This is a genomic window from Micromonospora sp. NPDC050200 (assembly GCF_040656135.1).
Lineage (GTDB): Bacteria > Actinomycetota > Actinomycetes > Mycobacteriales > Micromonosporaceae > Micromonospora.
This window is the reverse complement of record NZ_JBFALG010000042.1, coordinates 1-57,283: the sequence shown is the minus strand read 5'-3', so window position 1 is coordinate 57,283 and position 57,283 is coordinate 1. Positions and strand designations below refer to the sequence as shown.

Annotated in this window: 53 protein-coding genes and 2 pseudogenes (1 of these 55 cut by a window edge); 40 read left to right on the top strand and 15 right to left on the bottom strand. The window is 73.5% G+C overall.

All coding sequences use genetic code 11. The features are described 5' to 3' along the window. The 7 genes from AB0I41_RS24505 to AB0I41_RS24475 all read left to right on the top strand — a co-directional run. Positions 1-114: the final stretch of a flavin reductase gene (locus AB0I41_RS24505; protein ID WP_357111806.1), read on the top strand. The gene continues 135 nt to the left of window position 1, outside the view; the window shows 114 of its 249 coding nt (coding positions 136-249); its start codon lies beyond the left edge, outside the window; the stop codon is at positions 112-114. Between the two features lie 348 nt (positions 115-462). Next, a complete protein-coding gene (locus tag AB0I41_RS24500) occupies positions 463-2,055 on the top strand; it encodes an amino acid permease (protein WP_357111803.1) in 1,593 nt (530 codons plus the stop codon). Between the two features lie 98 nt (positions 2,056-2,153). Continuing rightward, on the top strand, positions 2,154-3,518 hold the full coding sequence (locus AB0I41_RS24495) for a glutamine synthetase family protein (RefSeq protein ID WP_357111800.1): 1,365 nt from the start codon (positions 2,154-2,156) through the stop codon (positions 3,516-3,518). A 124-nt stretch (positions 3,519-3,642) separates the two neighbouring features. Next, complete coding sequence (locus AB0I41_RS24490) at positions 3,643-4,998, top strand: aldehyde dehydrogenase family protein (RefSeq protein ID WP_357111797.1); 1,356 nt, start codon at positions 3,643-3,645, stop codon at positions 4,996-4,998. 2 nt (positions 4,999-5,000) lie between these two features. After that, positions 5,001-5,768 (top strand): 3-oxoacyl-ACP reductase, encoded by a 768-nt coding sequence (locus AB0I41_RS24485; protein WP_357111794.1) that lies wholly within the window; start codon positions 5,001-5,003, stop codon positions 5,766-5,768. Continuing rightward, positions 5,765-6,457: a gamma-glutamyl-gamma-aminobutyrate hydrolase family protein gene (locus AB0I41_RS24480; RefSeq protein ID WP_357111791.1), complete on the top strand. Its 693-nt coding sequence runs from the start codon at positions 5,765-5,767 to the stop codon at positions 6,455-6,457. The genes AB0I41_RS24485 and AB0I41_RS24480 overlap by 4 nt, the downstream gene beginning before the upstream one ends. 169 nt (positions 6,458-6,626) lie before the next feature. Beyond that, positions 6,627-8,585 (top strand): SpoIIE family protein phosphatase, encoded by a 1,959-nt coding sequence (locus tag AB0I41_RS24475; RefSeq protein WP_357111788.1) that lies wholly within the window; start codon positions 6,627-6,629, stop codon positions 8,583-8,585. A 36-nt stretch (positions 8,586-8,621) separates the two neighbouring features. On the opposite strand, the gene AB0I41_RS24470 is transcribed toward AB0I41_RS24475, so the two are convergent. Next, positions 8,622-8,936, bottom strand: a complete 315-nt coding sequence (locus AB0I41_RS24470) for an STAS domain-containing protein (protein ID WP_357111785.1) — start codon at positions 8,934-8,936, stop codon at positions 8,622-8,624. A gap of 95 nt (positions 8,937-9,031) precedes the next feature. On the opposite strand from AB0I41_RS24470, the gene map reads away from it, so the two are divergent. Together map and AB0I41_RS24460 are read left to right on the top strand one after the other, a co-directional pair. Then, positions 9,032-9,889: a type I methionyl aminopeptidase gene (gene map / locus AB0I41_RS24465; protein WP_357111782.1), complete on the top strand. Its 858-nt coding sequence runs from the start codon at positions 9,032-9,034 to the stop codon at positions 9,887-9,889. Continuing rightward, positions 9,886-10,602 carry a VIT1/CCC1 transporter family protein gene (locus AB0I41_RS24460; protein ID WP_357111778.1) on the top strand — a complete coding sequence of 239 codons (717 nt, stop codon included), beginning with the start codon at positions 9,886-9,888 and terminating at the stop codon, positions 10,600-10,602. Before map ends, AB0I41_RS24460 begins: the two co-directional genes overlap by 4 nt. 127 nt (positions 10,603-10,729) lie before the next feature. On the opposite strand, the gene AB0I41_RS24455 is transcribed toward AB0I41_RS24460, so the two are convergent. From AB0I41_RS24455 to AB0I41_RS24425, 7 genes are all read right to left on the bottom strand, one after another. Beyond that, positions 10,730-11,467, bottom strand: a complete 738-nt coding sequence (locus AB0I41_RS24455) for a nucleotidyltransferase domain-containing protein (protein ID WP_357111775.1) — start codon at positions 11,465-11,467, stop codon at positions 10,730-10,732. A 130-nt stretch (positions 11,468-11,597) separates the two neighbouring features. Next, complete coding sequence (locus tag AB0I41_RS24450; protein ID WP_357111772.1) at positions 11,598-12,089, bottom strand: nitroreductase family deazaflavin-dependent oxidoreductase; 492 nt, start codon at positions 12,087-12,089, stop codon at positions 11,598-11,600. A gap of 51 nt (positions 12,090-12,140) precedes the next feature. Continuing rightward, a complete protein-coding gene (locus tag AB0I41_RS24445; RefSeq protein WP_357111769.1) occupies positions 12,141-14,870 on the bottom strand; it encodes an ABC transporter permease in 2,730 nt (909 codons plus the stop codon). Positions 14,871-14,881: 11 nt separating this feature from the next. Continuing rightward, the gene (locus tag AB0I41_RS24440) at positions 14,882-15,616 is read right to left on the bottom strand and encodes an ABC transporter ATP-binding protein (protein ID WP_357111766.1); all 735 of its coding nucleotides are present in this window, start codon (positions 15,614-15,616) and stop codon (positions 14,882-14,884) included. A gap of 31 nt (positions 15,617-15,647) precedes the next feature. After that, on the bottom strand, positions 15,648-16,235 hold the full coding sequence (locus AB0I41_RS24435) for a PadR family transcriptional regulator (RefSeq protein WP_357111762.1): 588 nt from the start codon (positions 16,233-16,235) through the stop codon (positions 15,648-15,650). A 58-nt stretch (positions 16,236-16,293) separates the two neighbouring features. Continuing rightward, on the bottom strand, positions 16,294-16,743 hold the full coding sequence (locus AB0I41_RS24430) for a ferritin-like domain-containing protein (RefSeq protein WP_357111759.1): 450 nt from the start codon (positions 16,741-16,743) through the stop codon (positions 16,294-16,296). After that, entirely contained in the window at positions 16,740-17,189 is a 450-nt protein-coding gene (locus AB0I41_RS24425) for a hypothetical protein (protein WP_357111848.1), read from the bottom strand. The genes AB0I41_RS24430 and AB0I41_RS24425 overlap by 4 nt, the downstream gene beginning before the upstream one ends. Positions 17,190-17,420: 231 nt before the next feature. Between AB0I41_RS24425 and rimP the strand changes: the two genes are divergently transcribed. The 11 genes from rimP to AB0I41_RS24370 all read left to right on the top strand — a co-directional run bounded on the left by rimP (position 17,421) and on the right by AB0I41_RS24370 (position 28,026). Continuing rightward, positions 17,421-18,155 carry a ribosome maturation factor RimP gene (rimP, locus tag AB0I41_RS24420; protein WP_357111756.1) on the top strand — a complete coding sequence of 245 codons (735 nt, stop codon included), beginning with the start codon at positions 17,421-17,423 and terminating at the stop codon, positions 18,153-18,155. Beyond that, a complete protein-coding gene (nusA, locus tag AB0I41_RS24415; RefSeq protein ID WP_357111753.1) occupies positions 18,152-19,195 on the top strand; it encodes a transcription termination factor NusA in 1,044 nt (347 codons plus the stop codon). The genes rimP and nusA overlap by 4 nt, the downstream gene beginning before the upstream one ends. Positions 19,196-19,211: 16 nt before the next feature. After that, the gene (locus tag AB0I41_RS24410) at positions 19,212-19,544 is read left to right on the top strand and encodes a YlxR family protein (protein ID WP_357111750.1); all 333 of its coding nucleotides are present in this window, start codon (positions 19,212-19,214) and stop codon (positions 19,542-19,544) included. A gap of 93 nt (positions 19,545-19,637) precedes the next feature. Continuing rightward, positions 19,638-22,646 (top strand): translation initiation factor IF-2, encoded by a 3,009-nt coding sequence (infB, locus tag AB0I41_RS24405; RefSeq protein ID WP_357111747.1) that lies wholly within the window; start codon positions 19,638-19,640, stop codon positions 22,644-22,646. Positions 22,647-22,734: 88 nt separating this feature from the next. Next, complete coding sequence (locus AB0I41_RS24400) at positions 22,735-23,028, top strand: DUF503 domain-containing protein (protein WP_357111745.1); 294 nt, start codon at positions 22,735-22,737, stop codon at positions 23,026-23,028. A 143-nt stretch (positions 23,029-23,171) separates the two neighbouring features. Continuing rightward, positions 23,172-23,657, top strand: a complete 486-nt coding sequence (rbfA, locus tag AB0I41_RS24395) for a 30S ribosome-binding factor RbfA (RefSeq protein ID WP_357111742.1) — start codon at positions 23,172-23,174, stop codon at positions 23,655-23,657. A 26-nt stretch (positions 23,658-23,683) separates the two neighbouring features. Continuing rightward, positions 23,684-24,715, top strand: coding sequence for a bifunctional oligoribonuclease/PAP phosphatase NrnA (locus AB0I41_RS24390; RefSeq protein WP_357111845.1), 1,032 nt, complete (start codon positions 23,684-23,686; stop codon positions 24,713-24,715). A gap of 64 nt (positions 24,716-24,779) precedes the next feature. Continuing rightward, positions 24,780-25,187, top strand: a complete 408-nt coding sequence (locus AB0I41_RS24385) for a hypothetical protein (protein ID WP_357111739.1) — start codon at positions 24,780-24,782, stop codon at positions 25,185-25,187. After that, on the top strand, positions 25,187-25,396 hold the full coding sequence (locus AB0I41_RS24380; protein WP_357111842.1) for a DUF6186 family protein: 210 nt from the start codon (positions 25,187-25,189) through the stop codon (positions 25,394-25,396). Before AB0I41_RS24385 ends, AB0I41_RS24380 begins: the two co-directional genes overlap by 1 nt. Before the next feature lie 484 nt (positions 25,397-25,880). Continuing rightward, the gene (locus AB0I41_RS24375; protein WP_357111736.1) at positions 25,881-26,393 is read left to right on the top strand and encodes an AAA family ATPase; all 513 of its coding nucleotides are present in this window, start codon (positions 25,881-25,883) and stop codon (positions 26,391-26,393) included. A 307-nt stretch (positions 26,394-26,700) separates the two neighbouring features. Then, positions 26,701-28,026 carry an MATE family efflux transporter gene (locus AB0I41_RS24370; protein WP_357111733.1) on the top strand — a complete coding sequence of 442 codons (1,326 nt, stop codon included), beginning with the start codon at positions 26,701-26,703 and terminating at the stop codon, positions 28,024-28,026. Positions 28,027-28,068: 42 nt separating this feature from the next. Here the strand turns inward: AB0I41_RS24370 and AB0I41_RS24365 are convergent, their stop codons facing one another. Beyond that, a complete protein-coding gene (locus AB0I41_RS24365; RefSeq protein ID WP_357111730.1) occupies positions 28,069-29,130 on the bottom strand; it encodes a hypothetical protein in 1,062 nt (353 codons plus the stop codon). A gap of 91 nt (positions 29,131-29,221) precedes the next feature. Beyond that, positions 29,222-29,518 carry a hypothetical protein gene (locus AB0I41_RS24360; RefSeq protein ID WP_357111727.1) on the bottom strand — a complete coding sequence of 99 codons (297 nt, stop codon included), beginning with the start codon at positions 29,516-29,518 and terminating at the stop codon, positions 29,222-29,224. 88 nt (positions 29,519-29,606) lie between these two features. Here AB0I41_RS24360 and truB point away from each other — a divergent pair, with 88 nt between their 5' ends. From truB to AB0I41_RS24325, 7 genes are all read left to right on the top strand, one after another. Next, positions 29,607-30,491 carry a tRNA pseudouridine(55) synthase TruB gene (truB, locus tag AB0I41_RS24355; RefSeq protein WP_357111725.1) on the top strand — a complete coding sequence of 295 codons (885 nt, stop codon included), beginning with the start codon at positions 29,607-29,609 and terminating at the stop codon, positions 30,489-30,491. A 76-nt stretch (positions 30,492-30,567) separates the two neighbouring features. Further along, on the top strand, positions 30,568-31,497 hold the full coding sequence (locus AB0I41_RS24350; protein WP_357111722.1) for a bifunctional riboflavin kinase/FAD synthetase: 930 nt from the start codon (positions 30,568-30,570) through the stop codon (positions 31,495-31,497). 194 nt (positions 31,498-31,691) lie between these two features. Further along, complete coding sequence (gene rpsO, locus AB0I41_RS24345) at positions 31,692-31,961, top strand: 30S ribosomal protein S15 (RefSeq protein ID WP_109804764.1); 270 nt, start codon at positions 31,692-31,694, stop codon at positions 31,959-31,961. A 220-nt stretch (positions 31,962-32,181) separates the two neighbouring features. Continuing rightward, positions 32,182-34,542, top strand: a complete 2,361-nt coding sequence (locus AB0I41_RS24340; protein WP_357111839.1) for a polyribonucleotide nucleotidyltransferase — start codon at positions 32,182-32,184, stop codon at positions 34,540-34,542. A gap of 211 nt (positions 34,543-34,753) precedes the next feature. Continuing rightward, positions 34,754-36,043 (top strand): pitrilysin family protein, encoded by a 1,290-nt coding sequence (locus tag AB0I41_RS24335; RefSeq protein WP_357111836.1) that lies wholly within the window; start codon positions 34,754-34,756, stop codon positions 36,041-36,043. Between the two features lie 183 nt (positions 36,044-36,226). Then, positions 36,227-37,000, top strand: coding sequence for a 4-hydroxy-tetrahydrodipicolinate reductase (gene dapB / locus AB0I41_RS24330; protein WP_357111718.1), 774 nt, complete (start codon positions 36,227-36,229; stop codon positions 36,998-37,000). Positions 37,001-37,532: 532 nt separating this feature from the next. Further along, entirely contained in the window at positions 37,533-38,003 is a 471-nt protein-coding gene (locus AB0I41_RS24325; protein ID WP_357111715.1) for a GNAT family N-acetyltransferase, read from the top strand. A gap of 95 nt (positions 38,004-38,098) precedes the next feature. Here AB0I41_RS24325 and AB0I41_RS24320 read toward each other — a convergent pair whose 3' ends face one another. Next, entirely contained in the window at positions 38,099-40,213 is a 2,115-nt protein-coding gene (locus AB0I41_RS24320; RefSeq protein WP_357111712.1) for a glycogen debranching N-terminal domain-containing protein, read from the bottom strand. 156 nt (positions 40,214-40,369) lie between these two features. Between AB0I41_RS24320 and AB0I41_RS24315 the strand changes: the two genes are divergently transcribed. From AB0I41_RS24315 to AB0I41_RS24300, 4 genes are all read left to right on the top strand, one after another. Further along, positions 40,370-41,350 carry a LacI family DNA-binding transcriptional regulator gene (locus tag AB0I41_RS24315; RefSeq protein ID WP_357111709.1) on the top strand — a complete coding sequence of 327 codons (981 nt, stop codon included), beginning with the start codon at positions 40,370-40,372 and terminating at the stop codon, positions 41,348-41,350. Positions 41,351-41,376: 26 nt separating this feature from the next. After that, positions 41,377-42,624 (top strand): extracellular solute-binding protein, encoded by a 1,248-nt coding sequence (locus AB0I41_RS24310; RefSeq protein ID WP_357111705.1) that lies wholly within the window; start codon positions 41,377-41,379, stop codon positions 42,622-42,624. A 69-nt stretch (positions 42,625-42,693) separates the two neighbouring features. Then, positions 42,694-43,824: a sugar ABC transporter permease gene (locus AB0I41_RS24305; RefSeq protein ID WP_357111702.1), complete on the top strand. Its 1,131-nt coding sequence runs from the start codon at positions 42,694-42,696 to the stop codon at positions 43,822-43,824. Next, positions 43,821-44,714 carry a carbohydrate ABC transporter permease gene (locus AB0I41_RS24300; protein WP_357111699.1) on the top strand — a complete coding sequence of 298 codons (894 nt, stop codon included), beginning with the start codon at positions 43,821-43,823 and terminating at the stop codon, positions 44,712-44,714. The genes AB0I41_RS24305 and AB0I41_RS24300 overlap by 4 nt, the downstream gene beginning before the upstream one ends. A 56-nt stretch (positions 44,715-44,770) precedes the next feature. Here the strand turns inward: AB0I41_RS24300 and AB0I41_RS24295 are convergent, their stop codons facing one another. Further along, entirely contained in the window at positions 44,771-45,352 is a 582-nt protein-coding gene (locus AB0I41_RS24295) for a GNAT family N-acetyltransferase (protein ID WP_357111696.1), read from the bottom strand. Between the two features lie 35 nt (positions 45,353-45,387). Between AB0I41_RS24295 and AB0I41_RS24290 the strand changes: the two genes are divergently transcribed. Beyond that, on the top strand, positions 45,388-46,698 hold the full coding sequence (locus AB0I41_RS24290; RefSeq protein WP_357111833.1) for a glycosyltransferase 87 family protein: 1,311 nt from the start codon (positions 45,388-45,390) through the stop codon (positions 46,696-46,698). On the opposite strand, the gene AB0I41_RS24285 is transcribed toward AB0I41_RS24290, so the two are convergent. Next, positions 46,597-47,148: a GNAT family N-acetyltransferase gene (locus AB0I41_RS24285; RefSeq protein WP_357111693.1), complete on the bottom strand. Its 552-nt coding sequence runs from the start codon at positions 47,146-47,148 to the stop codon at positions 46,597-46,599. The genes AB0I41_RS24290 and AB0I41_RS24285 overlap by 102 nt on opposite strands. Positions 47,149-47,226: 78 nt before the next feature. On the opposite strand from AB0I41_RS24285, the gene AB0I41_RS24280 reads away from it, so the two are divergent. From AB0I41_RS24280 to AB0I41_RS24255, 6 genes and pseudogenes are all read left to right on the top strand, one after another. Then, positions 47,227-48,456 carry a crosslink repair DNA glycosylase YcaQ family protein gene (locus tag AB0I41_RS24280; RefSeq protein WP_357111690.1) on the top strand — a complete coding sequence of 410 codons (1,230 nt, stop codon included), beginning with the start codon at positions 47,227-47,229 and terminating at the stop codon, positions 48,454-48,456. Between the two features lie 4 nt (positions 48,457-48,460). Beyond that, a complete protein-coding gene (locus tag AB0I41_RS24275) occupies positions 48,461-49,174 on the top strand; it encodes a DUF2752 domain-containing protein (protein WP_357111687.1) in 714 nt (237 codons plus the stop codon). Positions 49,175-49,439: 265 nt separating this feature from the next. Next, positions 49,440-50,183 carry an FAD-dependent thymidylate synthase gene (thyX, locus tag AB0I41_RS24270; protein ID WP_357111830.1) on the top strand — a complete coding sequence of 248 codons (744 nt, stop codon included), beginning with the start codon at positions 49,440-49,442 and terminating at the stop codon, positions 50,181-50,183. Positions 50,184-50,229: 46 nt separating this feature from the next. Beyond that, entirely contained in the window at positions 50,230-51,156 is a 927-nt protein-coding gene (gene dapA, locus AB0I41_RS24265; protein WP_357111684.1) for a 4-hydroxy-tetrahydrodipicolinate synthase, read from the top strand. Positions 51,157-51,208: 52 nt separating this feature from the next. Further along, positions 51,209-52,897, top strand: coding sequence for a ribonuclease J (locus AB0I41_RS24260; RefSeq protein WP_357111681.1), 1,689 nt, complete (start codon positions 51,209-51,211; stop codon positions 52,895-52,897). Between the two features lie 374 nt (positions 52,898-53,271). Continuing rightward, a pseudogene (locus tag AB0I41_RS24255) lies at positions 53,272-54,435 on the top strand (ISL3 family transposase); the annotation flags it as partial. A 122-nt stretch (positions 54,436-54,557) separates the two neighbouring features. Here the strand turns inward: AB0I41_RS24255 and AB0I41_RS24250 are convergent. Then, on the bottom strand, positions 54,558-54,743 hold the full coding sequence (locus AB0I41_RS24250) for a hypothetical protein (protein ID WP_357111678.1): 186 nt from the start codon (positions 54,741-54,743) through the stop codon (positions 54,558-54,560). 94 nt (positions 54,744-54,837) lie between these two features. On the opposite strand from AB0I41_RS24250, the gene AB0I41_RS24245 reads away from it, so the two are divergent. Both AB0I41_RS24245 and AB0I41_RS24240 read left to right on the top strand, forming a co-directional pair. Beyond that, positions 54,838-55,305 (top strand): hypothetical protein, encoded by a 468-nt coding sequence (locus tag AB0I41_RS24245; RefSeq protein WP_357111675.1) that lies wholly within the window; start codon positions 54,838-54,840, stop codon positions 55,303-55,305. Continuing rightward, positions 55,298-56,206 (top strand): alpha/beta hydrolase, encoded by a 909-nt coding sequence (locus tag AB0I41_RS24240; RefSeq protein ID WP_357111673.1) that lies wholly within the window; start codon positions 55,298-55,300, stop codon positions 56,204-56,206. Before AB0I41_RS24245 ends, AB0I41_RS24240 begins: the two co-directional genes overlap by 8 nt. Before the next feature lie 261 nt (positions 56,207-56,467). Here AB0I41_RS24240 and AB0I41_RS24235 read toward each other — a convergent pair. Further along, positions 56,468-56,955: pseudogene (locus AB0I41_RS24235) on the bottom strand (DinB family protein). Between the last annotated feature and the right edge of the window lie 328 nt (positions 56,956-57,283).

The window sequence follows — 57,283 nt, the reverse complement described above, 5'->3', positions numbered from 1 at the left end:
GTCTACCTGGGTGGGCTGATGGCCGAGGCGACCGACCAGCTCGCTCAGCTCCACCCGCAGACCAGGCTCGACCTCACCGAGCGCTTCCTCGCCTGGGCCAGGGCCCGCGGCTGACCACCCTCCCACCCGAATGAGGAGAGCCCGGTGGCCAGGGCCCCTTCTCCCCGGAGCGGAACCGCCCGGACGGAAGGGGCGGCGGCGCGGGGCACCCGTCGGGTACGGCGGAGCACGCCGTACGTGAGAGAGAGGTGGGTGCCCCGCGCCGTCGCGGACCGGGCGTTGCCGAGCGCCCGGTGGAGGCCCGTCGCGATCGGGCCTGGTCACGGGCTCAAGCATGCGGCCGGACCGGCCCGGGCGGCAACCCGATTTGCGAGTTCGGCACCCGCGACGGATTGACCGCCGTGATCGACGGGACGAGACTCGGGCGCACTCGTACCGGGGACCACCTCGAGGAGGTGTGCAGTGGCCACGACGCCCTCGCCGACCGCCGAGCAACCGATGGACGACGACGCCCGACGACTCGCCGAACTCGGCTACCAGCAGGAGCTGCACCGCAAGTGGAGCGGCTTCTCCAACTTCGCCATCTCGTTCTCGATCATCTCGATCCTGGCCGGCTGCTTCACCACCTTCGGCCAGGCGTGGAACAACGGCGGCCCGGTCGCCATCTCCTGGGGCTGGCCGCTGATCTCGCTGTTCATCCTGATCATCGGTTTCTGCCTGGCCGAGCTGGTCTCGGCGTACCCGACCGCGGGCGGCATCTACTGGTGGGCGGCGAAGATGGGCCGCCCGGTGCACGGCTGGTTCACCGGCTGGCTCAACCTGATCGGGCTGGTCGCGGTCACCGCGTCGGTGGACTACGGCTGCGCCACCTTCCTCAACCTCACCCTGTCGGCGCTCTTCGACGGCTGGGCGGGGACGCTGCGCCAGGCATTTCTGCTCTTCGTGGTCATCCTGGTGCTGCACGGGCTGATCAACATCTTCGGGCACCGGATCATCGACGTGCTCCAGAACGTCTCGGTCTGGTGGCACGTGGCCGGCGCGGCCGCCGTGGTGGCGATCCTGCTGCTGGTGCCGGACGACCACCAGAGCTTCCGGTTCGTCTTCACCGAGCGGTTCAACAACTCCGGCTTCGGCGACGGCGACACCGGCGGGCTGACCTTCTGGTTCTACGTGCTGCCGCTGGGCTTCCTGCTCACCCAGTACACGATCACCGGCTTCGACGCCTGCGCGCACGTCTCCGAGGAGACCCGGGGCGCGTCGCAGGCCGCCGCCAAGGGGCTCTGGCGGTCGATCTTCTATTCCGCGGTCGGCGGCTGGATCCTGCTGCTCGCCTTCCTCTTCGCCGCCACCGACGTGGACGCCATCAACTCCGCCGACGGATTCTCCGGGGCGATCTTCGAGACCGCGCTGACACCGTTCTTCTTCAAGGCGGTCATCATCATCTCCACCATCGGCCAGTTCTTCTGCGGGATGAGCTGCGTGACCTCGATGAGCCGGATGGCGTACGCGTTCAGCCGGGACCGCGCGGTGCCCGGCTGGCGGCTCTGGTCGAAGGTGGACCGCAACGGCACCCCGGTCAACGCGATCGTCGGCGCCACCCTGGCCGGCCTGCTGCTCACCCTGCCCGCCCTCTACGAGAGCCCCGGCGGGGTCCCGGTCGCCTTCTACGCGGTGGTGTCGGTGGCGGTGATCGGCCTCTACCTGTCGTTCGTCATCCCGATCGCGCTGCGGCTGCGGATGGGAGACCGGTTCCAGCCCGGACCGTGGACGCTGGGCCCGAAGTACAAGCTCCTCGGCTGGATCGCGGTGGTCGAGATAGCGGTCATCTCGGTCTACTTCGTGCTGCCGATCGTCCCCGCCGGGGTGCCCGGCAACGCCGACTTCAGCTGGTCGGCGGTGAACTACGCGCCGCTGGCCGTGGGCGGGGTGCTGCTGCTGGTGGCCGTCTGGTGGTACGCCTCGGCCCGGAAGTGGTTCACCGGCCCCCGTCGTACCGTCGATCTCCCGGCGCCGCGAGCGGCCACGGACGCCGCGCCCGCCGACGAGCCGGCCTGACCACGCCCGACCCGGGCCCCGGGGTTTGCCGGAGCCCGGAACGGGGGCATTGACGGTGATCGCGGGAACCAGTAGACCTTGGTGATGGAGGCGCGCCGATGAGGAAAGCTCCGCTCACGCTGGAACAACTGCGCGTCGCGGTCGCCGATGGCGAGCTGGACACCGTGGTCCTCGCCCTGGTCGACATGCAGGGCCGGTTGCAGGGCAAACGGTTCCACGCCCCCTACTTTCTCGACCAGGTGGTCGCGCACGGCAGCGAGGGTTGCAACTATCTGCTCGCCGTGGACGTCGACATGAACACCGTCGACGGGTACGCGATGTCGAGCTGGGATCGCGGCTACGGCGACTTCGCCATGCGGCCCGACCTGGCCACGCTGCGCCGGGTGCCCTGGCAGCCGGGCACCGCCATGCTGCTGGCCGACCTGGAGTGGCTGGACGGCGGCGGCCCGGTGGTCGCCTCGCCCCGGCAGATCCTGCGCCGCCAGCTCGACCGGCTGGCCGCCCACGGGCTGACCGCGTACGCCGGCACCGAGCTGGAGTTCGTCCTCTTCCGCGACTCGTACGAGGACGCCTGGCGGCGCGGCTACCGCGAACTCACCCCGGCCAACCAGTACAACGTGGACTACTCGCTGCTCGGCACCGCCCGGGTGGAGCCGCTGCTGCGCCGCATCCGCACCGAGATGGCCGGCGCGGGGCTGACCCCGGAGAGCGCCAAGGGCGAGTGCAACCTCGGCCAGCACGAGATCGCCTTCCGCTACGACGAGGCGGTGGCCTGCGCCGACCACCACGTCATCTACAAGAACGGGGCCAAGGAGATCGCCGCCCAGGAGGGCATGTCGATCACCTTCATGGCGAAGCCGAACGAGCGCGAGGGCAGCTCCTGCCACATCCACTTCTCGCTGCGGGACGCCGACGGCCGCTCAGTGATGCTCGGCGACGGGCCCGCGCACCTGTCGGTGACCGGGCAGCGGGTGCTGGCCGGGCTGCTCGACACCATGCGCGAGCTGAGCCTGTTCTTCGCGCCGAACGTCAACTCCTACAAGCGCTACCAGCCCGGCTCGTTCGCCCCGACCGCGCTGCGCTGGGGCACCGACAACCGCACCTGCGCGCTGCGGCTGGTCGGCCACGGGCCGGGGATGCGGGTGGAGAACCGGGTGCCGGGCGCGGACGTCAACCCGTACCTGGCGATCGCGGCGCTGGTCGCCGGGGCGGTGCACGGCATCGAACGGGAGCTGGAGTTGGGCGAGGAGTGCCGCGGCAACGCGTACGACGACCGGGCCGCCGAGCGGGTCCCCGCCACCCTCCGCGACGCTCTCACCGGGTGGGAATCCTCGGCGGTGGCGAAGGACGCCTTCGGCGACGAGGTGGTCGCCCACTACGCCAACCTGGCGAAGGTCGAACTGGCCGCCTTCGACGCCGCCGTCACCGACTGGGAGCTCACCCGTGGCTTCGAACGCCTCTGACGCCCCCCCCGCCCCCCCGCGCCCCCGCCGCGCGATCTTGCACTTCGTGCCCGCGGTTCGTGGAGATGGGCCGCTTTTGTCGGGGCGGCAACGGCAAGATCGCCGAGTGCGGGGAGGGTGACGGGTGACGGAGGTCAGGAATCCGGCGACGGGGGAGGTCGTCGCGCGGGTGGCGGGGAGCACAGTCGCCGAGGTGGACGGGGCGATCTCGCGGGCGGCTGCGGCGTACGAGACGTGGCGGGGCGTGGCGCCGGGGGACCGGGCGCGGGTGCTGCGGCGGTTCGCGGCGGTGGTGGACGCGCACCTGGAGGAGTTGGCGCAGTTGGAGGTGCGCAACGCGGGGCACACGATCGGGAACGCCCGCTGGGAGGCGGGCAACGTCCGGGACGTGCTCGACTACTATGCCGGCGCCCCGGAGCGGTTGACCGGCCGGCAGATCCCCGTGCCTGGCGGGCTGGACGTCACCTTCCACGAGCCGCTCGGCGTGGTCGGGGTGATCGTGCCGTGGAACTTCCCGATGCCGATCGCCGGCTGGGGCTTCGCCCCGGCGCTCGCCGCCGGCAACACGGTGGTGCTCAAGCCCGCCGAGCTGACCCCGCTGACCGCGCTGCGGCTGGCCGAGCTGGCGGTCGAGGCGGGCCTGCCGGCGGGGGTGTTCACCGTGCTGCCGGGGTCGGGCGGCGTGGTGGGGGAGCGGTTCGTCACCCACCCCGCCGTGCGCAAGGTCTGCTTCACCGGTTCCACCGAGGTCGGCACCCGGATCATGGCCGGCTGCGCCGAGCAGGTGAAGCGGGTGACCCTGGAGCTGGGCGGCAAGAGCGCCAACCTGGTCTTCGCCGACGCCGACCTGCCGAAGGCGGCCGCCGCCGCCCCGTACGCGGTCTTCGACAACGCCGGTCAGGACTGCTGCGCCCGCTCCCGGATCCTGGTCCAGCGAGCGGTGTACGACCGTTTCCTCGAACTCCTCGAACCGGCCGTGCGTGCCTTCCGGGTGGCCGACCCGGCCGCCGAGAGCACCGAGATGGGCCCGCTGATCTCGGCCGCGCACCGGGACCGGGTCGCCGGGTACGTCGACGGTGCGAAGGTCGCCTTCACCGGCTCGTGCCCCGACGGCCCCGGCTTCTGGCATGCCCCGACCGTGCTGCTCGCCGATTCCCCGGCCGACCGGCACTGGCGGGAGGAGGTCTTCGGTCCGGTGGTGTCGGTGCTCCCGTTCGACGACGAGGCCGACGCGATCCGGCTGGCCAACGACACCGAGTACGGCCTCTCCGGGTCGATCTGGACCCGCGACGTCGGCCGGGCGCTGCGGGTGGCCCGCGCGGTCGAGTCGGGCAACCTGAGCGTCAACTCGCACTCCTCGGTGCGGTACTGGACCCCGTTCGGCGGCATGAAGCGTTCCGGGCTCGGCCGTGAGCTGGGCCCGGACGCGCTGCACGCCTTCACCGACGTCAAGAACGTGTTCATCAGCACAGAGGAGTGAGCGTGCAGCAACGACTGGCGGACCGGGTCGCCGTGGTGACCGGGGCGGGCAGCGGGATCGGGCTGGCCACCGTACGGCGGTTCGCCGCCGAGGGGGCGCGGGTGGTCTGCGTCGACATCGACGCCGAGGCCGGCGAGCGGGCCGCCGACGAGGTGGGCGGCGAGTTCGTCGCCTGTGACGTGGCCGACGAGGCGTCCGTCCGGGAGCTCTTCGACGGCGTGGTGCGGCGGCACGGCCGGGTGGACGTGGCGTTCAACAACGCGGGCATCTCCCCGCCCGACGACGACTCCATCCTGGAGACCGGCCTGGACGCCTGGGAGCGGGTGCTGCGGGTCAACACCACCAGCGTCTATCTCTGCTGCAAGTACGTCATCCCGCACATGCGGCGGCAGGGCAAGGGGTCGATCATCAACACCGCCTCGTTCGTCGCGCTGATGGGGGCGGCCACCTCGCAGATCGCGTACACGGCGAGCAAGGGCGGGGTGCTGGCGATGACCCGGGAGCTGGGCGTGCAGTTCGCCCGGGAGGGGATCCGGGTCAACGCGCTCTGCCCCGGCCCGGTCGCCACCCCGCTGCTGCTGGAGCTGTTCGCCAAGGACCCGGAGCGGGCCGCCCGCCGGCTGGTGCACGTGCCGATGGGGCGGTTCGGCGCCCCGGAGGAGATCGCCGCCGCGGTCGCCTTCCTGGCCAGCGACGACGCGTCGTTCATGACCGCCGCGCAGTTCGTGGTGGACGGCGGCATCACCGGCGCGTACGTCACCCCGCTGTGAGCCGACCGCTGATCGGGATCAGCGCGTACGTCGAGCCGGCCGCCTGGGCGGTGTGGCGGGACGTGCCGGCGACGCTGGTGCCGCAGGCGTACGTCCGGGCGGTCACCGCGGCCGGCGGCCGGGCCGTGGTGCTGCCCCCGGACGACGTGGACGCCGACGCGGTCCGGGTGCTCGACGGGCTGGTCCTGGCCGGCGGCGCCGACGTCGGCCCGGAGCGGTACGACCGGCCGCCCGACCCGCGTACCGAGCCCCGGCCGGACCGGGACGCGGGCGAGCTGACACTGCTCGCCGGCGCGCTCGCCGCCGACCTGCCGGTGCTGGGCATCTGCCGGGGCATGCAGCTGCTGGCGGTCGCCCACGGCGGGGTGCTGCACCAGCACCTGCCGGACGTCGTCGGTCACGACCGGCACCGCCCGGCCCCCGGCCGGTACGGCGCGCACCCGGTCCGGTTCGCGCCCGGCAGTTTGGCGGGTGCGGTGATGGCCGGGGTGGACCGGGTCAACTCCTACCACCACCAGGGGATCGCCGACCCGGGGCGGCTCACCGCCACCGGCTGGGCGGACGACGGGGTGGTCGAGGCGGTCGAGGACCCGCGGCGGCGCTTCCTGCTCGGCGTGCAGTGGCATCCGGAGAACGAAACCGATCCCCGCCCGGTGACCGCCCTGGTCCGCGCCGCCCGTTCCGGATGACGGGAAGGCGTCCCGGCGAGCGGCGTCGGGCCGATGACGGCAGGATGAGACCCAGGTGACCAGCACTCGGGTCGATCCATGCGTTACGTCGCTGGTCCGTCCGGGTAGTAGGCGGGGCGCGGCCGGTGAACGCCGAGGCGTCGCGGGCACGGCCGGAGCGGGAGGGTGCATGAGCTCGGCCCAGGTCGGCGAGGGCGAGCGGAACTCGTCGGGGCGGTCCGGCGACGGCTCACTCCCTGCCCAGCTCGCCGAGGCGTTCGCGGCCGGTGGCGAGATGGGCCGGAGGCTGGCCGCGTACGACTGGTCCCGCACCCCCCTCGGCACCCCCGACGCCTGGCCGCCGGCGCTCTGCCACGCGGTCAGCATGATGCTCGCCTCCCGCGCCCAGATCGCGATGTTCTGGGGCGAGGACCACCGGACCTTCTACAACGACGCCTACCTGCCCACCATCGGCACCAAGCACCCGGGCGTCATCGGGCAGCCGGCCCGCGAGCACTGGGCGGAGACCTGGGACGTGCTCGGCCCGGTGCTGGACGGCGTGCTGCGCACCGGCGAGCCGTACCACGGCCGGGACCACCCCTTCGTCATCGACCGGCAGGGCTTCGTCGAGCAGGTCTACTTCGACGTCTCGTACGACCCGATCCGGGCGGCCGACGGCCGGGTCAACGGCGTCTTCTGCTTCGTCAAGGAGACCGCCGGCCGGGTGCTCGGCGAGCGCCGGCTGCGGGCGCTGGCCGACGCGGCGGTGGCGGTCAACACCGCCCGCTCCACCGCCGACGTGGTGCAGGTCGCCGCCCGGCACGCGCTCAGCCTCGCCGAGGCGGCCCGGGTGCTGATCACCACCACCGGCGCCCGCTGCGAGGTCGACGGCGGCGGGCGCGTCCCGGCCGAGCCGTCGCACGTGCTGCCGCTGACCGGCACCACCGGCGCGCAGCTGGGCGAGCTGCGGGTGTGGCGCCGCGAGGGCGACGGCACGGAGCGGGCCGCTCTCACCGAACTGGCCCGCCTGGTCGGGGTACGCCTGGAGAACGCCCAGCTCTACGAGGCCGAGCACCGGATCGCCACCACCCTCCAGCACAGCCTGCTGCCGCGGGCCCTGCCCCAGCTGTCCGGTGCGGTGGTGGCCAGCCGCTACCTGCCCGGAAGCGCCGACGTGGAGGTCGGCGGCGACTGGTACGACGTGATCGGGCTCGCCGACGACGAGGTCGTGCTGGTCATCGGGGACGTGGTCGGCAAGGGCGTCCGGGCCGTCGCCGCGATGGGCCGGTTGCGCGACGGGCTGCGGGCGTACCTGCTGGAGGGCTACGACCCCGGGCAGTCGCTGACCCGGCTGAACCGGCTGGTCGGCTCGACCGAGCGGCAGTCGTTCGCCACCGTGGTGTGCCTCTGGTTCTCCCCGCGCACCGGCCGGCTGCGGTATGCCAGCGCCGGCCATCCGTCCCCCCTGCTGATCCGAGGAGACGACGTGGCGTTCCTGCACGAGAGGGCGCTCGGTCCGCCCATCGGCGCCATCGCCGGCACCACCTACCGGACCGTCGAGGGCGAACTCGCCCCCGGCGGTCGGCTGCTGCTCTACACCGACGGGCTGATCGAGGACCGGCAGGTGGGCATCGACGCGGCGCTGGCCCAGCTCCGCAGGGACGCCGCCGTCCGGCGCGAGCACGTGGCCGACCTGGTTGACGCCGTGGTCGGGCGGGTCGCCGAGCGGACCCGGCGCGACGACGTGGCGGTGCTGGCGCTGGAGGCCGCCGAGCTCAACCGGTTCGCGCTGCGGCTGCCGGCCGACCCGACCCGGCTCGGCGTGCTGCGCAAGCGGCTGGAGGACTTCCTGGTCGCCCACCGGGTCGGCGAGACCGACCTGTTCGACCTGACCGTGGCGGTCTCCGAGGCCGCCGCGAACGCGATCGAGCACCCGGTGGCGCCCACCGACGCGACGATCAGCGTCGAGGTGACCATCTCCGACCGGACGGTGGTGGCGACGGTGCGCGACAGCGGCCGGTGGCGCGAGTCGACCGGGGAGGGCTTCCGCGGCCGGGGACTGGCGCTGATCCGGGCGCTGGGCGAGCTGACGGTCAGCCGTACCCCGGACGGGACGGACGTGCGGCTGACCCGGCGGCTGCGCGACTGAGGCCGGCCGCCGCGGACCCCGGCGCGGGTGGCGGGGTCAGCCCCGGCGCAGCCAGGCCTGCTCGCCCAGGCCGGCGATCTCCAGCACCCGGGCGACCTGGCGGGACGGCAGCACGGTCAGCCGGTCGGGGACCCGCTGGGCGAGCCGGACTACGGCGTGGATGGCGGCCGAGTCGAAGAAGGTCACCGCCCGCAGGTCCAGCGTGACCCGCGCGGCGGGCTCGCGCAGGGCGGTCTGGAGCATCGTGTCGGCGGTCGTCATGTCGACCTCGCCGGTCACCACGACGTGGAGCCGGTCTCCGTCGAGCTCCGCGGTCGCGGAGAAGACGGGAGGTGCGGCCCCTTGATCCACGCAGCCACAATGGCACAGCCGCATGCCCACGGCAACAACCGTTGCCGCCGGGCCGTGGCGGGGGTCACCACGCGGCTCGGCGATAGGCTGTCGTCATGACCGTCCGTACGCCGCTGACCCCAGGCACGCTCTCCCCGTGGCGAGCGGTTCCTGGCCATATCGTCCGTCCGGAGTACGTGGGCAAGAAGCGTCCGCAGGAGTGGCGTGGCTCGCACGTGCAGACCCCGGAGACCATCGCGAAGATGCGGGTCGCCGGCCGGCTCGCCGCCCAGGCGATCCAGCTCGCCGGCGAGCACTGCAAGCCGGGGGTGACCACCGACGAGATCGACCGGGTGGTGCACGAATTCCTCGTCGACCACGGCGCCTACCCGTCGACCCTGGGCTACAAGGGCTTCCCGAAGTCCTGCTGCACCAGCCTCAACGAGGTGATCTGCCACGGCATCCCCGACTCGACGGTGCTCCAGGACGGCGACATCATCAACGTTGACGTCACCGCGTATCTCGACGGGGTGCACGGCGACACCGACGCCACCTTCTGCGTGGGAGAGGTCAGCGAGGAGGCCCGGCTGCTGGTCGAGCGCACCCACGAGGCGATGATGCGTGGCATCAAGGTGGTCGCCCCGGGTCGCCAGATCAACGTGATCGGCCGGGTCATCGAGTCGTACGCCAAGCGGTTCGGCTACGGGGTGGTGCGCGACTTCACCGGCCACGGCATCGGCGAGGCGTTCCACAGCGGCCTCTACGTGCCGCACTACGACAGCCCACGGCCGACCGACGTGATGGAACCGGGGATGACCTTCACCATCGAGCCGATGATCACCCTCGGCACCTACCAGTACGACATGTGGGACGACGGCTGGACGGTGGTCACCAAGGACCGGAAGTGGACGGCCCAGTTCGAGCACACCCTCGTCGTCACCGACGACGGCTACGAGATCCTCACCCTGCCGTGACCGAAACCCCGGCGGCGCTGCGCGAGGCGCACCACGCGGACGTGTCCGGCGGCTGGCTGCGCCCGGCCGTCTTCGGCGCGATGGACGGGCTGGTCACCAACATCGCCCTGATCGCGGGCGTCGGCGGCGGTGGCGTCTCCCCGCGCAGCATCGTCCTCACCGGCACGGCCGGCCTGGTCGCCGGCGCCATCTCGATGGGGCTCGGGGAGTACACCAGCGTCCGCTCGGCCAACGAGCAGGTCGCCGCCGAGGTGGCCAAGGAACGGCGGGAGCTGGAGCGGCACCCCGAGGCGGAGGCCCGCGAGTTGGCCGAGGCCTGGATCGCCCGGGGCCTGCCCCGCGACCTCGCCATGCAGGTCGCCGAGGCGGTCCGGCGCAACCCGGAGGAGGCGCTGCGGGTGCACGTCCGGGAGGAGTTGGGCGTCGACCCCGACGAGCAGCCCAGCCCCTGGTCGGCGGCGATCTCGTCGTTCCTCTGCTTCTCCCTCGGGGCGCTGCTCCCGCTGCTGACCTACCTGCTCGGCTTCACCAGCCTCTGGCTGGCGCTCGGCGTCGGCGGGGTGGGGCTCTTCGTGGCCGGGGCGGTCGTCGCCGGGTTCACCAACCGCCCCTGGTGGACCAGCGGCCTGCGGCAGCTGCTGCTCGGCGCCGCCGCCGCCGCCGCGACGTACTTCGTCGGCGCCCTGATCGGTGTCCAGGGCGGCATCGGCTGACCCGCCGCCGTCCCCCTTCTCCACGCACTGTCCCGGAAGGAGTGGCCATTCGACGCGGAATGGCCACTCCTTCCGGGAAAGAGGTCCGGGAAAGAGGGGGCGCCCTCGGCCCGCGGGAAGGGGTGGGCTACCGGGTGAGGAGATCGTCGACGGTGCCGTCGACCGGGCGGCCCCGGGCGGTCAGCTCGTCGGCCTGCCGGCCGAGCACCGCGCCCACCTCGGTCATGTCGGCGCCCGCCAGCCCGGTACGGCGGACCGCGTCACCCGGGTCACGGAAGTAGGTGCGGGTGAGCAGCCCGGTCACCGTGGCCGCCGCGAGCCGGGCCTCGCCGAGCATCAGCAACGCCTGGTCGGTCTCGTACCACTCGGCGAGCCGGGCCGCTCGGGCGTGCGCCGCGCAGCCCCGGTACCAGGCCTGCCGGGCGACGGTGCTGAACTCCGCCGGACGGGCCCGGGCCAGCCGGCCCAGGTGCTCGTCGCGCAGGGTACGCAGCCAGCCGGTCGGGTCGTACAGGGCGGTGGTGGTGACGTACCGGTCGGCGGTCAGCGGCCACAGCGCGGTCAGCGCCCGGGCCTGCCGCAGGTATTCCTCCGCGCCGGCCACGGTCAGGTCGACCAGCACCCCGTCCACCCGCCGGGTCGACGGCTCCGGGCCGGCCCCGGCCCGGTAGGTGGCCAGCAGCAGGCCGACCTCGCGGTCCCCGCCGCCGTCGTCGTCGCCGTGCGCCAGCGGGCCGTGCACCGCCACCGCGAGGATGTCCGCCGGGAACCGCCGCCGGGCCACCTCGGCCACCCGCTCGGCGACCCTCCACCGTGGATCGTCCAGGTGCGGGTCGGCGCCCAGCTCCGCGCTGCTCCCGTCCACCCGGCACCACCTCCGTCGCGCCCGCGCCCGCCGGTAACCGAACCGGGAATCACCCGCGCGCTCGTCGCGGCGACCGACGACTCACCACCCTAGCCAGGACCGGCTGCCGCACCGGGCCGCCGCGCCCGGGTCAGGCCGGCGCGTCGCCGGCCGGTCCGCCGGTCGGCACCAGCCGGAAGATGCGGATCTCCCGGTCGCCGGCCCGCTCGACGTACGTCCGGTACGCCGGCCACTCGGTGACCAGCAGCCGCCACAGCCGCTCCCGCTCGGCGCCGGTGGCCACCTCGGCGCGGACCGCGACCCGGCGCCCCTTCACGTCCACCTCGGCGGCCGGCTCCGCGAGCAGGTTCATCGCCCAGCCCGGCTGGTGCTGCTGCCCCCAGTTCGACCCGATCACCACGTACGCGTCACCGTCCGGCACGTACAGCAGCGGATTGCTGCGGGGCTTGCCGGAGCGGCGGCCGGTGGTGGTGACGACCAGCGAGGGGATCAGCCCGAGCGCGACCACCCGGCCGCGGGTGAGCCGCCCGACCACCCGGTCGGCGGGGACGAGCAGGCGCATGGTGGCGCCGAACCACGCGTGGTGACCGAGTCGGCGCGTGAGGGTTCCCAGGACGGACACGCCGCCAGTCTGCCGCCTCGGCCTGCCGGTGCCACCCCCGGACGGTCCGGCTCAGTCCAGCCGCCGCTCCACCGGCAGCCGGGACCGGGTGAACAGGCCCGCCCCGAGCATCGCCACCAGCGGCACCACCGCCAGCACCCCGAGGGTCAGCCAGGGCACCACCACCGGGTACGGCGTCTCCACCGGCCAGACCTCGGCGTACTGGCGGTTTACCGAGGTCAGGATGATCACCGCCGAGCCGAGGCCGGCCACGATGCCCAGCACCGAGCCGAGGCCGGCGATCACCCCGGCCTGGCAGAGCGAGAGCACCCGGCGTACCCCGGGACTGGCGCCGACGGCGGCGAGGGTGGACAAATCCCGGCGGCCCTCCGCGGCGGCGAGCCCGGTGGCCACCCCGGCCGCGCCCAGGGTGATCAGGCCGGAGCCGAGCGCGAGCAGGAGCAGCAGCGGTCGCTGGCTCGACGCGGGCGGGCCGGACTCCACCTCGACCAGCACCGGCACCAGCGAGCGCAGCTCGGTGACGAGACGCCGCTGCTGGGTGGCGCTCGGCACGCCGTCGGTCTCCACCGCGTAGCCGAGGTGTTCGGCGGCCAGGCCGAGCCGCGCCGCCGCCGGCGCGGAGAGCACCAGCCGGTCGACCGGCAGGCCACCGCGCAGCACGTACCCCGGGACGGTGGCGGTGGTGGTCGTCGGCGGACCGGAACCCTCGGACACCCGGCTGGTGGCGAGGGCCAGCCTGCCGTCGACCAGGTAGCGCGGATCGGTCACCACAGCTCCGCCGGCCCGCAGGACGGCCGTCGCCGGGGCCACCTCGTCGGCCGGGGCGTCGGTGAGCGCCGGCAGGGCGGCCCCGTCGTCCACCACCACCGGCAGGTACATCCCGTGCGGGCTGGGCGTCGGCCGCCTGCACCGGGCGTCCGCCAGGGCGCGCTGCCGGACGGCGGCCGACCGGAACACCTCCGCCTCGAACGGGCAGACCTGCTCCGGCGGCAGCATCGCGGTGACCGTGCAGTGGTCCTCCGGCTGCCGGGGTGCGGCGCAGACCGGCACGTCGACCGGGGCGACCGAGCCGGCGGTCAGCACGGCCCGGACCCGGTCGGCGACGGCGGGCACCGGCGGCAGACCCGGCCCGTCCGGCGGTGCGGACCGCAGCAGCATCACGTGGCCGGGCGGGACGCCGGGCTGCCAGCCGGCCCGGGTGCGCGCGTCGTCGCTGGCGACGTAGACGCCGAGGGCGACGCTGCCGGCGACCGCGGCCATCACCGCGGAAATGGCCGGGCCCGCCGAGGAACGGTTGCGGCTGGCGTCGCGCAGCGCGATCCGGGGTGCCAGCGGCAGCGCCCGGCCCGCCCGGGCGAGCAGCCCGATCAGGGTGGGGGTGGCGAAGACCAGCCCCAGCTCGCCGAGGGTCAGTCCGGCGAGGATGACGGTCGGCCCGCTCCGCTGCGCCCCGAACGCGGCGATCCCGGACCCGAGGACGGTCAGCGCCACGCCGAGGACGAGCCAGCGGCGGCGGTGCGGCGGCATGGTACGCCGCCCGGCGAGCCCCGCCACCACGTCCTGCCGGGCGGCCGTCCAGGCGGGGGCGAGCGCGGCCAGCACCCCGGCCAGCACGGAGACCGCCGCGATCAGGGCCAGCGCCGCCGGGAAGACGCGGTACCCGCCGGAGCGCGCGCCGAAGACGTACTGCTCGACCAGCGGCCGACCGGCGAACGCGGCGGCGACGCCGAGCAGCAGCCCGAGTGTCGCCCCGCCGGCGCCCAGCACCACCCCGTCGGCGAGCACGATCCGGCGCAGGTGGGCGGCGTCCCCGCCGGCGACCGCGACCAGGGCGAGGTCCCGGCGCCGCCGGCGGACGCCGACCGCGAAGGCCGGCCCGACCAGCAGCACCACCTCCAGCAGGCCGAGCCCGCCGACCAGCACCGCCGTACCGGCCGTCTCGGCATCCGCCGGGACGGGGGTACGGGTGAGGTCCGCCTCGACGAGGCCCGCGCCGGGTACCGGCGTCCGCGCGCTGATCGTTATCCCGTGTGCGTTGAGCCGGTCGGCCAGCGCGGCGTCCACCGGTGACGGCAGGTCGGCCAGCCAGCTCTCCTCCGCCGCGCTGTCCGGTGGGGGCACCGCCTCCGGGTGCAGCGCGACCACCTCGTTCAGGTCGTCGGGGAACTCCACCACCCCGACCACCAGGTAGTGGCGGGAGCCGTCGGCGAGGGTGACCGTCCCGCCCAGCTCGACGTCGAGGCGGCGCAGCGCCCGAGGGCTGACCGTGATCTCGTCGGGGCCGGTGGGCGCCCGGCCGGCGCGCAGCCGGGCCAGCGAGCCGGCGAGCGGGTCGGCCAGGTCGAGCGACCGGCCGTTGAGGGCCACCAGCTGGTCGTCGACGCGCGCCTCGAACGGCACCCGCCAACGCACCCGGCTGACCCGGCTGCCCGGTGGCAGCAGCGCGGTGACCTCCTTGGCGCTGACCCGGCCGGTACGCGGTGAGTCGCCCCCCATCGGGTACGGGCTCTCGCCCCACGGGTCCTGCTCCACCGCGGTGTCGGCGATCCAGCGCAGCTCGGCGTCGGCGGCGCCGATCCGCTGCGCGACGCGTTCGGTCCGGGTGAGCGCGGACATGTCGTAGCTGACCGCCACGAAGGTCAGCGCCAGCACCGGCAGGGTGATCATCGCCAGCACCAGCGCGGTACGCCCCCGCGCCCGACGCGCCTCCCGGCGGGCGATTCGCAGCGCGGCCCGCCACGACCCGACTGCCCCGGCGAAGCGTCCGCTCCCGCGCCGCACCGGCGGCCGCCTCACCGACCGCTGCCGGTGAGCAGCTGCTCGACGCCGCCCAGCGGCGCGGTCGAGTCCACCAGCACCCCGTCGCGCAGGAAGATCACCCGGTCGGCCCAGCCGGCGTGCCGCGCCTCGTGGGTGACCAGCACGCCGGCCGCCCCCGCGTCGACCCGGCGGCGCAGCAGGTGCAGCACCGCCTCCCCGGTCTGCGAGTCCAGCGCCCCGGTCGGCTCGTCGGCCAGCACCAGCCGCCGCTCGCCGACCAGCGCCCGGGCGATCGCCACCCGCTGCTGCTGACCGCCGGACATCTGGTCGGGGAAGCGCCCGCCGAGCCCGGTCAGCCCCACCTCGTCCAGCGCGGTCAGCGCCGCCTGGCGGGCCGGCCGTACGCCCACGCCGTCGAGTTCGAGGGGGAGCGCGACGTTCTCCGCCGCGGTGAGGCTGCCCAGCAGGTTGAGATCCTGGAAGACGTAGCCGATCCGGCGGCGGCGCAGCCGGGCCAGCTCGCGGCGGTCGAGCGCGCCCAGCGACTGGCCCTCGACCCGCACCTCACCGGCGGTGGGGCTGTCCAGGCCGCCGGCGAGGGCCAGCAGGGTCGACTTGCCGGAGCCGGAGGGGCCCATCACGGCGACCAGCTCGCCGGGGTGGACGGTGAGGCTCACCCCGCGCAGCGCGTGCACGGCGGCCTCGCCGCCGCCGTGGGTGCGGTGCACCTCGCGCAGGTCGAGCACCGGGTCGCCGGCCCTGCTCACCGCACGCCCTCCCGGTCGTGGTCGCCGTCGCTCACCGGTGGGCCTCCTCGTCGGTGTGCCGCACCGCCCCGGGTCGCCCGGCCGGGTCGGCGGAGGGCGGGGCCGGGCGGTACCGGACCAGGCTCGTCTCGCAGTGGTCCAGCCAGCGGATCTCCGCCTCGGCCTGGAACACCATCGCGTCCAGCACCAGCCGCCAGGGCAGGTCCTCCGGCCGGTCGCTGGCGTACTTCAACCGGGTCAGCTCCTGCAGGGTGCGCATGGTCGCACTGCGCTGGGTCTGCACCACGGACCGGACGTCGACGCCGGGGGTGGTCAGCGCCAGGGCCAGCTTGATGGAGAGCTCGTCGCGGGGCCGGTCGGCGCGGCTGATCGGGGTGGCGAACCAGAGCGCCAGGTCCGCCCGCCCGGCGTCGGTGATCTCGTACGGCCGCTGCCCGCCCTCGTGCTCGGGCAGCGAGCGGACCAGGCCGTCGCGCTCCAACCGGTTGAGGGTGGTGTAGACCTGCCCGATGTTCAGCGGCCAGGTCGAGCCGGTCGACTCCTCGAACGCGGCCCGCAGCTGGTAGCCGTACATCTGGCCACGCTCCAGCAGGGCGAGCAGGCCGTGACGGATGGACATGGCAACGGAGTATGCATACCTGGTATGCGCTCCGCAACCGGAGCGCGGGTCGCCACGCTCAGGCGGGGCGGCCGGGGAAGGCCACGGTGACCGGCGACACCCCCGCGGTCCGCCGCCAACGGGTGGCCCGCACGGCGCAGTCGGTCAGCGCGTTCAACGCCCGGGTGCGGTCCGCGCCGGTGGTGACGGGCAGCGCCGCCCGCCAGAACGCCGCCGTCCGCTCCTCGATCTCCACCGCCAGCCGCAGCGCGCCGGCCCGGTCGGTGACCGGGAAGGGCAGCGCGTACCCGGCCTGGTCCGCCGGGACCTGACCGCCCGCGCCGCTGAGCTGCAGCACCAGCGCGTCGCGCCGGGCCCGGTGCGCCGCCTCGGCCGCGCGGGCGTCCCGGCGGGCGGCGTCGGTGAGCCGTACCCCGATCGGGCCGTAGGCGAAGATCGCCGCGTACTCGGCGGTCAGCGCCGCGGCCAGCGCCTGGCCGGGGTCGGTGGGTGCCTGTCGCCGGATCACCGCAGCACCTCCACGTGGGTGGCCCGGGCCGCGGCGATCGAGCCGAGCACCGCGGCCCGCTCGCCGGGCGCCGCCGCGCATGCCTTCGCGGCCGACTCCCGGCCGCGCTGTTCCGCCTCCCGCAGCCCGGCGAGCAGCCCGTCCCGGTCGGTCGCCGCCGGGGTGGCGCTCGCGGCGGGCGACCCGGAGGGGGCGGGGCGCCCGATCAGCCGCTGGATCTCCTCGGCGTGCGCGGCGTGCGCGTCGGCGATCGGGGTGAGCCGGTCGGCCAGCCCCGGGTCGGCGGCCACGGCGGCCCGGTGCCGGGCCGCCAGCTCGCGTGACTCCCCCGCCAGCGGCTCCAACGGGTCGGGCGGCGGGGTGGGTTCCTCCCGCTCGAACAGATCACAGCCAGTCAGCGGCAGGGTCGCGCCGCCTGCCGTCAGGAGCGCCCCCGCGCGCAGCACGGCCCGCCGGGTTTGTCCCGGTCTCCCGCGGTACGTAGTCGTTCTGCCGATCGCCACCGGACAAGTCAACACCATCTCCGCCGTCAGGTGGGCGACCGGCGCCGGTGCGCCGCCCGGCCCGCCGCCCGACCGGCGCGTTACGCTCTGCGCAGCCACCGGCGCGTTCGCCCCGGTGGCGTGCCGGCATGGCGGGCCACCGGGCCGCCGCACAACAGGAGAAGGGTGCGCCAGATGACGCAGCGTGGCCGTGCCACCAGGCCGACGGGACCGACGGGACGACCCCGCCGCACCGACGGCCCCCGGGGCGGGGACCGTGCGGGCGCACCCCGGGGCGGTGACCTCGCCGCCCGGCGCAACCGGCTGCGCGAGGTGATCGAGCCCGTGGTCCAGGGCGCCGGGTACGACCTGGAGGACCTGTCGGTCTCCCGGGCCGGCCGGCGGCACGTCGTACGCGTGATCGTGGACGCCGACGGCGGGATCAACCTGGACGCCGTCGCGGACGTCTCCCGGGCGGTCTCGGCGGCGCTGGACGCGGCCGAGGAGGCCGGCGGCGACATCGTGGCGGGCGAGTACCAGCTGGAGGTCAGCTCTCCGGGCGTGGACCGGCCGCTCACCCTGCCCCGGCACTGGCGGCGCAACGTGGGCCGCCTGGTCAAGGTGACCACCCGGGCCGGCGTGGGCCTGCCCGGCCAGCGCGGCGAGCAGCCCGCCGGGGACCGCCAGGTCACCGGCCGGGTGGTGGCGGCCGACGACGAGCGCGTGGTGCTGGAGACCGACTCCGCCCGCGCGGAGTACACGTACGCCGAGCTCGGCCCCGGCCGGGTGCAGGTCGAGTTCAGCCGCCTCGACGAGATCGACGAGGCGGACGAGTTCGGCAGCATCGACGAGGCCGGCGACGACACGGACGACACCGACGACATTGACGACATCGACGACGAAGATGATGTGGAGGACGAGGAGAGGTGAACATCGACCTCGCGGCGCTGCGCGCACTCGAGCGCGAGCGGGAGATCCCGTTCGACACGATCCTCGCGGCGATCGAGACCGCGCTGCTGACCGCCTACCGGCACACCGACGGGGCCGAGCCGCACGCCCGGGTGGAGATCGACCGTAAGACCGGGGCCGCCCTGGTCTACGCCCAGGAGGTGGACGACGACGGCACCGTGGTGCGGGAGTGGGACGACACCCCGCACGACTTCGGCCGGATCGCCGCCATGACCGCCAAGCAGGTGATCCTCCAGCGGCTGCGGGAGGCCACCGACGAGGTGCACTTCGGCGAGTACGTCGGGCGCGACGGCGACCTGGTCACCGGCGTGGTGCAGGCGCACGAGGCCCGCAAGGAGAAGGGCATCGTCAGCGTCGACCTGGGCAAGCTGGAGGGCGTGCTGCCGCAGTCCGAGCAGGTCCCCGGCGAGCGGTACGACCACGGCGAGCGGATCCGCTGCGTCGTGGTGCACGTGGCCAAGGGAATGCGCGGCCCGCAGATCACGTTGTCCCGATCGCACCCGGGGCTGGTCAAGAAGCTCTTCGCGCTGGAGGTGCCGGAGATCGCAGACGGCACGGTCGAGATCGGCGCGATCGCGCGTGAGGCGGGTCACCGTACGAAGATCGCGGTGCGCTCCACCACACCGGGTGTGAACGCCAAGGGTGCCTGCATCGGCCCGATGGGTCAGCGGGTCCGCGCGGTGATGAGCGAGCTGCACGGTGAGAAGATCGACATCATCGACTGGTCGGACGACCCGGCGACCTTCGTCGGCAACGCGTTGTCGCCGGCCAAGGCGCTGCGGGTCGAAGTGGTCGACCTGGCCAACCGGGCGGCCCGGGTCACCGTGCCGGACTTCCAGCTCTCGCTGGCGATCGGGCGCGAGGGGCAGAATGCCCGGCTTGCCGCCCGACTGACCGGTTGGCGGATCGACATCCGGTCCGACGCGGAGCAGACCAGCACGGCCGCCCGGAGCGGGGCTGATCACGTCCCGGAGCCGGGCGGCGCGATCTCGAGCAGCTAGGGGTAGACTTCTGCCAGTGGTACGACGCGCGCAGCCGGAGCGCACCTGTGTGGGTTGCCGGCGACGTGCGCCGGCCAGCGAATTGCTGCGGATCGTCGCGATCGGCGACGAGGCTGGTCACAGCCTCCGGCCCGATCCGGCGCGCAGGCTGCCGGGTCGGGGAGCGAACATGCACCCGGATCCGGCCTGCTTCGCGCTGGCGGTGCGGCGGCGCGCCTTCGGGCGTGCGCTGCGCATCACCGGGGTCCCCGACCACGGCGCCCTCGCGGAGCACGTCGATGCGCCAACCACTACGTCCGGTCAACCCGGCCGGGCGAGGGTCGCTAGCAAGGTAGGACGACCGACATGAGCACACGATGAAGTCGCAGAAATGACCAGGCTTCAAGTGCACGAGTGAGGTTGCTGCGGGTGCTGCCCGCACGACCTCGGAGTGAGGAGTGCAGTGGCAGGTAAGGCCCGCGTACACGAGCTTGCTAAGGAGCTCGGGGTCGAAAGCAAGACCGTTCTCGCCAAGCTGAAGGAAATGGGCGAGTTCGTGAAGTCCGCGTCCAGCACCGTCGAGGCGCCCGTCGCCCGACGGCTGCGCGGCGCATTCGTCGCGTCCGCCAATGGTTCCTCGGCACCGACCGCCCCGCCGGCGGCCGCCCCGAGCCCGGCACCGACCCCGACGCCGTCCCCGACCCCGGGCGCCCCCCGGGTCTCGGCCAAGCCGATGCCGCCCCGGCGGCCGGCCGCGCCGACCCCCGGTCCCAAGCCCAAGGGTCCACTTCCCGGCCCGCCGCAGCCGGCGACCCCGGTCGCCAAGCCGGCGAGTGCCCACGACATCGAGGTGGCCGCGGCCGAAGCCCGCGCCGCAGCGCTGAAGGCTGAGCAGGAGGCCGCGGTCAAGGCCGCGCAGGCCGCCCGCCAGCAGCAGCGCGAGAACGTCCGGCGGGAGCCCCCGACCGAGGGTGGTCCCCGTCCGGGTCCGCGTCCCGGCCCGAACGCGGCGCCGCCGCGTCCGGGTACCCCGGCCGCCGGTCGTCCCGGTGGCCCGACCCCGGGCCAGGGTGCCCGGCCGGGCGGTCGTCCGCCGGCGCGCGGCGCCGGTAACAACCCGTTCGGTATCCAGGGTGGACAGCAGCAGCGGCCCCCGGCCGCCGGTGCCGGTGGCCCCCGGCCCAGCCCGGCGGGCATGCCGCCGCGGCCCAGCCCGGCCTCCATGCCGCCCCGGCCCAGCCCGGCCTCCATGCCGAGCCAGCGTCCGGCGACCGGTCGTCCCGGTCCCGGTGGCGCCGGCCGTCCCGGCGGTGGCGCCGGTCGCCCCGGTGGTGGCGGCGGCGGCTTCCGTGGCGGTCCCGGCGGTGCTGGCGGTGGTGGCGGCGGCTTCCGTGGCGGTCCCGGCGGTGGTGGCGGCGGTGGCGGTGGCTACCGCGGTGGCCCCGGTGGCGGCGGCGGTGGCGCTCCCGGCGGCGGTTTCCGTCCGGGTGCCCCGGCCGGCGGTGGCGGTCGTCCCGGCGCCGGTGGTCGTGGTCGTGGCGGCGGCGCCGCGGGTGCCTTCGGGCGTCCGGGTGGTCGGCCGACCCGCGGTCGCAAGTCCAAGAAGCAGCGCAGACAGGAGTTCGACAACCTGTCGGCCCCGACCATGAGCTCGGGTGCCCCCCGGGGTCAGGGTCAGGTCGTCCGGCTCTCCCGTGGCGCGTCGCTGTCGGACTTCGCCGACAAGATCAACGCCAACCCGGGTTCGCTGGTCCAGGAGATGTTCAACCTGGGCGAGATGGTCACCGCGACCCAGTCCTGCTCTGACGACACCCTGCTGCTGCTGGGTGAGCACCTCGGCTTCAACGTGCAGATCGTCAGCCCGGAGGACGAGGACCGCGAGCTGCTCGCGCAGTTCAACATCGACCTCGACGCCGAGGTCGCGGAGGACCGCCTGGTCAGCCGTGCGCCGGTGGTGACCGTCATGGGTCACGTCGACCACGGTAAGACCAAGCTGCTCGACGCGATCCGCAAGGCGAACGTCGTGGCCGGCGAGGCCGGTGGCATCACCCAGCACATCGGTGCCTACCAGGTCCACGTGCCGCACGAGGGCGAGGACCGCGCGGTGACCTTCATCGACACCCCGGGTCACGAGGCGTTCACCGCCATGCGTGCCCGTGGTGCCCAGGTCACCGACATCGTGGTCCTGGTCGTGGCGGCCGACGACGGCGTCATGCCGCAGACGATCGAGGCGCTCAACCACGCCAAGGCGGCGGACGTGCCGATCGTGGTGGCGGTCAACAAGGTCGACAAGCCGGAGGCGAACCCGGACAAGGTCCGCCAGCAGCTGACCGAGTACGGCCTGGTCGCCGAGGAGTATGGCGGCGAAACCATGTTCGTCAACGTGGCGGCGAAGCCGGGCATCGGCATCGACGCCCTGCTCGAGGCGGTCCTGCTGACCGCCGACGCGTCGCTGGAGCTGACCGCTCCGATCGACGGGCCGGCGCAGGGTGTGGCCATCGAGGCGCACCTGGACAAGGGCCGCGGTGCGGTGGCGACGGTGCTGGTGCAGAAGGGCACCCTGCGGGCGGGCGACTCCATCGTCGCCGGTGGGGCGCACGGCCGGGTCCGGGCGATGCTCGACGAGAACGGCAACCAGGTCGCCGAGGCCGGTCCGGCCCGTCCGGTCCTGGTGCTCGGTCTGACCGCGGTGCCGGGTGCGGGTGACACCTTCCTGGCCGCCGAGGACGACCGCACGGTGCGTCAGATCGCCGAGCAGCGGCAGGCGCGGCGACGGGCGGCGGCATTCGCCAACTCCCGCGGCCGGGCCACCCTCGAGACGCTCATGGAGCAGCTCAAGGAGGGCGAGAAGACCTCGCTCAACCTGGTGCTCAAGGGCGACGTCTCCGGTTCCGTGGAGGCCCTCGAGGACGCGCTGTTCAACCTCGACATCCCGGAGGAGGTCCAGCTTCGGATCATCCACCGGGGCGTGGGTGCGATCACCGAGAGCGACGTCATGCTCGCGAGCGCCTCGTCCGAGGCGGTCACGATCATCGGCTTCAACGTGCGGGCCGCCAACAAGGTCCGCGAGATCGCCGACCGCGAGGGCGTGGAGATCCGGTACTACACGGTCATCTACCAGGCCATCGAGGAGATCGACGCCGCGCTCAAGGGTCTGCTCAAGCCGGAGTACGAGGAGGTCGAGCTGGGCAGCGCGGAGATCCGCGACGTCTTCCGCTCGTCCAAGATCGGCAACATCTCCGGTTGTATCGTCCGGTCCGGCATCATCCGCCGCAACGCCAAGGCGCGGCTGCTGCGGGACGGGGCGGTCGTGGCGGACAACCTCACGATCAGCTCCCTCAAGCGGTTCAAGGACGACGCGACGGAGGTCCGCGAGGGCTTCGAGTGTGGTCTGACGCTGGCCGGTTTCAACAACGTCCAGGTCGGCGACATCATCGAGACCTTCGAGATGCGGGAGAAGCCGCGCGCCTGATCCGGTGCTGACACAGTGATCAAGGGGTTTACGCCGTTCGGCGTAAACCCCTTGATCATGTCCGGGGGTGTCCGTATCGTCCGGAGCGATGTATATGGGAACCGCGGTCTTCGACCTGCTGCTGCCGGGCGACTCACGGTCGCTCAAGGCGAAGAGATCATATGTACGACCGATCGTGGCGGCGCTGCGCCGCTTCGAGGTGTCGGCCGCCGAGGTGGGCGCGCTCGACCTGCACGGCCGGGCCGAGATCGGGGTGGCCGTGGTGGCCGCCGAGGCGTCCCACGTCAGCGAGGTGCTGGACTCCTGCGAGCGCCTGGTGGCCGGGCGCCCCGAGGCTGAGCTGCTGTCGGTGCGCCGTCGGCTGCACGGCGAGGACGACTGACGCCGGGGGTGGCCGTCGCCACCGGCGGTGCCGCGCGACCGGCCTGGCCGCGCGGGTAGTGTTCGACATGTTGGGCGGTCGGTCCCGACGGTGCCCCGCGCCGTCGTACCGGCCGGGAGCAGAACGCCCTGGAGGTGGGGGAGATGACGGATCCGGCCAAGGTACGCCGGCACGCGGAGCGTATTCGCGAACTGGTCGCGTCGGTGGTGCGGAGCCAGATCAAGGACCCCCGGCTCGGGATGATCACCATCACCGACGCCCGGATCACGGCCGATCTGCGCGACGCCACGGTCTTCTACACGGTGCTCGGTGACGCGGCCGCCCAGGCCAGCACCGCCGCCGCCCTGGAGAGCGCCAAGGGCATGCTGCGCAGCACCGTCGGCAAGGCGCTCGGGCTGCGCCACTCGCCGACCCTGACCTTCGTCCTCGACGACGTGCAGGACCAGGTCAAGCACATCGACGACCTGCTCGCCGCGGCCCGCCAGTCCGACGCCGAGGTGCAGCGGCTGGCCGCCCAGGCCAAGTACGCGGGCGAGGCCCAGCCGTACCGGCTCGACGAGGACGACGACGACACCGAGGACACCGAGGACACCGACGAGGGCGCCCCGTCGGCCACGGACCGGCGGTGACCGGCACCCCGGGCGCGGCCGGCGACCTGCTCACCGGGCCGGCGCACCCCGGCCCGGCCGAGTCCGACTGGGCCGCCGCGGTCGCGGCGGTACGCCGGCTGCCGGCCGACGCCCGGGTGCTGTTGATCTGTCACGTCAACCCGGACGGCGACGCGCTGGGCAGCATGCTCGGCTTCGGGCTGGGGCTGCGCCGGCTCGGCGTACGGCACCTCCAGGCGACCTTCCCCGGGCCGCCCGAGGTGCCCGAGCCGTTCCGCTGGCTGCCGGGGCTCGACCTGCTGGTGCCGGCGCCCCGGGCGTACCCGGATCCGGACCTGGTGGTCTGCTTCGACGCGGCGAGCGAGTCCCGGCTGGGCGACCTGGCCGACCGCCTCGACACCGCCGGCGAGGCGCTGGTCCTCGATCACCACGCCTCCAACACCCGGTTCGGCCGGGTGCACCTGGTGGACCCGCGGGCCGCGGCCACCTCGGTCGTCGCCGACGAACTGCTCACCCGGCTCGACGTGCCGCTGGACGCGGAGATCGCGCAGTGCCTCTACGTCGCGCTGACCACCGACACCGGGTCGTTCCGGTTCGAGGCCACCACCCCCGCGGTGCACCAGCTGGCGGCGCGGCTGCTGGCCACCGGCATCCGCCCGGGTGACATCTCCCGCCGGGTCTTCGACACCCGGCCGTTCGGCGCGGTCCGGCTCTTCGGCGAGGTGCTGGGCCGGGCCCGGCTGGAGCCGACAGCCGCCGCCGGGCACGGCCTGGTCTGGACGTACGCGACCCTGGACGACCTGGCTCGGCACGACCAGCGGCCGTACGTGCTGGAGTCGCTGATCGACTCGGTGCGGTGCACGGCCGAGGCCGACGTGGCCTGCGTTCTCAAGCAGGTGGGCCCCGCCGAGTGGGCCGTCTCCATGCGCAGCAAGGGCGCGGTGGACGTGAGCGCCGTGGCGGTGGCGCTGGGCGGCGGTGGCCACCGGTTCGCGGCCGGGTTCACCGGGGCGGGCGGCGCCGAGGACGTGGTGCGGTCGATCCGGGCCGAGCTCGACGGCGCGCTGATCGCCCGCTGAGCTGCGGGCGACTGCCGAGGGTGGCGGTCTTCCCACTCGGTGTGAGCGCGGGGAGAATCGGAGCATGGAGCAGCCCCCCGAGCTCACCGTCGACCTGCCGCGCGCCTGGGACCGTCCGGTGGTCACGGTGCCGGTGCTGGCCTGCCTCTCCCTGGTCGGTGGGCAGTTGCCGTCCTTCTCGGCGCAGGCCGACCTGTGGATCCTGGGCACCGGCGGCGCGCTGATCTGGCTGGGGCTGGGCAACCGGGTGCCCCGCCGACCGGCGCCGCGCCGGCTCGGGCGGGGTGCGCTCTGGTGGGTGCTGCCGGTGGCCGTCTTCGGTGTCTTCGAGGGCGCGACGTTCCTGCTGTCGGTCGGCGACGAGTTCCCCACCTTCTCCCGGCTGGCGGATCCGCTGCTCACGGACGAGTTGGTCCGCTCCGCCGCCTGGTTCGGCTGGCTGGCCGCGTTCTGGGGGCTGGTCCGGCGATGATGCGCATCCTCGCCATCGCCGGCTTCCTGGCCGCCCTGCTGCTCTTCGCCACGGTCGAGTGGGCCTCCCGCCGCCGAGGCTCGCGGGTGCCGTCGCTCGGGGACGTCTGCGCGTACGTGATGCGGTACGAGGTCGGGCCGGTTCCGGTGGGCCGGATCGGGATGTTCGGCTTCTGGTGGTGGCTGGGCTGGCACTTCCTCGCCCGCTGAGCGCGCCGGCTGCCGTCCCGTCCAGATGGCGGGAACTGTGGGCAGCATGTGGACCTGAACGTTAATTTGGGAAACGGACCCGGCGCCGCGACGCGACGCAGGTCGTGGGCGGTGGTGCCACACCCGGCGCTGCCTCCCTCCAGGGTCAGACCGACCCGGGCTCACGCCGCCAGGCGAGCCGCTCCGGTGATCCCGGACCGCCCGCCAGGCGCTCAGCAGGACCGCCCGTAGGGCCGCCGTCCCCGGTGGTCCGCACCCTGGAAGGGAACTCCCATGGCGACCAGGCCCAAGCCCGAGACCACCGAGGAGGCGCGCGAGCAGATGCGGCGCGCCCTGCAGACCTCGATGGACACCCGTCAGTGACGCTGTCCGACCGGCGGTGACGTCGTCGGCGTCCCGCGTCGCCGACGTCACCGCCCCTCGGCCCGGCTCTTCGCTCGCGTACGAGGCCTGAGCCCGGCGGCAGCTCCGTTACAGTCCTGCGGTGCGCCGTATCCTGATCGTCGGCAGTTCGGGCGCCGGCAAGAGCACCCTCGCGCGGGCGGTGGCCCGCCGGCTGGACCTGCCCCTGATCCACCTCGACCAGCACTACTGGCGACCCGGCTGGGCCCCCGCCGACGACGCGGCCTTCCGCGCCGAGGTGGCCGCGCTCGCCGCCGGCCAGAGTTGGGTGATGGACGGCAACTACGCCGCCACCCTCGATCTCCGCCTGCCCCACGCCGACCTGCTTGTGCTGGTCGACCTACCCTGGCCGCTCTGCCTCGCCCGGGTCGTCCGCCGCCGCTGGGACCGCCGCGCCGCCGGCCGTCCCGACCTGCCGGCCGGCTGCCCCGAACGGCTCGATCTGAACTTCCTGCCCTACATCTGGCGCTACCCCGGCCGGTCCCGGCCCCGGGTTTTCGCCGCGGTCGCCGCCCACGCACCGGAGCTGCCGGTCGTCCGGCTGCGCAGCCGCCGCCAGGTCCGGCGCTGGCGGGACGACCTGCCGACCGGTTGACCGTCGCGCACCCCCGGACCGCCGGCCACCCGGTTGCTGACGGTCCGTGGCGTGCCCGGTGGCGTAAGGGAACAAGGCGGCGGCGAACAGGACAGCGAGCCGTCCAGCCGGCGGACGGCGTGGACGCCGCCCTTCCGGCCGGCGCCGCGCGACCCATTACCGACAGTGATGCCAGTGCCGGGCCAGGGCTGGTGAGCACTTGGCGGACCTGGCGGGAACGGACCAGGCAGCGCCGGCCGGGGGGTGGGTGAAGTAAGCAGCGGAAGATATTGCATCCCTTACGCTGATCGTGCCAGGATCGGCGACGATGAGCCGACCAGCCCGCACCGGATCCGTGATCGCGCCGCCGCGCCGGATCGCCGCCCTCGCCCTGCCCGCGCTGGTGGTGCTCGCCGCCGAACCGCTCTACGTGCTCGTCGACACGGCCGTCGTCGGGCACCTCGGCCGGGTGCCGCTCGCCGCGCTTGCCGTCGGCGGCACGGTGATGACCCTCACCGCCTGGCTGGGCGCCGTGCTCGCGTACGGGATCACCGGGCGGGTGGCCCGGCGGTTCGGCTCCGGCGACCGGGCGGCGGCGGTGACCGAGGGCGTGCAGGCGTCCTGGCTCGCCCTCGGGGCGGGCGTGCTCGTCGCGCTCGCGATGCAGGTCGGCGGCGGGGCGTTGGCGCGTACCCTCGCCGGCGGTGGTGACGACGTGGCCGGCGCCGCCGCGCAGTGGCTGCGGATCGCGGCGCTCGGCGCGCCGGGGCTGCTCCTCGCCGCCGCCGGCAACGGCTGGCTGCGCGGCATCCAGGACACCCGCCGTCCGTTGGTCTTCGTGCTCGCGCCCAACCTGCTCTCCGCGGTGCTGTGCCCGCTGCTGGTGTACCCCGCCGGGCTCGGCCTGGCCGGCTCGGCGGTGGCCAACGCCGTCGCCCAGACCGTCTCCGGCGCGCTCTTCGCCGCGGCGCTGGTCCGCGAGCGGGTCTCCCTGCGGCCCCGGCCCCGGCTGATCCGGCAGCAGTTGGTGCTCAGCCGTGACCTGCTGGTCCGGGGCGTGGCGTTCCAGGCCAGCTTCCTCTCCGCCACCGCGGTCGCCGCGCGGTTCGGCGCCGCCGCCGTCGGCGCCCACCAGATCGCCCTGCAACTGTGGTTCTTCACCGCGCTGGTCCTCGACGCCCTCGCCATCGCCGCCCAGGCGCTGATCGGCGCCGCGCTCGGTGCCGGCGACGCCGCCGGGGCGCGGGCTCTCGCCCGCCGGTTCGTGCTGCTCGGCAGCGTCTGCGGCATCGGCTTCGCGGTGCTGATCGCCGCCGGCGCCGGCGTCGTGCCGTCGTGGTTCAGCTCCGACCCGCAGGTACGCGAGCAGGCCATGGTGGCCTGGCCCTGGTTCGTGGCGATGCAGCCGCTGGCCGGGGTGGTCTTCGCCCTCGACGGCGTGCTCATCGGCGCCGGGGACGTGCGCTACCTGCGCAATCTCACCATCGTGGCGGCGCTCGGCGGCTTCCTGCCGGCGATCTGGCTCGCCCACGGGCTGGACCTCGGGCTCGGCGGGATCTGGGCCGGGCTGGCCCTGTTCATCGTGATCCGGCTGGTCGCGCTGCTGCTGCGGCTGCGCTCCGGCGGGTGGGCGGTGGTCGGCGCGGTCCGCTGACCCGCTCGGCGTACCGGGCTGAAAGCGCCCCGCGTCGCCGCCTCAGCAGTCCTCGCCCTCGCCCGCGCGCCAGCCCTCGTCGTAGACGTCACCGGTGGGCGCCGGCGCGGTTCGTCGCCGGAGGGGCTCCTTCCCCGCCAGTGCCAGGTACCCGTGCTCGAGCGCGGCGCAACTGGCGTTCTGGAGGGTGACGTCCGCGGTGTCGATCCACAGCCCCCGGGCCGCCGGACGCACGTCGTCCGGGTGCGGCAGCTGCCAGACCACCTGGTCCCGGACGGTGACCAGCTCCGCGCCCGGCGGGTACTGCTGCGGCAGCCACAGGTCGAAGGGGTAGACCCAGATGTGCCGGGTGGTGATCTCCAGCACCCGGACGCCGTCGGAGACCGTGGTCGCCCGGTACTCCAGCGTGCCCCGTGCCCGGACGCTCTCCCCGGGCTTCAGGCCCGGGTCGGCCTCGTCCGTGATCCGGGTGGCGTAGCCGAGGTTGGCGCCGTCGGCCAGGTCCGCCCGGATGTCGTCCCGAGCGTCCGGGGCCAGCTGGGCGAGGAAGAGATCGGGCTCGCCCCGGAGCATCCGGGGCGCCAACCGGCCCTCGACCATCGCTCGCTTCACCGCGGCCAGCCCGTCGGTTACCTGCTTCGCGGTGAACGGCCCCGTCGCCCTCGCCGCGGGCAGGACGATCGCCGCCTCGCCCTCGGCGAACGACTCCGCCGGGGTGGCGACGTACGGGCCGAGGCTGTTGCCGCTCTCGTCGGTCGGCCGGGGGGCCGGAGGCCGGGTGGCCGCCCGTCCCGGGATGGGCGACTCGCCATCGCGGACCCGTTGGACGAAGCTGACGCCACCGATGCCCAGCAGCGTGACCAGCGCCAGGGCGACCAGCGCGACGACAGCGCCGAGCACCTTCCCGCTGTGCGTCTCCCAGGTCAGCCGCAGCCGCTCCCCGCGGGTCAGCTCGTGCTCCGTCTCCGGCTCCCGCATCCAGGACGGCACCCGGATCGGCTCGTCGGCGGTGGCGACGGCGTACGGGTCCCGGGTGACGGCGGAGGTGGACGGCTGGTCGTCGGTCATCGTGCGGTCCCTGAGCTGGGCGGGGAAGAGGCGCATGATCTTCGCACCCCACACCTCGGCGGCGCTGTCCGATTTCCTCGGGACGCCGGAGCCGTGGACCTCGCCCGGGACGCCGCGCCCGGCCCGCTCAGAGGGTGCCCTCGCGCATCCTGCCGAACATGTAGACCGCGCCCGCGACGAGCACCGTGGCGGCGGCCGCGACGAACACGAACGACACGATTGCCGCAAGCACCGGGTGCCGCTCGCTGAACCGGGTGTGCTCCCGCCACCGCCACACCGCACGCCGCACCTCCCGCAGCACCGGCGTCCGGTCGACCAGCTCGGAGAGCAGCCGGCCCGGGGTGCGGCGGGGCGGCTCGGGGTTGCGCATCCACTCGGGCAGGTCGACCCGGGCACGATGCTTGTGGGAAGGCGGGTTGGTCATCGGGACTCCCGGGACGGTGGCGGGGACGCGACGGCATTGTGCCGTGCGGTGGCGGCCCGCGCGACCCCGTCTGGCAGGCTTGGCGGTCGTGAGCGGTGACGGTCTGATCGTGGTGGACAAGCCGGGCGGCATGACGTCGCACGACGTGGTGGCGCGCATCCGCCGGCTGGCGAGGACCCGGCGGGTGGGGCACGGCGGCACCCTCGACCCGATGGCCACCGGCGTGCTGGTGATCGGGGTGGGCCGGGCGACCCGGCTGCTCACGTACGTGATCGGCGCAGGCAAGAGCTACACCGCCACGGTCCGGCTCGGCCAGGCCACCGTCACCGACGATGCCGAGGGCGACGTGATCGCCACCACTGCCGCCGGTCAGCTGACCGACGAGGCGGTCCGGGCGGCGTTCGCCGCGCTCGCCGGCGAGGTCGACCAGGTGCCGAGCGCGGTGAGCGCCATCAAGGTCAACGGGCAGCGGGCGTACAAGCGGGTACGCGAGGGCGAGAGCGTCGAGTTGCCCGCCCGGCGGGTCACCATCTCCCGCCTCGACGTGCTGGCCGTGCGCCGGGACACCCCCGACGTGCTGGACGTGGACATCGACGTGACCTGCTCGTCCGGGACGTACATCCGGGCCATCGCCCGGGACGCGGGCCTGGCGCTGGGGGTGGGTGGGCACCTGACCGCGCTGCGGCGCACCGCCGTGGGCGGCTTCCGCCTCGCCGAGGCCGCCACCCTCGAGCAGTTGGAGCAGCGCGCGCCCGAGGTGGTCAACCTGCCGCTCGACGCGGCCGCCGACCGGTTCTTCCCGCGCCGGGAGGCCGGCGCGGACGAGGCGAAGGTGCTCTCCCACGGCGGGCCGCTCGACGCGGCCGGCATCGCCGGGCCGTACGCCGTCTTCGGTCCCGACGGCGGCCTGATCGCTATCGTCAGCGAGCGGGACGGCCGGGCCCGCGCGGAGATCGTGCTCGCCCCGGCCTGACGGCGGTGGCGGGTGCGCCGGTCGCGGGGCCGGCGCGGGCACCCGGCGAGGCCCGGGGAAGCAGGGGAGGAGCGGCATGCAGCGGTGGCGGGGGTACGACGCGGCGCCCGGTGGCTGGGGGCGTTCGGTCGTCACCATCGGCGTCTTCGACGGCGTGCACAAGGGGCACCAGGCGACCATCGGGCACGCCGTGGCCCGGGCCCGGGAACTCGGCGTGCGGTCCGTGGTGGTGACCTTCGACCCGCACCCGGCGGAGGTGGTGCGCCCCGGCTCGCACCCCGCCGTGCTCACCGAGCCGGCCCGCAAGGCGGAGCTGGTCGAGTCCCTCGGCGTCGACGTGCTCTGCGTGGTGCCGTTCACCCCGGAGTTCTCCCGGCTGCCGGCCGAGGCGTTCGTGCACGACATCCTGGTCGAGCACCTGCACGCCGCGCTGGTGGTGGTGGGGGACAACTTCCGCTTCGGGCACCGGGCCGCCGGTGACGTGGCCCTGCTGGAACGGCTCGGCCGCACCTTCGGCTTCGGCGTGGAGGGCGCGCCGCTGGTGGCCGAGGCCGGCACCGTCTTCTCCTCGACGTACATCCGCTCCTGCGTCGACGCCGGCGACGTGGCCGCGGCCGCCGCCGCGCTCGGCCGCCCGCACCGGCTGGAGGGGGTGGTGGTCCGGGGCGACCAGCGCGGACGTGAACTGGGTTATCCCACCGCCAACCTGCTCTGCCACCGGCACGCGGCGGTCCCCGCCGACGGGGTGTACGCCGCGCGGCTGGTGCGCCGGGGGCAGCGGGAGCCGCTGGCCGCGGCGGTGTCGATCGGCACCAACCCGACCTTCTCCGGCCGCGAGCGGCGGGTGGAGGCGTACGCGCTGGACTTCTCCGGCGACCTGTACGGCGAGCGGCTGGCCCTGGACTTCGTCGCGCACCTGCGTGAGCAGCGTCGGTACGACTCGATCGAGCCCCTCCTGACGCAGATCGCCGAGGACGTCGAGCGGACCCGCCGGGTGGTCGGCTGAGCGCACCGCCGGCCGCGTCGCGGGCCCTTGACCGGGCGGTACCGGGGTGGGCTGGTAGTCTGGCGGGGACGTCGGCTGACCGACGTGGGGCCTCGCGTGCCTGCACGACGCCGCGGGTGCGAGGTACCGGTCCGTTCCGGTCTCCTGACCGGTTCGACGGACACCAGTGATCAACCCATCGAAACAGGGAGAACATGGCGCTCGACCAGGAAGCCAAGGCCAAGATCCGCACGGAGTACGCGACCGCCGAGGGCGACACCGGTTCGCCGGAGGTGCAGGTCGCGGTCCTCACCAAGCGGATCGCCGAGCTCACCGAGCACCTGAAGGTGCACAAGCACGACCACCACAGCCGCCGCGGGCTGCTGCTGCTGGTCGGCCGGCGCCGCCGGCTGCTCAACTACGTCCAGAAGAAGGACATCAACCGCTACCGGTCGCTCATCGAGCGGCTCGGTCTGCGCCGGTGACGTGACGGGGGAGCGGCCTGCGGCCGCTCCCCCGTTCCGGTACCACTGAAGAACAGGGCCGCTCGACCACCCGAGAGGGAGCCGGTCAGCGCACCGGTCTCCGGTAGTGGCCTCCGGGCACCCCGGCATCACGCCGGCCCCCGGGCGCTTCGATCGAAGACCGGCCGTCTGAGCAGCTCCCGTGTCGTGGGCCCCCGACGCGAAGGAGCACGACAGCACCATGACCGAGACCAACCTCGGCACCGAATCCCGCACCGCCGTGATCGACAACGGGGCCTTCGGCACCCGTGAGATCACCTTCTCCACCGGTCGGCTGGCCCGTCAGGCCGCTGGCTCCGTCATCGCCCAGCTGGGCGAGACGGTGGTCCTCTCCGCCACCACCGCCGGCAAGCAGCCGAAGGAGCAGTTCGACTTCTTCCCGCTGACCGTCGACGTCGAGGAGCGGATGTACGCCGCGGGCCGGATCCCCGGCTCGTTCTTCCGCCGCGAGGGTCGCCCCAGCGAGGACGCCATCCTCACCTGCCGGCTGATCGACCGGCCGCTGCGCCCGTCGTTCGTCAAGGGCCTGCGCAACGAGGTCCAGGTCGTCGAGACCGTCCTGGCGCTCGACCCGCAGCACCCGTACGACGTGGTGGCGATCAATGCCGCCTCGATGTCGACCAAGCTCTCCGGCCTGCCGTTCTCCGGCCCGATCGGGGCGACCCGGGTCGCGCACATCGACGGCCAGTGGGTCGCCTTCCCGACCATCGAGGAGCTGGCCCGGGCCACCTTCGACATGGTGGTGGCCGGCCGCACCCTGGCCGACGGCGACGTCGCGATCATGATGGTCGAGGCCGAGGCCACCGAGCGCACCGTGGCGCTGGTCGCCGGCGGTGCCCCCGCCCCGACCGAGGAGGTCGTGGCCAGCGGCCTGGAGGCCGCCAAGCCGGCCATCCGCGAGCTGTGCCGGGCGCAGAGCGAGCTGGCCGAGGTGGCCGCCAAGCCGGTCGCCGAGTTCCCGGTCTTCCTGGACTACCAGGACGACGTGTACGCGGCGGTGGCCGAGCTGGCCCGCGCCGACGTGGCCGAGGCGCTCACCATCGCCGGCAAGCACGACCGCGAGGAGGCCCTGGACCGGGTCAAGGCCCGGGTCGCCGAGGAGCTCGGCGGTCGCTTCGAGGGCCGGGAGAAGGAGCTCAGCGCCGCCTTCCGGTCGCTGACCAAGTCCGAGGTCCGCAACCGGGTGCTGCGCGAGCAGGTCCGCATCGACGGCCGCGGCCCACGCGACATCCGTCCGCTGACCGCCGAGGTCGGCGTGCTGCCCCGGGTGCACGGCTCGGCGCTGTTCGAGCGCGGCGAGACCCAGATCCTGGGCGTCACCACGCTGAACATGCTGCGCATGGAGCAGTCCCTGGACACCCTCTCCCCGGAGAAGTCCAAGCGCTACATGCACAACTACAACTTCCCGCCGTACTCGACCGGTGAGACCGGTCGGGTCGGTTCGCCGAAGCGGCGCGAGATCGGCCACGGCGCACTCGCCGAGCGGGCGCTGATCCCGGTGCTGCCGGCGCGCGAGGAGTTCCCGTACGCCATCCGGCAGGTCTCCGAGGCGCTCGGCTCCAACGGCTCCACCTCGATGGGCTCGGTCTGCGCCTCGACGCTGGGCCTGCTCTCGGCCGGTGTGCCGCTGCGGGCGCCGGTCGCCGGCATCGCCATGGGCCTCATCTCCGACGAGGTCGAGGGCAAGACCCAGTACGTGACGCTGACCGACATCCTCGGCGCCGAGGACGCGTTCGGCGACATGGACTTCAAGGTCGCCGGCACCCGGGACTTCGTCACCGCGCTGCAGCTCGACACCAAGCTCGACGGCATCCCGTCGGACGTGCTGGCCGCCGCGCTCCAGCAGGCGCACGACGCCCGGCAGACCATCCTCGACGTGATGCAGCGGGCGATCGAGGGTCCGGCCGAGATGTCGGACTACGCGCCGCGGGTCACCACCGTGAAGATCCCGGTCGACAAGATCGGCATGGTGATCGGCCCGAAGGGCCAGACCATCAACGCCATCCAGGACGAGACCGGCGCCGAGATCTCCATCGAGGACGACGGCACGATCTACGTCGGCGCGACCAACGGCCCGTCGGCCCAGGCCGCGGTCGACCGGATCAACGGGATCGCCAACCCGACGCTGCCGAAGGTGGGCGAGAGGTTCCTCGGCACGGTGGTCAAGACCGCCGCGTTCGGCGCGTTCGTCTCGTTGCTGCCGGGCCGTGACGGCCTGCTGCACATCTCCAAGGTGGGCGACGGCAAGCGGGTCGAGCGGGTCGAGGACTTTCTCAACGTCGGCGACAAGGTCGAGGTCGAGATCGCGGACATCGACGCCCGGGGCAAGATCTACCTGGACAAGGTCCGCCCGGAGGGCGCCGAGGCGCCGGCCGCCGGTGAGGCCGCCGAGGGTGAGCGTCCGGCCGGCCGGGGTGGCGACCGGGGTCCGCGCGACCGCGGTGACCGCGAGCGGGGCGGCGACCGGGGCGGTCGTGGCCCGGGCGGCGGCGAGGGTGGCGAGGGCGGCGAGCGTCCGCGCCGCCGGACCCGGCACAGCTGAGCATCACCCGGCCGGGTGACGACGAACGTCGTCACCCGGCCGGCTCGTCCCACCCCACCCCTCGTCGAAGTGAGAGCAGGTTTCCGTGAGTCGGGCCCAGCGTTCGTCTTTTCCTGCGGGTCGACGGGGGGTGGGACCGTCCGGCGCCGGCCGGCACGTCACCGGGACGCAACCCGGTCGCGCCGGGTCGGGCCGGGCGGTCACCCGTACGCTGAGTGACGATCCGCTGGGCGGCACGGTACGCCGTACCGTGCTGCCCAGCGGGTTGCGCGTGCTCACCGAGGCGATCCCGGCGATGCGCAGCGTCTCGTTCGGCATCTGGGTGGCGGTCGGCTCCCGGGACGAGACCGGCCCGCAGGCCGGCGCCGCGCACTTCCTGGAGCACCTGCTCTTCAAGGGCACCCACAAGCGCAACGCGCTGGAGATCTCCTCGGCGATCGAGGCGGTGGGCGGCGAGACCAACGCCTTCACCACCAAGGAATACACCTGCTACTACGCCCGCGTGCTGGACGAGGACCTGCCGCTGGCGATCGACGTCATGTGCGACCTGGTCGCCGACTCGGTGCTCGAGGCGGTCGACGTGGAGACCGAACGCGGCGTCATCCTCGAAGAGATCGCGATGCACGACGACGAGCCCGGCGACGAGGTGCACGACCTCTTCGCCCGCGCCGTCTACGGCGACCACCCCCTGGGCCGGCTGATCTCCGGCACCGAGGAGACGGTCACCCCGATGACCCGGCGGCAGATCCAGAGCTTCTACCGGCGCCGCTACACCGCACCGCAGATCGTCATCGCCGCCGCCGGCAACCTCGACCACGCCACCGTGGTCAAGCTGGTCCGCCAGGCCCTGCGCGGCACCCCGCTGGACACCGATCCGGAGGGGCGGCCGGGCACGCACCGGCCGGCCACCCCGGCGGTACGCACCAGACCGGCCACCACTCTGGTCGAGCCGAAGGAGTCCGAGCAGGCGCACGTGATCCTCGGCTGCCCCGGCATCGACCGGACCGACGAGCGGCGCTTCGCCCTCGGCGTGCTCAACAACGTCCTCGGCGGCGGCATGTCCAGCCGGCTGTTCCAGGAGATCCGCGAGCAGCGGGGCCTGGCCTACTCGGTCTACTCGTACGCCAGCCAGTACGCCGACAGCGGCCTCTTCGCCGTCTACGCCGGCTGCGCCCCCGGCAAGGTGGACGAGGTGCTGGAGCTGACCCGCGCCGAGCTGGCCCGGGTGGCCGCCGAGGGGATCACCGAGGCCGAGCTGGCCCGGGGCAAGGGCATGTCGAAGGGTTCGTTCGTGCTGGGCCTGGAGGACACCGGCTCGCGGATGAGCCGGCTGGCCAAGGGGGAGCTGCTCTACGGCGACCTGATGCCGGTGGACGAGCTGCTCACCCGGGTCGACGCGGTCACCCTGTCGGGCGTGAACACGCTCGCCGCCGAACTGCTGAGCCGGCCGATGTCCCTCGCGGTGGTCGGCCCGTTCGGCGAGCACGACTTCTCCGCCTGACCCGCCACCCCGCACCCGTTCGGATCTGCCCGGCCCGCGCGCCGGGTCGGCGGCGCTTTGCGTGTCGGTGTCCGCCGCCGCCGAAAGGCACGACATGCCGCAACCGGGGCGGATCACCGCCGTCCGGTGGGACGAGGGTGGTCCCGGCGGGTGACGGCGTCCGATTGGGATAGGTTGTGCCCCGTGACTGACGAGCAGGAGAAGGGCCTGGACGAGCCGATCCGGGTCGGCGTGCTGGGTGCCCGGGGCCGGATGGGCGTCGAGGTGTGCAAGGCGGTCGACGCGGCCGGAGACATGGACCTGGTGGCGATGGTCGACCAGGGCGACTGGCTGTTCAACGCCTCCGACGCGGGCGCCCAGGTGGTCGTCGACTTCACCACCCCGGACGTCGTCATGGACAACCTGCACTGGTGCATCGACCAGGGCATCAACGCGGTGGTCGGCACCACCGGCTTCACCGAGCAGCGGATCGAGCGGGTGCGCGGCTGGCTGGAGCGCAAGCCGGGCGTCGGCGTGGTGATCGCCCCGAACTTCGGCATCGGCGCGGTGCTGATGATGCAGTTCGCCGCGCGGGCCGCCCGGCACTTCGAGTCCGTCGAGATCATCGAGCAGCACCACCCGCGCAAGCTCGACGCCCCCAGCGGCACCGCCACCCACACCGCCCGCCGGATCGCCCGGGCGCGCGCCGACGCCGGCCTCGGCCCCGCGCCGGACGCCACCTCGGACGAGGTGCCGGGTGCGCGCGGCGCCGACATCGACGGGGTACGCGTGCACGCGGTGCGGGCCACCGGGCTGGTCGCCCACCAGGAGGTGCTCTTCGGCACCACCGGCGAGACGCTCACCATCCGGCACGACTCGTACGACCGGGCTTCGTTCATGCCGGGCGTGCTGCTGGCCGTCCGCGCGGTGCGCAACCGGCCTGGTCTGACCATCGGCCTGGACTCGCTGCTCGACTGAGTGCCGGCCGGCCGGAGCAGAGGGCCGGCCGGCACGGCAGGTGCGCAACCGCGATCAAGCGGCGCCGGCCCCGCGGCCCGTCACCGTCTCGGTGGAGAGCATCGACGAGGGGCCGACCCTCCGTTCGCTGATCAACGCGATGGTCACCCAGGAGGAGCACCGGCTGTCGGCCCTGCGCGGCGGCGACTGGCCCGACGAGAGCGACCGGTCCGCGTCGCCGGCCTCGCCGTCCGCCACGCGGCGGCCGGTCGGGATCGGCGGGAGTTCGCGGCACGGACCCTGGCCATCGGCGCCCTGCACACCGCCGGGATCACCGACCTGGGCGCCGGCGACCCACGGCCCTTCCTGGACGCCCGAGCGGCCTGAACCCTTCCCTTCGTCGGCGCCGTGTCGGCCGGTCGTCGCCGACGCGGGGCTCGACGGCGACGACCGGCGCGGGGAAGGCGGTCGTCGCCGGCGTGGCGCTCAGCGCGTCGGTCGGTACGGGGAAACCGGTCGTCCGCGGGGTGGGAATGCGCCTAGGCTCGGCTCCATGATCGATTCTGGGCTGCGCGACCGGGCCGGCCGCCACGTCACGCTGCGTTCCGTCGACGACGACAACTGGCGGGACGTCGCCGACATCGCCCCGCGCGACGACCAGCGCACCTGGGTTGCCGCGCTGGCCGCCCGCTACCTGGTGCTGACGATGCGCTCCGACGTCTGGACCTCGCTGGCCGTCTACGCCGACGAGACGGTGGTCGGGCACGTCATGTGGGGGGTCGACGACGACGGGTCCCGCTGGATCGGCGGCATGGTGATCGGCGCCGCCGAGCAGGACCGGGGCGTCGGTCGGGCCGTCGTCCGCACCCTCGCCGACTGGCTGGCCGCCCAGGCCGGCGGCAGCGTCGTCCGCCTCTCGTACCACCCGGACAACACACCTGCCGCCCGCCTCTACACCTCCCTCGGCTTCACCCCCACCGGCACCCTGGAGGACGACGAACTCGTCGCCGAACTCCGCCCCTGACCCCCGTCGATCATGAGGTTGACGGCGACGTCGATCGCGGATCGTGCCGTCAATCTCATGATCAACACGGCCTCAGGACCGGGCCCGGGCCGCGGTCAGCGGGGGGCGGGAGTGTCCTGGGGAAGGCGGGGGGTGGGGATCGGCGGGGTGACCTGGAGGTGGGCGGGGAGGCCGGTGATCGTGGGGATGCCCTGGTGGTCGACGTGGACGTCGACCGGGGCGCCCGCGACGCGGAAGCCGCGCACGGTCAGCGCGCCGAATTCCGGGCCAGCCAGCGGGCGCAGGGCGACCCGGCCGTTCGGCACGTCGGGGTACAGGCCCGCCCCGGCCTGGAGCAGCAGCACGGCGGCCGCCGCCGACCAGGCCTGCGGGCGGCAGGCGGCCGGGTACGGCGTCGGCCGGCCGAGCAGGTCGCGGTCGTCGCCGCCGTACAGCTCGGGCAGCCGGTGGTCGAAGCCCTCCGCCGCACCGAGCAGCCCCTCCGCCAGACCGAGGGCGGCCTCGCGGAAGCCGGCCCGGGCCAGCCCGGCGAGCACGATGGCGGTGTCGTGCGCCCAGATCGACCCGCAGTGGTACGACAGCGGGCTGAACCCGGCGTCGTCGGTGGACATGGTGCGCAGCCCGAACCCGCCGGCCAGCGCCTCGCCGGTGAGCAGGCGGGCGACCTGCGCCTCCTCCTCGCCGGAGAGCAGGCCGGTGCCGAGCAGGTGACCGATGTTGCTGGTCAGCGAGTCGACGGGGCGCTTGTCCCGGTCCAGCGCCAGCGCCGGGCGGGGTCCCTGCGGGCCACCGTCGACCCAGAACCGGGCCCGGAAGGTCTCCGCCAGCCGGGCCGCGTACCCGCGCCAGCGGTCGGCGCCCGGACGGCCGAACGCGTCGAGCAGGTCCGCCCCGCCGACGGCCGCCTCGTACGCGTACCCCTGCACCTCGGCCAGCACGATCGGTGGCGCGGCGAGCCGGCCGTCGCGGAACCGGACCGCGTCCCCGGAGTCCTTCCAGCCCTGGTTGGCCAGGCCGTGCCCGGTGGTGTCGACGTACTCGACCAGGCCGTCGCCGTCGGCGTCGGCGTGCTCGCCGAGCCAGCCCAGCGCCGCCTCCAGGTGCGGCAGCAGCGGCTCCACCTGGTCGGCGGCCAGACCCCAGCGCCAGGCGTCGTGCAGCAGTGCCACCCAGAGCATGGTGGCGTCGACGGTGCCGTAGTACGCCGGGGGCAGTTGTAGCCTCCCGTCGAGCAGGGCGAACTCCTTCCGGCGCAGCTCGTGCAGGATCTTGCCGGGCGCCTCACCGGTGGCCGGGTCGAGCCGGGCGCCCTGCCGGCGGGCGAGCACCCGCAGCGTCCCGGCGGCCAGTTCGGTGCCGAGCGGCAGCATCATCCGGGCCGCCCAGAGGCTGTCCCGGCCGAACAGGGTGAGGAACCAGGGCACGCCGGCGCCGAGGAAGACGTCCCCGGGGGCGGCGGGTTCGGCCAGGCGCAGCCCGCGCAGGTCGTCCAGCGAGCGGTCGAGCAGCCGGACCAGCCGCCGGTCGTCGGCCTGCGCCACCGGCCGGGACCAGTTCGGCTCCCCGGCCGGGGCGGTCACCACCGCCAGCGGGTCGTCCACCCGCAGCCGCCAGCGCAGGGTCACCGCCTCGCCGGGGCCGAGGTCGACCGGCCAGGAGAGCCGGGGCGCGGCGGCCCGGTCGCCGTCGGTGTCCACCCGGGCGCCCTCGCCGGTGACGGTCACCGTGATGCCGTCGGCGGCCCAGCTGAGCTGACCGGGTTGCCCGGCCTTGGCCTCGATCGGCACCGCCGCGCCGCCGGACTTGACCACCGCGATCGGCGCCAGGTCGCAGCCGAGGTCGACGCTGACCGTGGCACGCACCGGCGCGGCGGCCGTGGAGACGACGCGGACCTCCTCGTCGACGCCGTGCGGGCCGGCCCGGCGGGCCCGCTCCACCCGGACGGTGGGGTCCGGGCCGGGGTCGCCGAGCCAGCGGGCGAGGCCGACGAAGCGCGCGCCGTGCGGGCCGTCCGGGCCGTGGGTGAGCGCCTCCGGCTCCCGGTCGTCGATCCGCAGCTCGGCCCGGGACAGCACCCGGGCGTCGGCGTGGAAGACCCCCTGGACGCCGGCCGGGCGGACCTGCCCGGCCCGGTCACCCAGCGCGCTGGTCGGGGCGAGGACCACCCCGACCAGGTCGTGCAGCAGGGGTTGCAGCTGGCGTTCGGTCACGGTTTCGACTCCAGATCCTGAGGGGGTGGACGAGCTCTTGACAAGCCGTCCGGGGCGGTGCAAAGTGCGAAACATTCCAGAAACTTGAACGATCCAATCCTGCCGTATCCGAGTTGGATCGTTCAAGACGTCGAGAGGCATCAAGTGGCTGAAAAGGTGACCATCGCGACGGTGGCCCGGCACGCCCAGGTCAGCCGACAGACGGTGTCCAACGTGCTCAACGCCCCGCACATCGTGCGCGAGGAGACCCGCCAGCGCGTGCAGGAGGCCATCGCCACCCTCGGCTACCGGGTCAGCCAGGCCGCCCGGCAGATGCGCACCGGCCGGTCCCGGCTGATCGCCGTACGGATCGAGCCCACCCGCGACGGGATCAACGGCTCGGTGCTCGACCGCTTCCTGCACGGCCTCACCGAGACCGCCGAGGCGGCCGGCTACCGCGCCCTGCTCTACACCGCCGCCGACGCCGGCGCCGAGATCGCCACCTACGACGACCTGCTCAGCGCGTACGACCTGGACGGTTTCGTGCTCACCGGCACCGACCACGGCGACCCGCGTACCGCCTGGCTCGCCGACCGCAGCGTGCCCTTCGTGACCTTCGGCCGGCCCTGGGACGACCCCGACGCCCACCCGTGGGTGGACGTGGACGGCGCCGCCGGGACGGCCCAGGCCACCCGCCACCTGCTCGCCGCCGGTCACCGCCGGGTCGGCTTCATCGGCTGGCCGGCCGGCTCCGGAGTGGGAGACGACCGCCGCGCGGGCTGGCGGGAGGCCCTGCGGGCCGCAGGCGTCGACCCGACCGGACTGGACCGGGAGGCGGTGGACGGCATCGCCGAGGGTGAGCGGCTGGCCGCCGACCTGCTCGCCGCCGCGTCGCCGCCGACGGCCCTGGTCTGCGCCAGCGACTCGCTCGCGCTGGGTGTCCTCCGGGCCGCCCGCTCCTGCGCGCGGGCCCTGCCGGTGATCGGATTCGACGACACCCCGGTCGCCGCGGCGGTCGGGCTGACCAGCGTCAGCCAACCCCTGCACGACGCCGCCGCCCGCTGCGTGGACCTGCTCACCGCGGTCCTCGACGGGCCCCCGCGGACCCCTGCCCCCGTGCTGCTCCAGCCCTCGCTGGTTCTGCGGCACACCGCCTGACACCCGTCCCCCAACCAGGAGAACCGATGGCACCTCGAACCCTCACCCGCGCGGCGGTAGCCAGCCTCGCCGCCGTCGCGCTGTTCGGCTCCGCCGCCTGTGGCAGCGGCTTCGACGACGACAAGACCGAGACCACGCAGTCCAGCGGCCCGGCCAACCTGCAGATCCTGATCGGCTCCTCCGGCGACGCCGAGACCAAGGCGGTGCAGGACGCCGCCGCGAAGTGGGCGAGCGGCTCGGGCAACCAGGCCACCGTCACCCCGGCCCAGGACCTCACCCAGCAGCTCGGTCAGGCTCTCGCCGGCGGCACCCCGCCGGACGTCTTCTACGTCGACGCGGCCCGGTTCGCCGACTACGCCAGCGTCGGCGCGCTGGAGCCGTACGGCGACAAGATCAGCAACAAGGACGACTTCTACGAGAGCCTGCGCACCACGTTCACCTACGACGGCAAGCTGTACTGCGCGCCGAAGGACTTCTCCACCCTCGCCCTCCAGATCAACACCGACCTGTGGACGAAGGCCGGCCTGACCGACGCCGACGTCCCCACCAGCTGGGATCAGCTCACCGCCACCGCCCGCAAGATCAAGGCGAAGGGGCAGGTGCCGCTGGCCCTCGGCGACACCCGGGACCGGATGGGCGCGTTCCTGGTGCAGAACGGCGGCTGGCTGCTCAGCAAGGACGGCAAGCAGTCCACCGGCGACACCCCGGAGAATGTGGCCGCCCTCACCTACGTCAAGTCGCTGCTCACCGAGGGGCTGGCCCGCACCCCCAAGCAGCTCGACGCCGGCTGGTCCGGTGAGGCGTTCGGCAAGGGCAAGGCCGTGATGACCATCGAGGGCAACTGGATCAAGGGCGCCCTGCAGAACGACTTCCCGAACGTCAAGTACAAGGTCGTCGAGCTGCCCGCCGGCCCGAAGGGCAAGGGGACGCTCTCCTTCACCCAGTGCTGGGGCGTCGCCGCGAAGTCGAAGTACAAGGACCAGGCGATCAAGTTCGTCGAGGCGATGACCGCAGGCGACCAGCAGATGGCCTTCGCCACGGCGTTCGGCGTGATGCCGTCCCGGCAGTCCGTGCGGGACCAGTACACCGGCGCGTTCCCGGCGGACAAGCCGTTCATCGACGGCGCCGCGTACGCCCAGGGCCCGGTGAACGCCCCGAAGATGGACAGCGTCCTCAACGACCTGGAGTCCGGCCTGCAGGGGTTGGGCAACGGCGACCCGAAGACCATCCTCGGCAACTTCGACAAGAACGCCAAGGCGGCGCTCGGCGGCTGACGTGGATCCCGGGGGCGCCGCCGAACGGCGGCGCCCCCACCGGCCACCGCGCGAGTCGAAGGAGGGGAGATGGCAACCGAAGCACTCGCGGCACCGGTCACCGCGACCGGCCGCCCGCCGCGCCGCCCCGGAGGCGGCATCCGGGGCAACGAGAACGTCGCGGGCTGGCTCTTCGTCGCCCCGGTGATAGTGATCCTCGGCCTGTTCATGCTGCTGCCGATCCTGATGGCGCTCTGGGTCAGCCTCACCGACTGGAACGGGCAGGGCAGCCCGTTCACTTCGGAGGTGCCGTTCGTCGGCGCCGACAACTACACCAAGCTGTTCACCGAGGACGGGCTGGCCCGCCGCGACTTCATGACCAGCATCCGCAACAACATCTACTACGTGGCGATCGTGGTGCCGGCGCAGACGGTGCTCGCCCTCGGTCTCGCGCTGGTGGTCAACAACCGGATGCTCAAGGGCAAGGCGTTCTTCCGCAGCGCCTTCTACTTCCCGTCGGTGACCAGCTCGGTGGCGATCAGCGTGGTCTTCCTCTTCCTGTTCGCCAACTCCGGCGCGGTCAACGCCATGCTCGGCCTGTTCGGCATCGACGGGCCGCAGTGGTTCGCCGACTCGCGCGGCGTGCTGCACCTGCTGCTCGGCGCCGTCGGGGTGGACACCGCGCCGGCCGCGCTCACCGGCGGCGGTCCGCTCGGGCTGAGCTGGTGGGACTGGTTGTCCGGGCCGAGCGTCGCGATGACGTCGATCATCACGCTGGTCGTCTGGACCACCTCCGGGACGTTCATGCTGATGTTCCTGGCCGCGCTGCAGAACGTGCCGGTGGCGTTGGACGAGGCGAGCACCCTGGACGGCGCGACCCGCCGGCAGCGGTTCCGGTACGTCACCCTGCCGATGATCAAGCCGACCATGTTCCTGGTGCTCACCCTCGGCATCATCGGCTCCTGGCAGGTCTTCGACCAGGTCTATGTGATGAGCCAGGGCGAGCCGGCCAAGACCACTCTCACCCCGGCCTACCTGTCGTACCGGACCGCGTTCCGGGACTTCGACTACGGCCCCGGCGCGGCGATCTCGTTCGTGCTGTTCCTGATCATCATCGTGCTCACCCTGGTGCAGCGCCGGGTGATGGCCGACCGGGACACCGACGGGCCGCGGCGCGGCCGTTGGTGGCGTCGGCGCGTACCGGAAGGGCCGCAGTCATGACCGCGCTCACCGACCGCCCGCCGGTGGCGGCGGCCCCCGCAGGCCGCGACCGCCGCGAGGCCCGCACCCTGGCCAGCCGGTTCCTCGGGTACGCCGTCCTGATCTTCTTCGGGCTGGTCTTCCTCTACCCGTTCGTCATCCAGCTCGGCAACTCGTTCAAGACCGAGCCGGACGCGGCGGCCAACCCGCTGTCGCCGATTCCCGACCCGGTGACCCTCGCCGGCATCGAGCGGATCTTCGCCGGCACCAACTTTCCGCTCTGGCTCGGCAACTCGCTGCTGGTGACCGTCCTGGTCACCCTCGGCCGGGTGTTCTTCGACTCGCTCGCCGGGTACGCGCTGGCCCGGCTGCGGTTCAAGGGCCGGTCCGGGCTGTTCGCCGCGGTCATCGCGGTGATGGCGGTGCCCGGCGTGGTGCTGCTGATCCCGAAGTTCCTGGTGCTCAACCAGCTCGGTATCTACAACAGCTACGCCGGGCTGGTGGTGCCGCTGCTCGCCGACGCGGCCGGCGTGTTCATCATGAAGCAGTTCTTCGAGTCGGTCCCGGTCAGCGTGGAGGAGGCGGCCCGCATCGACGGCGCCGGCGTCTTCCGCACCTACTGGTCGGTGGTGCTGCCGATGGCCAGACCGGCGTTGATCACGCTCACCATCCTGTCCTTCCAGGGCTCCTGGAACGAGTTCCCGCACAGCCTCGTCTCGGTGCAGGACCCGGATCTGTTCACCCTGCCGCGCGGCCTGGCCGACCTGGTCAGCGGCTCGCTCGGCAAGGGCACCCAGTATCCGTTGAAGCTGGGGGCGGCGCTGCTGGCCACCATCCCGGTCGCGGTCCTCTTCGTGATCTTCCAGCGGTACTTCGTGCGGGGCGCCAACGAGGGCGCCGAGAAGGGCTGACCGGCCGGTGGCGGTTCCCGGCCCACGCCGGAAGCCGCCACCGAGCGGCGGCCCCTTCAGTCCGTGGGGACCGGCTCGGTCGGCACCGCGACGTGCAGGCGGAGCTGGGGGACCAGCATGTCGTCCACGTCCAGCGCCCGCGCCGCGCCGTCCGGCTCCCAGCCGGTGGAGGTGAGGAACTTCCGGGTCGCCTCGTCGCCGTCGAACGCCCAGGCCACCGCCCGGTCGAAGCCGTCCTCCCGCCACAGGTCCACCGCGGCCGCGAGCAGTCGGCTGCCGTGCCCGCGCCGGCCCCAGCGGGGCTCGACCAGCAGGTCGGTCACCGCGGCCACGCCGTCGGCCAGCGCCTCGGCCGGCTCGCCGGGGGCCAGCGCCTCGGCGTCCGCCGGACCGGAGGCGGCGAACCCCACCAGATAGGATTGCTCGGCCTGTTCGACGGCGACCAGCACCCGGTGCGCGCCGGAGGGCGGCTCCTGCACCGCCGCGCTCCACCGCCGGGCGAGCCACGCCTCGTCCAGGTTGTCGAGCACGTGCCGGGGCAGGATCCGGCGATAGGCGACCCGCCAGGTCGCGAGCTGGATTCGTGCGATCTCGCCGGCGTCCTCGGGACGCGCCGGGCGGACGTACCCCATGGCCATGGGACGGAAGCCTACGCAGGGCGGGAGTGACGATGGTGGCGCAGGGTGCCAGGCGGACGGCCGCCCAGGTCGTCGGGGTGGTCGCGCTCGCCGCCGTGGTGGCCGCCTTCCTCTCCGTGGCGGCCGTGCGGCACGGCTTCTTCGACCTGAAGGTCTACTACGGCGCGCTGACCTTCTGGGTCCACGACCACGGCGAGATCTACGACTACCTCAAGCCCGGCACCCAGTACGGCTTCACCTATCCACCGTTTGCCGCCCTGGTCATGCTGCCGATGGCGTACCTGCCGTGGCTGGCGGCGATCACCGTGAGCGTGGCCGCCAGCGTGGTGGTCAGCGCCGTGCTGGTCTGGTGGCTGCTGGACCCGGTGTCCCGCCGGGCCGGCTGGGCCCGCTGGTTCGCCCTGGCGGTGGCGCTCTGCCTGGCCGCCGCGTTCGAGCCGATGCGCGAGACGATCAACTTCGGCCAGGTCAACATGCTGCTGCTGTTCCTGGTCGCGCTGGACCTGCTCCGGCTGCTGCCGACCGGCAACCGGTGGGCGGGCGTGGGCATCGGCGTGGCCACCGCGATCAAGCTGACCCCGGGCGTCTTCATCGTCTACCTGCTGATCACCCGCCGCTGGCGGGCCGCGTTCACCTCGATGGCCGCCGCCGCGGTGGTGACTCTGCTCGCCGGCGCGCTCTTCCCGGACGCCTCCCGGGAGTTCTGGACCTCGGCGCTGTGGAACACCAACCGGGTGGGTGAGCTGGCGTTCGTCTCCAACCAGTCGCTGCGCGGCGTGGTGGCCCGGTTGAACCCGGAGCACCCGAGCACCCTGGCCTGGCTGGTGCTGGTGCTGGCCACCCTGGCGGTCTGGGCGTGGCGGTCCCGGGCGGCGGCGGCCGTCGGCGACTCCGCGACCGGGCTGGCGCTGACCGGCGCGCTGATGTGCCTGGTCAGCCCGGTCACCTGGGTGCACCACCTGGTCTGGCTGATCCCCGCGCTGATCCTGCTGGTGGACAACGCGGTGGCCGCGCCCGCCGGCGGACTGCGGCGGCGCGCCCTGCTGGCCTTCGCGGTGGTCGCGTACGGGCTCCTGATCAGCCGGATCGTCTGGGCCTGGGAGAAGGACTTCACCGGCGTGGACGGCTTCCTCGGCAGCAACACCTACGTCTGGATCAGCCTGGCGCTGCTGGTGCTGCTGCCGATCCGGCGGTGGGCCGCCCCGGCCACCGCCGGTCCGACCCGGCGCCCGGGGCCGCCCGGGTCAGCCGTCGAGCCGGCCGGCGTACCGCAGCTCGTCGAGCCGGACCGGGGGACGCCCGCCGGCGAGCGGCACCGGGTAGGTCGACCGCTCGCCGTCCGCTGACAGCCCGGCCCGCTCGTAGAAGCGGCGGGCCCGCGCGTTCTCGGCCAGCACCCAGAGCCGGTACTCCCGCCAGCCCCGGGCCGCCAGGCCGTCGCGGGCGGCGGCCAGCAGCGCCCGCGCGGTGCCGTCGCCCCAGTGCGCCGGCTCCACGTACGTCGCCAGCACCTCGCCGTACGCCGGGTCCAGGTCGCCCCGGTCCTGGTTGTTGCGGTACGGCCCGAACGTGGCGAACCCGGCGGGCACCCCGTCGACCTCGGCGAGCAGCGTGGTGAACGGGTGCTCCGGGTCGGCGGTGCCGAGGTCCCGTCGCCGCTGCGCCCAGGCCACCGGGTTGAGCCGGCGCAGCACCTCGTCGGGCATGATCCCGGCGTAGCCGGCCTGCCAGCCGTGGATGTGCACCCGGGCGATCGCCTCGGCGTCCTCGGGCTCTTCGCAACGGATGGTGAGCATGTGTCCGTTCTATGCCTCGGCGGGCGTACCGTCCAGCGTCCGCTCCGGCGTCGTACCGCTGGTTTAGGGTGCCCGACGATGGCCGTACCGGAATCGCTCTCCCTCGCCCAGGCCCGGCGGGTGGCGCTCGCCGCCCAGGGCTTCGCCGACCCGGCGCCCACCGGCGTGCCCACCCGGCGGCACCTGCGCCGGGTGCTGGACCGGGTCGGGTTGATCCAGATGGACTCGGTCAACGTGCTGCAACGGGCGCACTACCTGCCGCTCTACAGCCGGCTCGGGCCCTACCCGACGGCCCTGCTCGACACCGCCGCCTACCGCCGCCCCCGCGAGTTGTTCGAGTACTGGGGCCACGAGGCGTCGCTGGTGCCGGTGGGGCTGCACGCGGCGCTGCGCTGGCGGATGGCCCGGGCCCACTCCCACGCCTGGGGCGGCATGCGGCGCATCGCCCAGGAGCAGCCCGAGCTGGTCGCCTGGGTCCGCGACGAGGTGGCCGCCCGGGGGCCGCTGACCGCCGCCGAGATCGAGCACGACGCGCCCCGGGAGACCGGCAACTGGGGGTGGAACTGGTCGGCGGTGAAGCGGGCCCTGGAGTTCCTCTTCTGGGCCGGCGAGGTGACCGCCGCCGACCGGACGACCTCCTTCGCCCGCCGCTACGACCTGCCGGAGCGGGTGCTGCCGGCCGCCGTCCTGGCCGCGCCCACGCCGACCGACGCGGAGGCGTACCGCACGTTGGTGTCGGTGGCCGCGCGGTCGCTCGGGGTGGCCGCCGAGCCGGAGCTGCGCGACTACTTCCGGCTTCCGCTGGTCGGCGCCCGGCAGGCGATCGCCGAGCTGGTCGAGGCCGGCGAGCTGCGGCCGGTGACGGTGCAGGGCTGGCGGCAGCCGGCCTGGCTGCACGCGACCGCCCGGCTGCCCCGGTGGGTGCGCGGCACCACCCTGGTGAGCCCCTTCGACCCGCTGGTCTGGGAGCGGGCCCGCACCGAGCGGCTCTTCGACCTCAGCTACCGGATCGAGATCTACGTGCCCGCGCCGCAGCGGGTGTACGGCTACTACGTGCTGCCGTTCCTGCAGGGGGAGCGGTTCACCGCGCGGGTCGACCTCAAGGCCGACCGCCGGGCCGGGGTGCTGCTGGTGCCGGCCGCCTGGATCGAGCCGGGCGCCGACCCGGGGGAGACCGCCGTCGCCCTCGCCGCCGAGCTGCACCGGCTCGCCGGCTGGCTCGGCCTGGACGCGGTGGCCCCGCCGGTCGCCGGGGATCTCGCCGATCCGCTGGCCGCCGCGTTGAAGGGCGTGGCCGGTGTACCGTGAGCGCGTGACGAGCGTGGACGGGTCGGCGGGTCAGCCGGGTCAGCAGGTGCCCGACATCGACCCGCCGCAGGCCGCCCCACCCGCGGCGGCGCCCGCCCCCTACGGCGACGCCGCTCCGCAGGCCGAGACCGTCCCGCACGGAGACGCCGCTCCGCAGGCCGAGGCCGTCCCGCACGGCGACGCCGCTCCACACGGTGACGCGGTCGCCGGCGCCTGGCCGTACGACGCCGCTCCCGCCGCCTGGCCGCCCGGCGCCTACCAGCAGGTCGAGCCGGACCGACTCACCCGTTTCGTGCTCCGGGTGCACGCGCGCTCCCCGCGCTGGGCGGCGCCGCTGGCCGCGCTCGGCTGCGTCGGCATCGGCGTGGCGTACGCGCTGGTCAGCGACCCCACCCGCAGCGACCCGGACGCCGCCCCGAGCTGCCTGCTCAAGCTGACCACCGGGCTGGACTGCCCGGGCTGCGGCGGCACCCGTGCCCTCTGGTACGTGCTGCACGCCGACCTGCCCGCCGCCGCCCGGCACCACTTCCTGTTCGTCTTCGCGCTGCCCTTCCTGGCGTACCTCTTCGTGGCCTGGGCCGGGCAGCAGGCGTTCGGCTGGCGCCTGCCCGAGCTGCGGATCAGCCCACCGGTGATCGCCGGCTTCCTCGCCGTCTGGCTGGCCTTCTCCGTCGCCCGCAACCTGCCCTGGGCCCCGTTCACCGCGCTCTACGTCTGACCACCCCACCGTCCCCCGGCCCGCGCCGCGCGCCCGGCGGCACTCGCCGCGCCATTCGCGCCGCCCGCTTGCGCCGCCCGCTCGCGCCGCCACTGCCGCGCGTCCCAACGGCCCGACGTGGCACGCCCTTCGCGAGATCTTGGACACTTGCCGTTCGAATGGAACGGAAAGCGTCCAAGATTCGCAGGTGGCGCGGCGTTTCCGTCCCGCGAGCCCGACTTTGGCCCACCGGTGCCGGGCCACTACAGTCGCAGGAATGCCGGAGATGGTGCAGCCCCAGGTCAAGCTGATCGCATGGACCCAGTTCCAGGCCCCGGACGACGTGCCGTGGTCGACCGACGCCGACGGCGGCCAGGCTCTCGCGGAGTTCGCCGGCCGGGCCTGCTACCAGAGCTGGAAGAAGCCCAACCCGGCGACCGCCACCAACGCCGGCTACCTGGCGCACATCCTGGAGGTCGGGCACCTCTCGGTGCTGGAGCACGGCTCGGTGAGCTTCTACTTCACCGGGATCTCCCGCTCGTTCACGCACGAGCTGATCCGGCACCGGCACTTCTCGTACTCCCAGCTGTCCCAGCGGTACGTCCCGGAGCGGGACGCGGCCATGGTCGAGCCGACGGTGATCGCCGAGGAACCGGAGCTGCACAAGAAGTTCGTCGAGGCCGCCGAGGCGAGCGTCCGGGCCTACACCGAGCTGCTGGAGGGGCTGGAGCGGCGCTTCTCCGACGAGCCCAACCCGACCCTGCGGCGCAAGCAGGCGCGGCAGGCGGCCCGCGCGGTGCTGCCCAACGCCACCGAGACCCGGATCGTGGTCACCGGCAACTACCGGGCCTGGCGGCACTTCATCGCCATGCGTGCCACCGAGCACGCCGACGTGGAGATCCGCGAGCTGGCGGTGGAGTGCCTGCGCCAGCTCCAGCGGGTGGCCCCGAACGTCTTCGCCGACTTCGTCGTCTCCACCCTGCCCGACGGCACCGAGGTGGCGACCAGCCCGCACGCAGAGCTGTCCTGAGCCCTTCCCCACCAGCCGTCCGGTGGTCGTCCGCTAGGTTGTGAGCATGACGCACGACCACCCTGCCACCCCCGACCGGGGCGTTTCGCGCCCGTTCGGGCGACTCCTCACGGCCATGGTGACCCCGTTCACCGCCGACGGGTCCCTCGACCTGGACGGTGCCGTACGGCTCGCCGCCCACCTCGTCGACGAGCAGGGCAACGACGCGCTGGTGCTCAACGGCACCACGGGGGAGTCGCCGACCACCACGGACGCGGAGAAGGAGACCCTGATCCGGGCGGTCGTGGAGGCGGTCGGCGACCGGGCCCGGATCGTCGCCGGGGTGGGCACCAACGACACCCGGCACACCATCGAGCTGGCCGCGTCGGCCGAGAAGGCCGGGGCGCACGGCCTGCTGGTGGTCACCCCGTACTACAACAAGCCGCCGCAGAGCGGGCTGCTGCGCCACTTCACCGCGGTCGCCGACGCCACCGGGCTGCCGATCATGCTCTACGACATCCCGCACCGGGCCGGGGTGGCCATCGCCACCGACACGCTGGTGCGCCTCGCCGAGCACGGCCGGATCGTCGCGGTGAAGGACGCCAAGGGCGACCTGACCGCCACCGGTTGGGTGCTCAGCCGCACCGATCTGGCCTTCTACAGCGGTGAGGACTCGCTCACCCTGCCGGCGCTGGCCGTCGGCGGGGTCGGCCTGGTGGGCACGTCGACGCACTTCACCGGCGCGCTGACCAAGCAGCTGATCGAGGCGTACGAGGCGGGGGACACCGGCACCGCGCTCAGCCTGCACCGGCGGCTGCTGCCGCTGTACACCGGCGTCTTCCGTACCCAGGGTGTGATCCTGGTGAAGGCCGGCCTGGCCGCCAAGGGCCTGCCGGCCGGCCCGGTGCGCCCGCCGCTGGTGGACGCCACCGACGATGAACTCGCCCAGCTGCGCGCCGACTGCGCGGCGGCGGGCCTGGAACTGCCCGAATGATCGAACGACACGACGGACGCCGGGTAACGGCGTCGCAGAATGAGGTGGACGCGTGACCGAGGCGCACATCGAGGGTGAACTGCCCCCGCCGTTGCCGGAGGGCGGCCTGCGGATCATCCCGCTCGGCGGGCTCGGCGCCATCGGTCGCAACATGACCGTCTTCGAGTACGACCGCAAGCTGCTCGTCGTCGACTGCGGGGTGCTCTTCCCCGACGTCGAGCAGCCGGGCGTGGACCTGATCCTGCCGGACTTCGGCCCGATCCTGGACCGGCTGGACGACGTCCAGGCGATCGTGCTCACCCACGGTCACGAGGACCACATCGGCGCGGTGCCGTACCTGCTCGCCCACAAGCCGGACATCCCGCTGGTCGGCTCCCAGTTCACCCTGGCCCTGGTCGAGGCGAAGCTGGCCGAGCGGCGGATCCAGCCGTACACGCTGACCGTGCGGGAGGGTGGCCGGGAGCGGCTGGGCCCGTTCGAGTGCGAGTTCTTCGCGGTCAACCACTCGATCCCGGACGCGCTGGCGGTGGCCATCCGCACCCCGGCCGGCCTGGTGCTGCACACCGGCGACTTCAAGATGGACCAGCTCCCGCTGGACGGCCGGATCACCGACCTGGCCGGCTTCGCCCGGCTCGGCGCCGAGGGCGTGGACCTGCTGCTGTCGGACTCCACCAACGCGGAGATCCCCGGCTTCGTCACCCCGGAGCGCGAGATCGGGCCGGTGCTCGACTCGATCTTCGCGAAGGCCAAGGGGCGGATCATCGTCGCCTCGTTCGCCTCGCACGTGCACCGGGTGCAGCAGGTCTTCGACTCGGCGGTCGAGCACGGCCGCAAGGTGGCGCTGATCGGCCGGTCGATGGTGCGCAACATGGGCATCGCCCGGGACCTCGGCCTGCTCAACATCCCGGCCGGCCTGGTGGTCGGGATCGAGGAGGCGACCACGCTGCCGCCCGAGCAGATCGTGCTGATGTCCACCGGCTCGCAGGGCGAGCCGATGAGCGCGCTGGGCCGGATGGCCAGCGGCGACCACCGGCACATCACCATCGCCCCCGGCGACACCGTGGTGCTGGCCAGCTCGCTGGTGCCGGGCAACGAGACCTCCGTCTACCGGGTGATCAACCGGCTGGCCCGGGCCGGCGCGGTGGTCGTGCACAAGGACGTGGCCAAGGTGCACGTCTCCGGTCACGCTCCCGCCGGTGAGTTGCTCTACCTGCTCAACGTGGTCCGCCCGAGCAACCTGATGCCGGTGCACGGCGAGTGGCGGCACCTGCGGGCACACGCCCGCCTCGGCGTCGAGTCCGGCGTCGCCCCCGACCGGGTGGTGATCTGCGAGGACGGCGACGTGGTCGACCTGGTCGAGGGCCGGGCCAGCCTGGTCGGGCACGTGAAGAGCCGCTACGTCTACGTCGACGGCCTCGCCGTCGGCGACGTCAGCGAGTCGCTGCTCACCGAGCGGCGGATCCTCGGCGACGGCGGCTTCATCGCCACCACCGTGGTGGTCGACTCGGTCACCGGCAAGGTGGTCGGCGGCCCCACCCTCTCGGCGAAGGGCTTCTCCGAGGACCCGGAGGCGTTCAACCCGGTCGTCCCGCTGGTCACCGAAGCGCTCAACCGGGCCGCGGCGGACGGCATCACGGACCCGCACCAGCTCCAGCAGATCGTCCGGCGCACCGTCGGGCGCTGGGTCAACGACAAGTACCGCCGCCGTCCGATGATCGTCCCGACGGTCGTCGAGGTCTGACCACCGGCTCCGCACGCCGGTCCACCGTCCGCGGTGGACCGGCGTCGTCGTGTCCGGGTACGCCCCGGCGGGTCACCGGACGGGCCGCCCGACTGGCAGGGTCAGGTAATCCAACTGTCTTGTATTCGCGTTGATGGCCGGTCCAGCAATCACGGTGGGTCACGCTGCCCTTGGTGCTGGTGGCCAGATCTGCAGCCAACGATCATGATCTGACGGCGCGGCGGCCGACCCGGATGCCGGACTGACAGTGAGGGTGTCGGGACGACTGGCGCGCCATGCCGGCGGCAGATCCGTGCATCTGATCTTGTGTTGCGCACGTCGTAGACGCGCAGAGGTGGTACGCGGTGACGCTCAGGCGTTAGGGCGGCGGCGGCCTGGTGGTGGTGCACGTCCGGCCGTCGAAGGGCGCACGGCGCCGCTGCCGGCGCTGCGGGCGCCGGTGCGCCGGCTATGACTCCGGCCGGGGCAGGCGACGGTGGCGGGGGCTGGACCTGGGCCCGCTGCGGGTGGTGATCGAGGCCGACGCGCCGCGGGTCACCCGCCCCGAGCATGGGGTCGTGGTGGCCGCGGTGCCGTGGGTGCGTCACGACGCCGGGCATACCCGGATGTTCGACGACACGCTCGCGTGGCTGGCCACCGCCTGCGCCAAGAGCGCGGTGGTGCAGTTGATGAGGGTCGCGTGGCGCACGGTCGGGTCGGTCGTGGCGCGGGTGTGGGCCGACAGCGGCGGCGCGGCCGACCGGTTCGCGGGGCTGCGTCGCATCGGCGTGGACGAGATCTCGTTCCGGCGTGGCCACAAGTACCTGACCATTGTCGTGGATCATGACAGTGGCCGTCTGGTATGGGCCGCCGAGGGCCGTGACGCCAAGACCTTGGACGCCTTCTTCGACGCGCTCGGCGAGCAGCGGGCCGCCGAGCTCACCCACGTCACGGCCGACGCCGCCGAATGGATCGCCACCGTGGTCGCCCGGCGTGCCCCGCGGGCGATGCGCTGCGCTGATGCATTCCACATCGTCGCCTGGGCCACCGACGCCCTGGACGTGGTACGCCGGCAGGTGTGGAACGCTGCCCGTGGCGGCAAGGGCAAGGCCACCGAGACGTCCAAGGCGTTGAAGCGGGCCAGGTACGCCCTATGGAAGAATCTGCGGAACCTCACCGACCGTCAGCAGGCCAAGCTGGCCTGGATCGCCAAGACCGACCCGCGGCTGCACCGCGCCTACCTGTTGAAGGAAGGGCTGCGTACCGTCTTCGCCGCCGACGGCACCGACGGGATCGAGGCGCTCAACTCGTGGATCTCCTGAGCCCGGCGCTGCCGCATCCCCGCCTTCGTCGAACTGGCCAAACGGATCACCCGCCAACGTGACGCCATCCACGCGGCGCTGCTGTCGGGACTGTCCAACGCCCGCATCGAGTCGGTCAACACCCGCATCCGGCTGATCATCCGCCGCGGCTTCGGATTCCACAGCGCCGAGGCCATCATCGCCCTTGCCATGCTCCAACTCGGCGGCCACCGACCCGCCCTACCAGGCCGGACATGACCCACACATCAGTCAGGAGCGCCGCAAAGTCGTGAGGTGCCCGGCTAGAAGTGTTTGGTGTAGACGCGCCTTCTTGGTGGTAGCAGGTCGGGCATGACCGGTTCAGAAGGTCATCAAGGTTTCTACGCCTTGTTGATCTGTCCGAAGTGAGGCATGCCCGCGCTGAACGGTTCCGCCAGTTCCCGCGCGTCCACCGAGCCGATCCAGGCGTGGAACTCGTCCGCCGATCGGGTCAGCCGGCCCGCGCCGCCGCGCAGCGCCACCGCCGCGATTTCCGCGTAGCGGTAACGCCGTCGATGCCCGGGCACCGGCCGACCGTACCGCCAACCGTGCTCGCGCCATCGTGCTTGACACTCGACGTCAAGTGCTTGACGATGGGTGTCAAGTAACGGAGGAGGCAGCATGTCGCCAACCCACGAGGAACTGACCGAGCAGTTCATCCGGTTGATCGACATCCGCCTGCTCGACCCCCTCGAAATCCTGGTCGACGGCCACGACGCCATCGACCCGCTGCGCGCCGTCATCCGGGATCGGGCCCGATCCTGGGCCACCACGATCGTCAGCGGCGACGACCGGGCCGCCGTCAGCGTGGTCATGCGCGCGATCTCCACCCTCTACCCGGGGGACGGACCGTTCGACCCCCCCCTCGACTGGTGGCGCAGCCCCTTCGGCCAGGCCGTCGCGCGACGGGTCGGCCACCCGACCGCCGAATCGGTGTCGTACGCGGTGGCCGGCGCCATGCTCGGCATCACCCGCCAGGGCGTCCACGACCTGGTCTCCCGCGACAAGCTCGCCCGCCACCCCGTAGGTGGCGTGCGCTCCGCCTCCGTACGCGACCGACTGCTCAAGGAAGGAACCCGACGTGTCTGAGACCATCATCGACTCCGGGACCGTGCCCATCGCGATCCGCGACTTCGGCGGACCCGGACAACCGCTGCTGCTCCTTCACGGCGCTGGCGGCAACCTCGCCCAGATGACCACCCTCGCCGAGCACCTGCGCCCGACCCACCGGGTGGTCACCGTCGACCTGCGCGGTCACGGCCGGTCCGGAGACGGCCGGTGGCGCTGGGACGACGTACTGGCCGACCTGGCCGCCGTCACCGACCACCTCGGCCTCACCTCCCCCGCGGTGGTCGGCGTCTCCCTCGGCGGTATGCTCGCCACCCTTTGGGCGCAGCGTCACCCGGAGTGCCCCGGTGCCGTCAGCTTGGACGGCAATCCGCCGTTAAACCGTCCGGACCAGCTCGCCGGGATGGATCCGGAGCAGGCCGAGACCGAGCTGGCCAAGCTGCGGGCCGTCTTCGACGGGATGGCCGCGATGCTGGCCGAACCGCTAACCGCCGAACAGGTGGCCGCCATGCTGGCGGGGCAGCGGGCCATGGCCCAGCGCTACGGCGCCGCACCCGACGTTTGGGTGGCGGCCTTCGAACGCAACCTCGTGCCCGGCGACGACGGCCGCAGCCGGCTGCGGCCCGGCCCGGACCTCACCCGGCAGCTCCGGGACGCCATGGACTCCCTCGACCTGATGCCCGCCTACCGCGACGTCCGCTGCCCGCTGCTGCTCGTTCTCGCCACCGAGGACCTCCCCGAACAACAGCCGTTCCACAGCCTGTACGAGGCGTACCGCAAGGTCACCGCCGAACGGCTTGCCACTGTGGACAACTCGTCTCTGCGGGTGTGGCATCTCGCCGGCGCCAGCCACGCGATGGTCGCCGAACGCCCACAGGAGCTCGCTACCCTCATCACCGACCTCCTCAGCCCTCACGACTGAGGGCGACCCGCAGCAGCCCGCCTCCTGGCGAAGCTCGGACCTGCCTGCGGTCATGAGGGCCATGGGAGAGACCGAGGTGCGGCGCACTGTCGAGATGGCGTGGCGGATGGAAGCCGGGCGGGTCGTCGCCGGCATCGCGGGGATCGTCCGCGACGGCGTACCGGCCAACCCGGGGGCGTGGCTGGTCACCGTCAGCAAGCACCGGGCCGTCGATGCGCTCCGCCGCCGACCGGATGGGGTGCGGCCCCGAGTCGCGACCTCTTACCGGCCGGTGGCACCGTCGATAAGCTCCCGCAGGATGTCGGCGTGTCCGGCATGCCGGATGGTCTCGCTCGTCATGTGGGCGAGCACCCAGCGAAGCGTACGAGGCGAGTCACCGACCGGCTGCGCGGTGAGGACGTCCGGGCCAGCGGCTGCGATGATGTGGACGTCGCTCTCGGCAATCGCAGCCCGATAGCCGGCTGATCTGGGGACCGGTCCGGCTCGACCGCCATGTCGAAGTCGACGTCGGCGTAGCGCTGGTCACCGGCGAACGTGTAGCCGAACCAGTACTGTTCGGCGTCGGTCAAGTGCTGGACCAGGCCCAGCAGTGTGGTGTCGGAGACGACCAGGCGGCGCCGCAACTGCTCCTCGCTCAAGCCCGCAACCTTCTTCAGCACGCATGACCGAGCGAAGGACAAGAAGGCCAGGGCGGTGTCGAGCTCGCCACCGTCGTTGCGCGGCACAGCTTCGCGTTGGGACTCGAGCATGCCCCGACCGTACATGCTTGCCATCGGGGGGAGGCAGGCGCGGACGTCGTCTGAGCGGTTCTGACCAGACGCCCGCTCATCGCTAGATGCGGATGCTCGGCACGGGCGGCTCAGGTTTCGGCCCGTGACAGAGCGTCACCCTGACGGCGTTGATGAGAGAATTCCGACTACTCGATCAACAGAACCTGCCAGTCCCGACCCCCGGCCTGGCGATAGGCCTTGAAGCTGTCTAACTTGATCTTTAACCTCCGACGGTCCTTTGGGGACCCTGACTGGTCACGGAAACAGCCCTTGGTCGATGATCTTCTTGTCTAGGGAAGAGCATCAA

What these genes read in the sequence shown, in the direction of transcription:
- AB0I41_RS24495 (WP_357111800.1), top strand. Translation starts at nt 2,154, where the DNA reads ATGAGGAAAGCTCCGCTCACGCTGGAACAACTGCGCGTCGCGGTCGCC.
- AB0I41_RS24475 (WP_357111788.1), top strand. Translation starts at nt 6,627, where the DNA reads ATGAGCTCGGCCCAGGTCGGCGAGGGCGAGCGGAACTCGTCGGGGCGG.
- map (WP_357111782.1), top strand. Translation starts at nt 9,032, where the DNA reads ATGACCGTCCGTACGCCGCTGACCCCAGGCACGCTCTCCCCGTGGCGA.
- AB0I41_RS24435 (WP_357111762.1), bottom strand. Translation starts at nt 16,235, where the DNA reads ATGTCCATCCGTCACGGCCTGCTCGCCCTGCTGGAGCGTGGCCAGATG.
- rimP (WP_357111756.1), top strand. Translation starts at nt 17,421, where the DNA reads ATGACGCAGCGTGGCCGTGCCACCAGGCCGACGGGACCGACGGGACGA.
- AB0I41_RS24400 (WP_357111745.1), top strand. Translation starts at nt 22,735, where the DNA reads ATGTATATGGGAACCGCGGTCTTCGACCTGCTGCTGCCGGGCGACTCA.
- rbfA (WP_357111742.1), top strand. Translation starts at nt 23,172, where the DNA reads ATGACGGATCCGGCCAAGGTACGCCGGCACGCGGAGCGTATTCGCGAA.
- AB0I41_RS24385 (WP_357111739.1), top strand. Translation starts at nt 24,780, where the DNA reads ATGGAGCAGCCCCCCGAGCTCACCGTCGACCTGCCGCGCGCCTGGGAC.
- AB0I41_RS24380 (WP_357111842.1), top strand. Translation starts at nt 25,187, where the DNA reads ATGCGCATCCTCGCCATCGCCGGCTTCCTGGCCGCCCTGCTGCTCTTC.
- AB0I41_RS24370 (WP_357111733.1), top strand. Translation starts at nt 26,701, where the DNA reads ATGAGCCGACCAGCCCGCACCGGATCCGTGATCGCGCCGCCGCGCCGG.
- AB0I41_RS24365 (WP_357111730.1), bottom strand. Translation starts at nt 29,130, where the DNA reads ATGCGCCTCTTCCCCGCCCAGCTCAGGGACCGCACGATGACCGACGAC.
- AB0I41_RS24360 (WP_357111727.1), bottom strand. Translation starts at nt 29,518, where the DNA reads ATGACCAACCCGCCTTCCCACAAGCATCGTGCCCGGGTCGACCTGCCC.
- AB0I41_RS24350 (WP_357111722.1), top strand. Translation starts at nt 30,568, where the DNA reads ATGCAGCGGTGGCGGGGGTACGACGCGGCGCCCGGTGGCTGGGGGCGT.
- rpsO (WP_109804764.1), top strand. Translation starts at nt 31,692, where the DNA reads ATGGCGCTCGACCAGGAAGCCAAGGCCAAGATCCGCACGGAGTACGCG.
- AB0I41_RS24340 (WP_357111839.1), top strand. Translation starts at nt 32,182, where the DNA reads ATGACCGAGACCAACCTCGGCACCGAATCCCGCACCGCCGTGATCGAC.
- AB0I41_RS24325 (WP_357111715.1), top strand. Translation starts at nt 37,533, where the DNA reads ATGATCGATTCTGGGCTGCGCGACCGGGCCGGCCGCCACGTCACGCTG.
- AB0I41_RS24310 (WP_357111705.1), top strand. Translation starts at nt 41,377, where the DNA reads ATGGCACCTCGAACCCTCACCCGCGCGGCGGTAGCCAGCCTCGCCGCC.
- AB0I41_RS24305 (WP_357111702.1), top strand. Translation starts at nt 42,694, where the DNA reads ATGGCAACCGAAGCACTCGCGGCACCGGTCACCGCGACCGGCCGCCCG.
- AB0I41_RS24300 (WP_357111699.1), top strand. Translation starts at nt 43,821, where the DNA reads ATGACCGCGCTCACCGACCGCCCGCCGGTGGCGGCGGCCCCCGCAGGC.
- AB0I41_RS24295 (WP_357111696.1), bottom strand. Translation starts at nt 45,352, where the DNA reads ATGGCCATGGGGTACGTCCGCCCGGCGCGTCCCGAGGACGCCGGCGAG.
- AB0I41_RS24285 (WP_357111693.1), bottom strand. Translation starts at nt 47,148, where the DNA reads ATGCTCACCATCCGTTGCGAAGAGCCCGAGGACGCCGAGGCGATCGCC.
- AB0I41_RS24280 (WP_357111690.1), top strand. Translation starts at nt 47,227, where the DNA reads ATGGCCGTACCGGAATCGCTCTCCCTCGCCCAGGCCCGGCGGGTGGCG.
- thyX (WP_357111830.1), top strand. Translation starts at nt 49,440, where the DNA reads ATGGTGCAGCCCCAGGTCAAGCTGATCGCATGGACCCAGTTCCAGGCC.
- dapA (WP_357111684.1), top strand. Translation starts at nt 50,230, where the DNA reads ATGACGCACGACCACCCTGCCACCCCCGACCGGGGCGTTTCGCGCCCG.
- AB0I41_RS24245 (WP_357111675.1), top strand. Translation starts at nt 54,838, where the DNA reads ATGTCGCCAACCCACGAGGAACTGACCGAGCAGTTCATCCGGTTGATC.